The sequence below is a fragment of the Flavobacterium sp. HJJ genome (assembly GCF_015351475.1).
GTDB lineage: Bacteria > Bacteroidota > Bacteroidia > Flavobacteriales > Flavobacteriaceae > Flavobacterium > Flavobacterium marginilacus.
Map to the genome: position 1 here is coordinate 115,343 of NZ_JADKPR010000001.1, position 57,671 is coordinate 173,013.

Annotated in this window: 42 protein-coding genes (2 of these 42 running past the window's edge); 24 read left to right on the forward strand and 18 right to left on the reverse strand. The window is 32.3% G+C overall.

Annotated features, from left to right (window positions below; all coding sequences use genetic code 11):
* A protein-coding gene (locus tag IRZ80_RS00535) for an LETM1-related biofilm-associated protein (protein ID WP_194639167.1) crosses the window boundary here: on the forward strand, positions 1–841 show its 3' portion. 362 nt of this gene lie to the left of the window's left edge; the window shows 841 of its 1,203 coding nt (coding positions 363–1,203); the start codon falls outside the window, past its left edge; it ends in the stop codon at positions 839–841.
* 62 nt (positions 842–903) lie between these two features.
* Here IRZ80_RS00535 and can read toward each other — a convergent pair whose 3' ends face one another.
* From can to IRZ80_RS00555, 4 genes are all read right to left on the reverse strand, one after another.
* Positions 904–1,545, reverse strand: a complete 642-nt coding sequence (can, locus tag IRZ80_RS00540) for a carbonate dehydratase (RefSeq protein WP_194639168.1) — start codon at positions 1,543–1,545, stop codon at positions 904–906.
* Between the two features lie 79 nt (positions 1,546–1,624).
* Positions 1,625–3,280, reverse strand: coding sequence for a SulP family inorganic anion transporter (locus IRZ80_RS00545; protein ID WP_194639169.1), 1,656 nt, complete (start codon positions 3,278–3,280; stop codon positions 1,625–1,627).
* A 317-nt stretch (positions 3,281–3,597) separates the two neighbouring features.
* Complete coding sequence (locus tag IRZ80_RS00550) at positions 3,598–3,888, reverse strand: hypothetical protein (RefSeq protein WP_194639170.1); 291 nt, start codon at positions 3,886–3,888, stop codon at positions 3,598–3,600.
* A 128-nt stretch (positions 3,889–4,016) separates the two neighbouring features.
* Entirely contained in the window at positions 4,017–4,496 is a 480-nt protein-coding gene (locus IRZ80_RS00555; protein ID WP_194639171.1) for a Dps family protein, read from the reverse strand.
* Positions 4,497–4,636: 140 nt separating this feature from the next.
* On the opposite strand from IRZ80_RS00555, the gene IRZ80_RS00560 reads away from it, so the two are divergent.
* The gene (locus tag IRZ80_RS00560) at positions 4,637–5,578 is read left to right on the forward strand and encodes a LysR substrate-binding domain-containing protein (RefSeq protein WP_194639172.1); all 942 of its coding nucleotides are present in this window, start codon (positions 4,637–4,639) and stop codon (positions 5,576–5,578) included.
* Between the two features lie 391 nt (positions 5,579–5,969).
* Here the strand turns inward: IRZ80_RS00560 and IRZ80_RS00565 are convergent, their stop codons facing one another.
* Together IRZ80_RS00565 and mnmD are read right to left on the reverse strand one after the other, a co-directional pair.
* Entirely contained in the window at positions 5,970–6,167 is a 198-nt protein-coding gene (locus IRZ80_RS00565) for a hypothetical protein (protein ID WP_194639173.1), read from the reverse strand.
* Positions 6,168–6,318: 151 nt separating this feature from the next.
* Complete coding sequence (gene mnmD / locus IRZ80_RS00570) at positions 6,319–6,978, reverse strand: tRNA (5-methylaminomethyl-2-thiouridine)(34)-methyltransferase MnmD (RefSeq protein ID WP_194639175.1); 660 nt, start codon at positions 6,976–6,978, stop codon at positions 6,319–6,321.
* Between the two features lie 309 nt (positions 6,979–7,287).
* On the opposite strand from mnmD, the gene IRZ80_RS00575 reads away from it, so the two are divergent.
* Complete coding sequence (locus IRZ80_RS00575; RefSeq protein ID WP_194639176.1) at positions 7,288–8,355, forward strand: branched-chain amino acid aminotransferase; 1,068 nt, start codon at positions 7,288–7,290, stop codon at positions 8,353–8,355.
* A gap of 142 nt (positions 8,356–8,497) precedes the next feature.
* Here IRZ80_RS00575 and IRZ80_RS00580 read toward each other — a convergent pair whose 3' ends face one another.
* Both IRZ80_RS00580 and IRZ80_RS00585 read right to left on the reverse strand, forming a co-directional pair.
* Positions 8,498–8,881, reverse strand: coding sequence for a nucleoside triphosphate pyrophosphohydrolase family protein (locus tag IRZ80_RS00580; RefSeq protein ID WP_115809471.1), 384 nt, complete (start codon positions 8,879–8,881; stop codon positions 8,498–8,500).
* A gap of 370 nt (positions 8,882–9,251) precedes the next feature.
* A complete protein-coding gene (locus IRZ80_RS00585; RefSeq protein ID WP_194639178.1) occupies positions 9,252–11,288 on the reverse strand; it encodes a dipeptidyl-peptidase 3 family protein in 2,037 nt (678 codons plus the stop codon).
* Positions 11,289–11,588: 300 nt separating this feature from the next.
* On the opposite strand from IRZ80_RS00585, the gene IRZ80_RS00590 reads away from it, so the two are divergent.
* The 4 genes from IRZ80_RS00590 to IRZ80_RS00605 all read left to right on the forward strand — a co-directional run bounded on the left by IRZ80_RS00590 (position 11,589) and on the right by IRZ80_RS00605 (position 14,357).
* On the forward strand, positions 11,589–12,701 hold the full coding sequence (locus IRZ80_RS00590) for an SRPBCC family protein (RefSeq protein WP_194639180.1): 1,113 nt from the start codon (positions 11,589–11,591) through the stop codon (positions 12,699–12,701).
* 65 nt (positions 12,702–12,766) lie between these two features.
* Complete coding sequence (locus IRZ80_RS00595; protein ID WP_194639182.1) at positions 12,767–13,309, forward strand: RNA polymerase sigma factor; 543 nt, start codon at positions 12,767–12,769, stop codon at positions 13,307–13,309.
* 120 nt (positions 13,310–13,429) lie between these two features.
* The gene (locus tag IRZ80_RS00600; RefSeq protein ID WP_194639184.1) at positions 13,430–13,855 is read left to right on the forward strand and encodes a hypothetical protein; all 426 of its coding nucleotides are present in this window, start codon (positions 13,430–13,432) and stop codon (positions 13,853–13,855) included.
* Positions 13,856–13,898: 43 nt separating this feature from the next.
* Positions 13,899–14,357, forward strand: coding sequence for a sensor of ECF-type sigma factor (locus IRZ80_RS00605; RefSeq protein WP_194639186.1), 459 nt, complete (start codon positions 13,899–13,901; stop codon positions 14,355–14,357).
* 51 nt (positions 14,358–14,408) lie between these two features.
* Here the strand turns inward: IRZ80_RS00605 and IRZ80_RS00610 are convergent, their stop codons facing one another.
* On the reverse strand, positions 14,409–15,473 hold the full coding sequence (locus IRZ80_RS00610) for an oxidoreductase (protein ID WP_317174698.1): 1,065 nt from the start codon (positions 15,471–15,473) through the stop codon (positions 14,409–14,411).
* Between the two features lie 116 nt (positions 15,474–15,589).
* On the opposite strand from IRZ80_RS00610, the gene IRZ80_RS00615 reads away from it, so the two are divergent.
* The 3 genes from IRZ80_RS00615 to IRZ80_RS00625 all read left to right on the forward strand — a co-directional run bounded on the left by IRZ80_RS00615 (position 15,590) and on the right by IRZ80_RS00625 (position 20,277).
* Entirely contained in the window at positions 15,590–16,864 is a 1,275-nt protein-coding gene (locus IRZ80_RS00615) for a hypothetical protein (RefSeq protein ID WP_194639188.1), read from the forward strand.
* A 127-nt stretch (positions 16,865–16,991) separates the two neighbouring features.
* Positions 16,992–18,962, forward strand: coding sequence for a KUP/HAK/KT family potassium transporter (locus IRZ80_RS00620; protein ID WP_194639190.1), 1,971 nt, complete (start codon positions 16,992–16,994; stop codon positions 18,960–18,962).
* Between the two features lie 100 nt (positions 18,963–19,062).
* Entirely contained in the window at positions 19,063–20,277 is a 1,215-nt protein-coding gene (locus tag IRZ80_RS00625; protein ID WP_194639192.1) for an RsmB/NOP family class I SAM-dependent RNA methyltransferase, read from the forward strand.
* Positions 20,278–20,401: 124 nt separating this feature from the next.
* Here the strand turns inward: IRZ80_RS00625 and rho are convergent, their stop codons facing one another.
* Positions 20,402–22,261, reverse strand: a complete 1,860-nt coding sequence (rho, locus tag IRZ80_RS00630; RefSeq protein ID WP_194639194.1) for a transcription termination factor Rho — start codon at positions 22,259–22,261, stop codon at positions 20,402–20,404.
* 182 nt (positions 22,262–22,443) lie between these two features.
* On the opposite strand from rho, the gene IRZ80_RS00635 reads away from it, so the two are divergent.
* The 3 genes from IRZ80_RS00635 to IRZ80_RS00645 all read left to right on the forward strand — a co-directional run bounded on the left by IRZ80_RS00635 (position 22,444) and on the right by IRZ80_RS00645 (position 25,405).
* Positions 22,444–22,857, forward strand: coding sequence for a DUF4293 domain-containing protein (locus IRZ80_RS00635; protein ID WP_194639196.1), 414 nt, complete (start codon positions 22,444–22,446; stop codon positions 22,855–22,857).
* 145 nt (positions 22,858–23,002) lie between these two features.
* Positions 23,003–23,665: a response regulator gene (locus IRZ80_RS00640; RefSeq protein ID WP_194639197.1), complete on the forward strand. Its 663-nt coding sequence runs from the start codon at positions 23,003–23,005 to the stop codon at positions 23,663–23,665.
* 45 nt (positions 23,666–23,710) lie between these two features.
* A complete protein-coding gene (locus tag IRZ80_RS00645; RefSeq protein WP_194639199.1) occupies positions 23,711–25,405 on the forward strand; it encodes a tetratricopeptide repeat-containing sensor histidine kinase in 1,695 nt (564 codons plus the stop codon).
* Between the two features lie 8 nt (positions 25,406–25,413).
* On the opposite strand, the gene IRZ80_RS00650 is transcribed toward IRZ80_RS00645, so the two are convergent.
* Positions 25,414–25,908 carry a metallophosphoesterase family protein gene (locus tag IRZ80_RS00650; protein WP_194639201.1) on the reverse strand — a complete coding sequence of 165 codons (495 nt, stop codon included), beginning with the start codon at positions 25,906–25,908 and terminating at the stop codon, positions 25,414–25,416.
* Between the two features lie 432 nt (positions 25,909–26,340).
* On the opposite strand from IRZ80_RS00650, the gene truA reads away from it, so the two are divergent.
* From truA to IRZ80_RS00670, 4 genes are all read left to right on the forward strand, one after another.
* Positions 26,341–27,096: a tRNA pseudouridine(38-40) synthase TruA gene (gene truA, locus IRZ80_RS00655; RefSeq protein ID WP_194639203.1), complete on the forward strand. Its 756-nt coding sequence runs from the start codon at positions 26,341–26,343 to the stop codon at positions 27,094–27,096.
* A 59-nt stretch (positions 27,097–27,155) separates the two neighbouring features.
* Entirely contained in the window at positions 27,156–28,910 is a 1,755-nt protein-coding gene (locus IRZ80_RS00660; RefSeq protein WP_194639206.1) for an ABC transporter ATP-binding protein, read from the forward strand.
* Between the two features lie 281 nt (positions 28,911–29,191).
* The gene (locus IRZ80_RS00665; protein WP_194639215.1) at positions 29,192–37,432 is read left to right on the forward strand and encodes a T9SS type A sorting domain-containing protein; all 8,241 of its coding nucleotides are present in this window, start codon (positions 29,192–29,194) and stop codon (positions 37,430–37,432) included.
* 555 nt (positions 37,433–37,987) lie between these two features.
* Entirely contained in the window at positions 37,988–40,531 is a 2,544-nt protein-coding gene (locus IRZ80_RS00670; RefSeq protein WP_410504209.1) for a zinc-dependent metalloprotease, read from the forward strand.
* Positions 40,532–41,437: 906 nt separating this feature from the next.
* Here the strand turns inward: IRZ80_RS00670 and IRZ80_RS00675 are convergent.
* The 6 genes from IRZ80_RS00675 to IRZ80_RS00700 all read right to left on the reverse strand — a co-directional run bounded on the left by IRZ80_RS00675 (position 41,438) and on the right by IRZ80_RS00700 (position 50,613).
* Positions 41,438–42,073 carry a hypothetical protein gene (locus IRZ80_RS00675; RefSeq protein ID WP_194639218.1) on the reverse strand — a complete coding sequence of 212 codons (636 nt, stop codon included), beginning with the start codon at positions 42,071–42,073 and terminating at the stop codon, positions 41,438–41,440.
* A 74-nt stretch (positions 42,074–42,147) separates the two neighbouring features.
* Complete coding sequence (locus IRZ80_RS00680) at positions 42,148–43,179, reverse strand: hypothetical protein (RefSeq protein ID WP_194639219.1); 1,032 nt, start codon at positions 43,177–43,179, stop codon at positions 42,148–42,150.
* Positions 43,180–43,268: 89 nt separating this feature from the next.
* Positions 43,269–44,588: a RagB/SusD family nutrient uptake outer membrane protein gene (locus IRZ80_RS00685; RefSeq protein ID WP_194639222.1), complete on the reverse strand. Its 1,320-nt coding sequence runs from the start codon at positions 44,586–44,588 to the stop codon at positions 43,269–43,271.
* A gap of 12 nt (positions 44,589–44,600) precedes the next feature.
* Complete coding sequence (locus IRZ80_RS00690; RefSeq protein ID WP_194639231.1) at positions 44,601–47,900, reverse strand: SusC/RagA family TonB-linked outer membrane protein; 3,300 nt, start codon at positions 47,898–47,900, stop codon at positions 44,601–44,603.
* Positions 47,901–48,195: 295 nt separating this feature from the next.
* Positions 48,196–49,779, reverse strand: coding sequence for a sensor histidine kinase (locus IRZ80_RS00695; protein WP_194639234.1), 1,584 nt, complete (start codon positions 49,777–49,779; stop codon positions 48,196–48,198).
* 63 nt (positions 49,780–49,842) lie between these two features.
* A complete protein-coding gene (locus IRZ80_RS00700; RefSeq protein ID WP_194639236.1) occupies positions 49,843–50,613 on the reverse strand; it encodes a LytR/AlgR family response regulator transcription factor in 771 nt (256 codons plus the stop codon).
* 236 nt (positions 50,614–50,849) lie between these two features.
* Between IRZ80_RS00700 and lpdA the strand changes: the two genes are divergently transcribed.
* Both lpdA and cysK read left to right on the forward strand, forming a co-directional pair.
* A complete protein-coding gene (gene lpdA, locus IRZ80_RS00705; protein ID WP_194639238.1) occupies positions 50,850–52,238 on the forward strand; it encodes a dihydrolipoyl dehydrogenase in 1,389 nt (462 codons plus the stop codon).
* A 198-nt stretch (positions 52,239–52,436) separates the two neighbouring features.
* Positions 52,437–53,351, forward strand: coding sequence for a cysteine synthase A (gene cysK, locus IRZ80_RS00710; protein ID WP_194639240.1), 915 nt, complete (start codon positions 52,437–52,439; stop codon positions 53,349–53,351).
* Positions 53,352–53,402: 51 nt separating this feature from the next.
* Here cysK and IRZ80_RS00715 read toward each other — a convergent pair whose 3' ends face one another.
* Positions 53,403–53,855: an Lrp/AsnC family transcriptional regulator gene (locus IRZ80_RS00715; protein WP_194639242.1), complete on the reverse strand. Its 453-nt coding sequence runs from the start codon at positions 53,853–53,855 to the stop codon at positions 53,403–53,405.
* A gap of 149 nt (positions 53,856–54,004) precedes the next feature.
* Here IRZ80_RS00715 and IRZ80_RS00720 point away from each other — a divergent pair, with 149 nt between their 5' ends.
* From IRZ80_RS00720 to cysM, 5 genes are all read left to right on the forward strand, one after another.
* Entirely contained in the window at positions 54,005–55,165 is a 1,161-nt protein-coding gene (locus IRZ80_RS00720; protein WP_194639245.1) for a histidine decarboxylase, read from the forward strand.
* Between the two features lie 222 nt (positions 55,166–55,387).
* Positions 55,388–55,522 (forward strand): hypothetical protein, encoded by a 135-nt coding sequence (locus IRZ80_RS21110; RefSeq protein ID WP_255549589.1) that lies wholly within the window; start codon positions 55,388–55,390, stop codon positions 55,520–55,522.
* Positions 55,523–55,558: 36 nt separating this feature from the next.
* Entirely contained in the window at positions 55,559–56,017 is a 459-nt protein-coding gene (locus IRZ80_RS00725) for a GDSL-type esterase/lipase family protein (RefSeq protein WP_317174703.1), read from the forward strand.
* Between the two features lie 141 nt (positions 56,018–56,158).
* Entirely contained in the window at positions 56,159–56,950 is a 792-nt protein-coding gene (epsC, locus tag IRZ80_RS00730; RefSeq protein ID WP_194639247.1) for a serine O-acetyltransferase EpsC, read from the forward strand.
* 1 nt (position 56,951) lies between these two features.
* Positions 56,952–57,671: the 5' portion of a cysteine synthase CysM gene (gene cysM / locus IRZ80_RS00735; protein ID WP_194639249.1), read on the forward strand. It continues 168 nt past the right edge of the window; 720 of the gene's 888 nt are visible here — the first part of the coding sequence; its start codon is at positions 56,952–56,954; the stop codon falls past the right edge of the window.

Consider the following 57,671-nt stretch of genomic DNA (forward strand, 5'->3'; position numbering starts at 1 on the left):
AGAAAAAGTAATTGATGAGCGTGTACAGACGAATGACAATATAATTAATAAAAATTTTTCGCATTTAGTAACCAATGCATTATTGTTTATAGATGTTTTGGCTTTTCGCCAATATTTGATAAAAGGCCAAATCCCTGAGAAGTACCTCAAAAAAATTGAAGAAACGATTGTAAACATTGCTATTCTGGCTTTAAAAATAAAGAATAACAAATCGCAATATGATGATTTATTGATCAAATTATTTGAAGCTTCAATACGATACAGCAAATTTTCCAAAAAAGAGCATATCACTTTAGAAACACTGGATTTATCTTATTTTACTGCCGAACTGGAAAAAAAATATTTAATCGACATCGCAGGAATGGCGTTATGGAGCGATGGTGTTATCGAAAATAATGAGTCTTATTTTCTTCATACATTGGCACAATCATTATCTATCGAAGATGATTTTGTAACACTGAGCATTAGCAAAACCAATAGTTTTATAAGCAGACACAAAAAAGAAATTCCTTATTTTAATTATTCAAATCCGGTAAAACATTTTTACGATCAGACTACAAAAAGTGTCATTACACTGATTTCACGCAACAAATCAAGATTGGTTAAGGAAATTGTTCAAAGCAAGGAATTAATGTTGCTTCTGGCTCATTCGACCCACAGAGATTTAGACGAAAAAGAGAAGAAGAAAGTAAAAAAACAACTGTTGGATATATGCAAAACAGTACCTTCTCTAACTATATTTTTACTTCCAGGGGGAAGTTTATTACTGCCTCTCCTGATTAAGTTTATTCCAACACTATTGCCTTCGGCATTTAATGAAAATTTAGAGAATGATGATTAATAATAAAGGCTGCCAAAAATTTTGACAGCCTTTTTGGCATTTATAAAGTTTTTAAACGCAGCCTATTTTGTGATGTTTAGCTGATAAACCTCATCAAGATCTTCATTTGAACTAAAGTTAACTCCTAAATCAGTTACAAATCCTGAATTCAAACCGTAAACCCATCCGTGAAGCGATAAATCCTGCCCGTTTTTCCAAGCAGCCTGCACTATCGATGTTTTAGCTAAATCAAACACTTGTTCTTTAACATTGATTTCTACAAAAGCATTAAAACGCTCCGTCTCATCCGAAATAGAATCCAAATATTTATCATGTAAACGATAAACATCTTTTATATGACGAATCCAGTTATCTATAATTCCTATGGAATCATTACCCATAGCGGCTTTTACACCACCGCATCCGTAATGTCCGCAGACAATAACATGTTTGACTTTTAATACATTTACAGAATAATCCAAAACGCTTAACATATTCATGTCTGTATGAACAACCATATTGGCGATATTTCTATGAACAAAAACTTCACCTGGTTTAGCTCCGATAATTTCATTTGCCGGCACACGGCTGTCTGAACATCCTATCCACAATAATGGCGGCTGCTGTCCCTTGGCTAAATCTTTAAAAAAATCTGGATCTAAATCTAATTGCTCTTCAACCCATTTTTTATTATTGTCTAATATTTTTTTATAAAAATCACTCATTTTGTTTTTCTTTTAAAAGTTTTATTTGGTTTAAAATGTATAAAAATTATGCACTCCCGTTATTTATTAAAGTCAAAAATTATTGCTGAAAACTGTCACTGACAATCTTTTTTTCAACTACTTCCCTTTTTACAAAATCATAATGATGCTCAATGGACACATGATTCTGAGATTCTTTGCTATTCTCCAAGGCATACTCCTTTTTGAATCCAATTAATTTCACATTAATATTTTCATCTATAGCTCTTGTCGTTTTAAATTCATGAATTAAATCCAGAATATCATGCGCAATATAAACTGTATCTGTAGCATCAATAACTACAACACTATTTTCCGGTATTTTGGCCAAAGTCATCTTGATAGCTGCTTTATTCAAAAAAGAAACTTCTTGGGCTAAATCAATATGAATGACATCCCCGTCAACATACTCGTTTTTTCTAAAACTATATGCTCTTTTAAGATTCCCTCTCAATATAAAGACAACACAAATTACGATTCCCAAAACAACACCTTTTAACAAATCCATAAATACAACTCCTAAAAAAGTTGCTATAAAAGGTAAAAACTGATATTTACCATAGCTCCAAAAGTGTTTGAATGTTGCAGGTTTTGCTAATTTATATCCAACCAGAATCAAAACCGCAGCAAGCGTTGCTAAAGGTATTTTATTCAAAATAAAAGGAATTGTCAATGCACAGACTAACAATAGAACACCATGAATTATAGCAGATAATTTTGATTTAGCTCCCGCTGCATTGTTAGCAGAAGTACGAACAACAACTGATGTTAATGGCAATCCACCTATCAGTGAACAAATAATATTCCCAATTCCTTGAGCTCTCAATTCAACATTAGTATTGGTAAATCGTTTATGAACATCCATTCTATCAGCCGCTTCAATACACAAAAGTGTCTCGATTGATGCTACAATAGCTATAGTCAGACCAACAACCCAAACTTTAGGATTTAAAAATCCAGCCAGACTTGGTGTTACAATAATTGCTTTAAACTCATCCAGCGATGTTGGCACAGGCAGTGAAACTAAATGTTCTTTCTCAATAGCCAATGAACTTCCGGATGAAATAAAAAATTCATTCAGCAATATTCCAATAACAACGGCAACTAATGCTCCCGGCACAATTTTCAATTTCTTCAAAGCTGGAACTTTATCCCACACTATCAAAATAACAATTGAAACTGATGCAATCAAAATAGCTCCTAACTGCAAGTGATTTAAAAGATCAAATAGCGCACTAAATGTATTATTATCTGTAGTTTGAACAAAAGACTGGTCTCCTTCAAAGTCTGCATCGTATCCGAAAGCATGAGGTAACTGCTTCATAATAATAATAACCCCAATACCTGCCAGCATTCCTTCAATAACATTGGTTGGAAAATAATTTGAAATACTGCCCGCCTTTAGCAAACCTAAAGCCAATTGAATAATTCCTGCAATAAAAACTGCTGTTAAAAAAATATCAAAACCACCCAAATCGGTAATTGCTGTAAGTATTATAGCGGTTAAACCTGCTGCCGGCCCTGAAACACTTATTTGAGACTGACTCAAATATCCAACAACTATTCCTCCAACTATTCCTGTAATAATTCCTGAAAATAAAGGAGCGCCAGAGGCCATTGCGATTCCCAGACAAAGGGGCAAAGCAACCAAAAAGACTACTAAACCAGAGGCAAAATCTGATTTAAAATGAGTAAAAAGATTTGTATTTTTTGACATAATAAAAATTATAAGATTGATTAATAGATTTCACTACAGACAAATTCTGCAATGGAAGATCCTTATCCTGTAAAAAAATAAGGAATCTAAAAAAAGGGGACATATTCATTTCATTACATCAATAACTCATAATACAAGCCTATTAATCAGATCTGCAGACTAGCATAACCTAAATACTTATCCTATCAGCATACAATCATTAGATCCCAATCAAAAAATTGGAAAATAATATACATGCTAAGATACTACTTATTTACAAATTAAAATCTGCAAATCACAATAGCAACTGAGAAAAGGATGATTGAAATGAGGGGAAACTACACGAAGTTTGGAGGCGGAATAAATATAGAAGCATAGTTCAAATCATGCTTCGATAAATTTTCAAAAATGATAAGAGCAGAACCTTTCTTTAAGGTTAAAAAAGGAACTTCTAAAAAAGTATTGAATGTATAATACTTTATATCATGTTTTAATTCCTCAAAAGAAGAATTACTAGAATTTCCGCAAAGGCTAGTATTCTCCTTGTCATTTTCCAGACAAACCACGATTGTAGGTGCTGCCAGAAAAAAAACAAATAACAATAATACTATGCTTGCGAAAAATTTCATGTGGGCAAAAATAGCTGATCGAACTTGAACAAAAAAATTAGTCCATCAAAATTAATCTAATTTTAACACTAAATAAAAGGTCTATTTGTTATAAAAAAACATTTAGACCTTCTATTTTAACTTTTATACTACAATCCCTCTTCTAACCATGCCTTCATCATCCAGATCGTTTTTTCCTGCTCAACAATAAAGTCACTCATCAACGAATTTGTTCCTTCATCATTAATATCAGAAGCCTTGTTTAAAATCTCTCTTTCTAATTTTAATAACAAAGAAAGCGAATTTACAATCAGCTGTATACTGGATTCGTCATTTGAAATATTCTTCCCAACCGGCAATTGATTGAATTTTATATAATCTTCAAAAGTGTGTAATGGTCTTCCTCCTAAAGTTAAAACTCTTTCGGCTATCAAATCAATTTTTAATTGAGAATCATTGTACAATTCCTCAAATTTCAAATGCAGGTCAAAAAAACGCTTTCCTCTGATATTCCAGTGCAAACCTCTTAAACTTTGATAATAGACTTGATAATTTGCCAAGAGTACATTCAATTCCACAATTATAACTTCTGATTCTTCTACAGGTAATCCTAAAACATTTATTTTCATAATTTATATTTATTACAGTTCACTTAAAATATTTGAAACCATTATTTTAAGTTTATGTATTCAAAATTATGCAATAAATCAAAAAAACAACTATAAATTAAATTGATTGTTTTTATATTTGCATAAAAATATACTATTTCATGACTATCACACAACTTAAATATGTGTTGGCTGTAGCCGAACACAAAAATTTCACTTTAGCTGCCGAAAAATGTTTTGTAACACAGCCGACATTGAGCATGCAGATTCAAAAAATTGAAGATGAATTGAATATTCAGATTTTTGACAGAACAAAAAAACCAATTCAGCTTACAGATATTGGTCAAAAAATTGTATCCCAAGCTAAAAATATTGTTAATGAAGCCGATAGAATACAAGATATTGTAGAGCAGCAAAAAGGATTCATTGGAGGTGAATTCAGGCTAGGAATTATTCCAACAATTATGCCAACTCTATTGCCAATGTTTTTGAATAATTTCATTAAAAAGTATCCAAAGGTAAAATTAATTATTGAGGAGCTGAATACTGAAGAAATTATCACAAAATTAAAAAACGGAAATCTGGATGCAGCGATTGCAGCAACACCGCTGGAGGATGAAAAAATAAAAGAAATTGTTCTTTACTTTGAACCATTTGTCGCTTATATACCTGAAAACAATGCTATATTCCAAAAAGAGGAAATCGAAATAGACGATCTCAATATTAATGAAATTTTACTGCTGCAGGACGGTCACTGTTTTAGAGACGGTATTTTGAACTTATGCAAAAACAGAAATGAAACGGGACTTAAATCTTTCCAAATCGAAAGCGGCAGTTTTGAAACATTAATAAAACTAGCCGATGAAGGATTAGGAACAACATTGCTTCCTTATTTGCATACATTAGATTTGAAAGAATCAGACAAATCAAAACTTAGACAGTTTAAAGAACCGAAACCTGCCCGTGAAGTAAGTTTAATTTATCCCAAAAGTGAATTAAAAATACAAATTATTGACGCTTTAAGAAGTACCATTTCCGGAGTTGTAAAAGGAGCAATCGTTTTTCAAAATGTCCAAATTGTGAGTCCATTACTTAAAAAATAAGATAAAACGAAAAAAAGGAACCGAATTGGTTCCTTTTTTAATGTCCTGCCTTAAATACAGTAAATTATATAAGGCAATAAAGTTTTTATTGCTTTTTTCAACTCTTTTAAAAAGTATTAGGATTAAAGCTCACTCTTTCGAGAACAATTTTGTATAATCTTAATTAATTTGAGATTTAACAAAAAGATTTAAACAATTGAATTAGTAAACAGGTACAAAATTATTGAAAAAAATCTTTCTCTCAAATAAAAACAATCCATAAAAAACAAAATAAATCGACAAATAACATTATTTACAATTTCATTGTAAGTTATTTGTTCTTTTCGTTAGGGATTATACAAAAAAAGAGAAATCCACAAAAAAAGGAACCATTAAATGATTCCTCTTTTTTTTATGAATTTACAATAAGCAAACATTGTTTTAATTCTGGTTTTTCGACAGTGAAGTCAAACAGCCACTCTCTTAATTGATCCAACTCAAAAGGGAGCAGTGTTCGAATCGCTTTTTCTAATTCTTTACAGAAAAGTACTGGGTCAAAACTTACTCTTTCTAACACAGACTTTGTGTATTCAAACATTATTTTAGACATAATAAATTAAGATTTTGGGGTTATATCTTGATTTTAACGTGATGTAAAAATACATTTTTTTTTAAATACAAATACTTATTTTAACACAGAAATAATAAAATTACATCGATTTCGCGACAGAACCCAGCAATCATAAGACCTGCAGAAAAAATCATTTTCTAGCTCTGAACATTTCTCTTTTCCCTGGAGGGCCGGCAAGCTTTTCGACAGTAAACCCAGCTTCAATCATATTTCTTTTAATAACGCCTCTTGCGGCGTAAGTTACTAGTACAGAATCTTTTTTTAATGCCTTAAACATTCTATTAAATACATCAGCACTCCACAATTCGGGCTGCACACGATAACCGAAAGCATCAAAATAAATCAAATCAAATTTTTCAATATCATTAATGTCTTCAAAAAACTGCTTTCTTTTGGTTAAAGAAAATTTTTCAGACAAATCATTTTTTTCTTCCCAGTTTACTGCATGCATTTTATCAAAAATCTCTTTATCATCCAAAGCATTCAATTCCTTTGGATAATTCATAGATTTTAACTCATCCTCAGAAATAGGATATGCCTCTGCTCCTGTATAATCAATTGTCTGCCCTAATTTTTGAGCTTCCAAAAAAGTAATGAAGGCATTCAGTCCGGTTCCAAAACCAATTTCCAAAATGGTGACTTTCTGATCTGGAAACAAAGCCAGTCCATTTTTGATAAATACATGTTTAGCTTCCTGTATTGCTCCATGCTTAGAATGATAACATTCATCCCAATCTTTTATATGAATTGTTGTAGAACCATCGGAGGTACGGATAATTTCTCTTTCCAAAGTATTGTTTTTTGAGTTAGCATAGCATTTCACACCGCTATATTGCTTTCAAAATTAAATAAAAGAATTTCTTATCGTTATCTAAAAACGGTATTTTTTATATATTCAGCAGAATTTAACACTTTTTTTTAAATAAAATTATACAATAAATAAATCACAGTTAAAGACCATAATTAATGCTTTTTTGACAACTATTTATCTGATTTTTATTTAATTTTGCAATCACCAATAAAAGGATGCAGAAAACTTTCTCTACTGCAGACCATTTATTAGCTAAACAATCCTTTTTTTAATATATAAGCAATAATTATGAGTACCACTCAAACTAACAAAATTGAAACAATAAAAGCTGCTACTACAAAAATAAATGATGTTGATTTTGATCATTTAAGCTTTGGAGCTGTATTTACAGATCATTTATTAGAATGCGATTACATTAATGGAGAATGGCAGCAGCCTGTCATTAAGCCTTATGCACCGCTTTTACTTGATCCGTCTGCAAAAGTGTTTCATTATGGCCAAGCCATTTTTGAAGGTATGAAAGCTTACAAAGATGACAACAATGATATCTGGCTTTTTAGACCAGATGAAAATTACAAACGTTTTAATTCTTCTGCAGTACGTATGGCTATGCCGGAAGTACCTGAATTTGTCTTCATTGAAGGTTTAAAACAATTATTAAAATTAGATGAAGCTTGGGTAAAAAACGGAAACGGAAGCACTATGTACATCAGACCATTTATGATTGCTACTGGAGCCGGAGTTGTCGCTAACCCGTCTGAAGATTATAAATTCATGATATTATTATCTCCTGCAAAAGCATATTATTCCGGAGAAGTAAAAGTATTAATCGCTGAGCATTTCAGCAGGGCTGCAAACGGAGGTATTGGTGCTGCAAAAGCTGCCGGTAATTATGCCGGTCAATTCTACCCAACTAGTTTAGCAAACAAAGAAGGATTCCAGCAAGTAATCTGGACTGACGACGCTACGCATACAAAACTAGAAGAGGCAGGTACAATGAATGTGTTCTTTAGAATAAATGACACTTTACTGACTGCTCCTGTAAGTGAAAGAATCTTGGATGGTATCACTAGAAAAAGTCTTATTGATATGGCCAAAAAAGAAGGAATTAATGTAGAGGTTCGTCCTGTATTAGTTTCTGAACTGGTTGAAGCTTCTCAAAAAGGAACTTTAAAAGAAATTTTTGGAGCTGGTACTGCTGCAGTAGTAAACCCAATTGCAGGCTATTCATATAAAGAAGTTTATTATGAACTGCCTAAAATCGAAAACTCTTTTGCTGGTTTATTAAAAGAAAAATTAACAAGCCTTCAAAACAAATTAACTGAAGACACTTTTGGCTGGACTGTTAAAGTATAGAAAAGCTACTGAGTAACTAGTTGCTAAGTTTAAAGTTTTTTTTAGTTTAAGGTTTAAAGTTGCACTAAACAGCAACTTTAAACCTTATTTTTTTTTAAAATTTTAAAACTTAGATCCTAAGAAACTTAGAAGCTCAGAAACTTTATAAAAGTAATTTAGAAAAATCCGGTTTAAAATAATTAGGGCCTTTCATTACTTTTCCGTCTTCACGGTAAATAGGATTTCCATCTTCACCTAATTTACTCATATTAGAACGCTGAATTTCATCAAATACTTCTTCAATTTTATGTTGCAGCCCGTGTTCGATAATAGTTCCGCAAAGGATATACATCATGTCCCCGAGAGCATCGGCAATTTCTACCAAGTCATTATTTTGAACTGCCTCCAGATATTCTTCGTTTTCCTCTTTCATTAAATTATAGCGGAGTATATTTTTAACCTCGCCCAGACTGGCAATCGGCGTTTCGCTATGTCCAATTCTAAATGCTGTGTGAAATTCCTTTACAGCGTTGATTTGTTTTTGCATCCTTTGACTTGTTATTGATTTGAAATGGAAAATTAACAACTATTTCTAAACTATTGACTAAATTTGCAGAAAATTTTCAAACATGTTCAGTAAAGGTCAATTACTATTTGCACTCTGTTTTTTTATCGCATTTGTTATAACAATGGTATTTGCTTATCGAAAAGATGCCAGCTTACATAAAGTTTTTTACAAAGGAAATTATAAAATCCTAATTGGTTTCCTCGCATTTATCGGACTCCTATTTGTTATCAAAATTTACTTTAAGCATTAAAAAAAGATTCTAAGTTTGCTAAGACACTAAGCTTCTAAGTTTTTTCAAACATTGAAGACTTAAAGCAACAGCAAACTCAGAATCTTAGAAACTTAAATACTAGTTTTCTAACGGCAGAAAACCATATTTTTTAGAATACTGCAGCATTTGTTCTGCAAATGTTTTTGGCTGTTCTATTCCTATCGAGATGATTTGTCCTTTAGCATTTAATTTTGGAACCAAAACAGGATTCACAAAACCGCTGTAAGGAGCATCCGGGAACTGTTTATTGCGTTCTAAAATTTCGGCATGCAGTTTTTGATCCACTTTTACTCCGTATGTTTCTACCAATGCTTTTCCAGCTTCAAAATCACCTTCAGATTTAATTCGCTGTACTTCTTTCAACAACTGCCCAAATAAATCGTGTAATTTTTCGTAATCGGTAATATTGAAATAGGTTTTACCATCTCGGGTAATTTTTTCGATAACATTATCATTTTTGCCTTTTTCAAAAACCCAGGCACTTACCCACTGACGGTTCCTCATGTGAGCTTCCTCAATATTAGCACCTAATTCCAAACGAACTAACTGTGTCATTAATCCATTACGGATATAGCTGTCATAACACTGCATACCTAATTCTTTCCAATTATCTGTCAATCCAATTTCCTGAATTTTTGGACTGTATAAATAATATAATCCCACTAAATCAGCCCTTCCTTCTTCTAGTGTCGAAGAATAATTTTTTAAGGTTTCTTTTGGAGTTCCAACACCCGGATTGATTTGTCCTGATGCATGACCTACTACTTCATGCAGAGAAGTATGCAGTTTACTTCCCAATTCACCATATTTTTCAGCCAGTCTAATTTCCTCAGCATCATTAGCAAACTCTTGCAATCTTCCCTTTCCTCCTGCTTTAGAATAAGCGTCAATAATATTTCCAAGTGAAACCGATTTAGAACCATGTTCTGCACGAATCCAATCTGCATTTGGTAAATTCACCCCAATTGGAGTGCTTGGTGATGAATCTCCTGATTCTCCAGCAACAATAACCGTTTTATACGAAACACCTACTACCTTTTTCTTTTTATGTTCTGGTGCCAATGGAGAATTATCCTCAAACCACTGGGCATTGCTTGACACTACTTCCATTTTTTTGGACATGTCAAAATCCTTAATCTGAACTATACCCTCATAAGAACCTCTGTACCCTAAAGGATCATTATACACTTCTATAAAACTGTTGATGTAATCAATATTACCTTCTGTAGCACTTAACCAAGCAATATTGTAATCGTCCCAAGTTTTGAGATCTCCGGTTTTATAATATTTAATCAAAAGACCAATTGCATCGCCCTGTTTTTTATTCTCGGCTGCTTTTTGTGCTTTTTCAAGCCAATAAATAATTTTATCAATCGCTGCTCCATACATACCGCCGCTTTTCCAGACTTTTTCTTCCAATTGACCATTATAATTGCGGACTAATTTAGAATTCAAACCAAAAGAATACGGCTTTTTAGGATCTGGACTCTTTTTATTAGCATAAAATGCTTCAACTTCTTTCTGAGTGATTCCTTTATCATAGAAATTAATTGCAGAACCTTCAAGCAATCCTTTTGAAGCATCAAGATTTACTTTTTTTGAATCAGCATCATTGAATAAAATGGCAGTGATTTCAGGAGATAATTCCGTTTTTGTAGCTGCTAACAAAGTATTAAAATAATTTATAGAAAAATCCGGTTTAATTTTATCATTGGAATAATGATGATGAATCCCGTTAGAGAACCAGACTCTTTTCAGATAAATTTCAAAATTCTTCCAATCAGCAGTACTCTTGTCTCCTTTGTAATTTTGGTAAATATTTTCTAATGCTTTTCGTATTTTCAAATTGTATTTATAATGCTGATCCCACATTATATCCCGTCCTGAATTTCCTGCCTGCGTTAGATAATAAACTAACTCCTGTTCTTTCAAGCTAAGGTTTTCCCAACCAGGAATTTGATATCTCAAAACTTTTATATCAGAGAACTGTTCTACGAAAAAGTCGAAAGGCACATTTTCATCTGATTTTGCTGGTGCTTTTTTATCATTTTGCGCAGTGCCGATAACTGAAACCGTAAAAGCCATGAAAAGACCTATAGTTTTAACTAATTTCATTTTTATTTTTTTTAGATGTTAAACAAATAAATACATAACAAATATACATATTCTTTAAACAAACAATAAAAACAAAGCACATGATAATTATTAATTTACACATTTCTCAACTTCTAACGATCCGAATATTTCTCCACGCATACTATTACAAAACTATTTGACGTTTTAAATAATTATAATGGTATTTTCTACACAATAAACGATAATGACCTCTTAATCACGTTAACATTTTATGAATTGATGTTGTAGTATAATTAATTTAATTTCTAACTTTACAGCAGCAAAAACACTAAACCTATCATGAGAATTATCAAATATCTTTTTCTTTTATTTCTATTAAGCCTTGTTGCGCTTACAATATATATTGCAACGCAAAAAGGAAATTTTACAGTAGAAAGCAGTAAAGTAATCAATTCTCCAAAGGCCAGCGTTTTTAACTATGTTAATGATTATAAAAACTGGCCGAAATTTAGTTCTTGGATTTCCGAAGATCCATCAATCAAACCGTCTTTTTCTCCAACCACAATTGGCAGAGGAAGCACATTTACTTGGGAAGGATCTAATAATACAGGTAACATCGAAACTTTATACACCAAAGGCAATGACAGCATTGTTCAGAAAATGGAGTTTGACGAAACTTCTTCAGATGTATATTGGAGTTTCAAAGACACTGTAGGCGGCACAAAAGTAACTTGGAAATCAGTAGGAAAAATGGATTTTATGCTGAAAGTGAGTTCCTTTTTTAACCTTGGCACAAAAAACACTTTATCCAAAGTCTATAATAAAAGTTTAGCAAATCTTGACAAAACCCTTGATTTTGAAAATTCTGCATTTAGCATAAAAATAAACGGGATTGTAAAAAAACTAGAAACATACTACTTAAGACAGTCATTCACCAGTAAAATTTCTGATATCACTAAAAACGCCAATGCTGTTTTTCCAAAAATCATTGCTTTCTGCAGACAAAATAACATTGACCAAAACGGAAAACCTTTTATCATTTACAAAACTTACGATACTATCAAAGATTTGGCTAAAGTTTCATTTTGTATTCCGATTAAAGAACAAATTTTCACTAGTGACGGAAGTGATATACTTTCTGGGAAATTAGTTGCTTTTGAAGCATTAAAAACTAGTCTAACGGGAAATTACACTTATAAAAACAAAGCATTAGCCGAGACGGCAACATATACTACGGCAAAACAAATCCAAATTGGCAGTACTTTTTCACATTTAGAAATTTTCACTAAAGGCAAAAATGAAAACTTAAGCCCATCAAAATGGCTGACAGAAATTTATTTTCCAATAACGCCAAAAAATACAGCACCGCCTGTAGTATATAAAAAAGCAGTGAACGACAGTCTGGCTCCTCAGCATAAAACAAAAAAACAGGACAGCGAATTTGATTTTTAAAAATAAATTTAAATTCAGATTAAACCTTTTCTGTTTATTCGCATCAAAGTTTAAAACAAAACAAATTGCAGGACGAAAAGGAATTTATTTTTAGTCTATTGAATCCGCAGACGCAGAATCAAGCGTTTCAAAAACTCATGCAGGATTATCAAAAACCATTGTATAATCATGTCCGAAACATTGTTTTAAATCATGATGATGCTGATGATGTTCTGCAGAACACTTTTGTAAAAGTATTTCAGAATTTAAAAAACTTTAAAGGCGAAAGCAAGCTTTTTACCTGGATGTACCGCATTGCTACCAATGAAGCTTTGACTTTTTTGAGTCAAAAAGCAAAAAAAAGCGGGATATCATCTGCTGAATTACAAAATAAAGCAATTGACAATTTGAAAGCTGATATTTATTTTGACGGAAATGAAATCCAGATCAAATTGCAGAAAGCAATTGCCGAATTACCGGAAAAACAGCAGTTAGTTTTTAAAATGAAATATTTTGAAGATTTAAAATATGAAGAAATATCAGAAATATTAGGAACATCGGTAGGCGCATTAAAAGCATCCTATCATCATGCCGTAAAAAAAATAGAAACTTTTGTAACAACCAATTAAACCTTTGTTAAAAAAACAAGTCCAATACCCATTATGAAATGACAAAAATAAATATTTGATAGCCCCAAAATACAAAAAATGTTATCACTTATCCTTAAATTTCATTAAAAATATTACAACATGACACCATTTAAATTAGATAACTCAGCAAAAATAGAATCAGGTTTTAAAACCCCTGATAACTACTTTGAAAATTTCCAAGCAGCGTTAATTGAGAAATTAGCTAACGAACCAATTGCTCAGGAAACAAAAGTTATATCTATTTTTAGGAGAAGAAAAAAAGTACTTTTTGCGGTTGCAGCAGTTTTTGCAATTGCCTTAATGATTCCAATAGCATACCAATCGTACTCAAAAAGCAAAGATCTTGACGCTGCAACTATTGAAAACTATTTAACTGAAGAAGGACATATAAATCAGGACGAAATAATAAGCGAAATTGAACCTGAAAGCAATATTATCCTTGATACAAAAGAAATCGAAACTCAAACATTAGAAGATATGCTGGCATCAAACCCTAACATTGAAAATCTTGTAATTGAAAATTAAACTTAATACTCTTCAAAATAAATACACTCAAAACACAGAAACCATGGACTTAAAAAAAATACTCCCTATACTTTTTCTGTTTTTATCTTTTAATTTTTATGCTCAAAATGAAAATTTTAAAGATAAAAAAGAGCAGATCAGAGCAATGAAAGTAGCATTTTTCACCACTGAACTTGATCTCACTTCAAGCGAAGCTGAAAAATTCTGGCCAATTTACAACACTTTTGATGACAGACAATTTGAATTAAGACATCAAAAAATGAAAGGTTATTTTAAAAGAATGCAGGGCGACAATCTTGATAAATTATCAGAGAAAGAAGCCAGTGCCATTTTAGATCAGATTCAGGACAATGAAGAAGATTTATACAACTTACGAAAAAAATTCATGACAAATTTAAAAGACGTACTGCCTTCTATTAAAATATTAAAATTGAAAAAAGCAGAAGAAGATTTCAACAGAAAACTGCTGCAGCAATATAAAGACAAAGGTTCCAATAAATAAATTAGTTGTTAAAAATTCCCGTTTTATAATAGATTTATAAAAAGGGAATTTTTATTTAAAACGAATACGGATCATTTTATTCCGGCCGGCAGCGATTGCCGTACTTTCATTAATAAACCTGATTGTATACAAACTTGGATCTTTACTAAATTGAATCCAGCTGGCTCCGCCGTCTGATGAATAATAAAGTCCGGATGCTCCAACAGTTACTATTCCCTTTCCGCTGCTTCTAGGTACGTACTGTACGCAGGAAGCATATCCAAAACCCTCATTATCAGCGATGAGCTTCCAGGTTTTTCCGCCGTCATCTGTTATCGCTTTATTATTAAAATTCTGATTCAGGATTTCATAGTTACCACCTGAAACAAAACCATTTTTCTCATCATAAAAATCTGCCGTAAAAATTCCGGTCATTTGTTTACCTTCAGCAATAGGAGTCTGATAACTGCTCCAAGAATCTCCTTTATCAGAGGAATAAAAAACTCTGGATTTCTTTCCTCCCGAGACAACCCAGGTATTTTTTCCTTTAATAATAACATTTGTATTGCTGGCTGCAAAATGTGCCTCTCCGTCAAAAACTTCAGGAAGTTTACTTTCTGGTATTTTATTCCAAGTAAAACCACCGTCAATTGTTTTCAATAAGCAAAGATGATTAGTCAAAGGATCTCCTATTGCAATTCCTTCTTTATTATTCCAAAACTGCATACTGTCGTAAAAAACTTTTTCATTTCTTTCTTGGTAAACTAATTTGATACTTTTTGCATCTTTCTTAATTTGGTACAATAAAGCAGGGTTTGCCACACTAAGTATGTATATAAAATTGTCAGTTTTAGCAATACTCCGAAACTCCATTTTTAGAGTATCCTCGACAATCTTATTTTCAATTTTTTTATTCAATTTTAAATCATAATATCCATAGCGGTTTTTATCAGCTGCATACCAAACTTTACCGCCATCCATCACAATTGCCCTTATACTTATTTTATCCTGGAAAAGAGTATCAATTTTGACTGTACTAAAACCTTTTTGATTGATTTTATTTTTATTTAAATCTTGAGTCTGAGCAAAATGCAATCCGCTAAAAAACAATAAACTAAAAAATACTTTATTCATCATAACTCAATATTTTTAATCATACTTATAATTTTATTTTAAGATCCGCCACTAGTAATCACTATTTCTGGCACAGTTGTTGTTAAGATAATAATACGAACAATTTAAATTAAAAAGCCATGAAAACCAAAATACAATTAGCCACAATTATCGCTGCTTTTTTTGCCTTTCAAATGAGCGCACAAAATAGAACTACAATAAATGCGATGAATTCAGATATTAGTGATAATCTTGATTTAACAGCTGTATCTTCTATTTTTGGTGAATCTCAAAACTTAAGTGATTTTGAAAGACGCTTAAATGATCCTAAACTTCAAATTTCAAATTTAGACTTAAATAATGACAATCAGGTAGACTATTTAAGAGTAATCGAATCTGTAGAAAACAATACTCACATAATTATCATCCAATCAATACTTGGCCGTGATTTATACCAAGATATAGCAACAATAGAAGTTGAAAAAGACAGAAGCAATAAAATTTCTATTCAAATTGTTGGAAACGCATACATTTATGGTCAAAACTATATTTACGAGCCTCAATATTGCTTAACTCCGCAGATTTATGCATCATTTTGGGCTAGTTATTACCGTCCTTACTATTCAGCTTGGACATGGAATTTTTATCCAAGTTTCTATATTGCATGGAATCCATATTCAGTTTACAGATACAGACAAAATGTTTATGGATGTGTAAATTATCATAACACTTATAATTATGTAAATTACAGAAGATGCTATCGTGCACCAGCAATTTACACTTCATACAGCTGTAACAGTTACGAAAGAAGATATCCTAACTATGCCTTTTCAAGAAGAAACAGCAGTTATTCCAATCATTATGATTTAAATCAAAGAAGATACAGCAATAGTACCAGAAATGAAGCTGCTTATTCAAGAAACAGTACTAATTACAATAATTATCAAAGAGAATATTCTCAAAACAGAACAAGTTATTCGAGAGCAGTAAATAGACCAATTATTGAATATCAAAGAGATTATTCTCAAAACAGAACAGACTCTCCAAGAACAGTAACAACTCAAAGACCTGAACCTCAAAGAGATTACAGTCAAAACAGAGGAAACACTTCTAGAGAAAATTATTCTCAAAGAGATTATAATCAAAATATGGCTGGTACATCAAGAGAAAACAATGTTCAAAGTGACTATTCTCAAAACAATAACAATATTCAAAGAGAAAATAGAATTCAAAACATGAATAACTCGTCAAGAGAGAACAATTCTCAGAGAGCAGAGCCGCAAAGAGACTATTCTCAAAACAGAAACAGTGCTCCTAGAGAAAATAATATGCAGAGAGAAAACAACAGCTCTCAAAGATCTGAATCACAAAGAAATAACGATTACACCTCAAGAGGCAGCAATAGAAGAATTTAAAAACAAATATAGAAACAGCAAAGAGGCTTAATATTAACATATTAGGCCTCTTTTATTATTTTAACACATAAGTCCTTTTTTTTTATTGAAAAGTAGTAAATTTGAGCCGTTTTTATAAAATCATTAGATGAGCGCAACGCACAAAGACCTCCATAGCAAATTGACTTTGGGAGGTTTATTAATTTCTTTGGGAATTATTTATGGAGACATTGGTACTTCTCCATTATACGTAATGAAAGCCATACTTGGCGAATATGTCATTAATGCTGATATTGTTTTAGGAGGTGTATCCTGTGTGTTTTGGACACTAACACTGCAGACAACAATTAAATACGTACTCATAACATTAAGTGCTGATAACCATGGAGAAGGCGGAATTTTTGCTTTATATGCCTTGGTTAAAAAAACAAAAATTAAATGGCTGATAGTCCCCGCAATTATTGGAGGAAGCGCCTTACTTGCAGACGGAATCATTACTCCTCCCATCTCCGTATCTTCGGCTGTTGAAGGAATAAGAAGTTATTATCCAGAAATCAATACCGTACCAATAGTTATAGGTATTCTAGTTGTCTTGTTTACAATCCAACAATTTGGAACCAAATTAGTTGGAAAATTCTTTGCTCCCACGATGTTGATATGGTTTTTAATGCTTGCCCTTTTAGGAATTAACAAAATTTCTGAACATCTGGAGGTTATTAAAGCAGTTAATCCTTTTTATGCTTACCATTTATTAAGCATACATCCCGAAGGTTTTTTCGTTTTGGGATTTGTATTCCTTTGTACTACTGGAGCTGAGGCTTTATACTCAGATATGGGGCATTGCGGAAGAAAAAACATCAGAATAAGCTGGATTTTTGTAAAATTAGCTTTAGTCCTAAATTATTTTGGACAAGCCGCTTATTTAATACACCACGAAGGAACAACATTACAAGCTCTTGGTGGTGATTTTGCCAATCCATTCTATTTGATAATGCCCGAATGGTTCAAAGGAATTGGAATTGTTATTGCAACAATGGCTGCCGTAATTGCGTCCCAAGCCCTTATCTCAGGCTCTTTTACATTGATTAATGAGGCAATGCGATTAAGTTTTTGGCCTAAAGTGAGAATCAAATATCCTACAGAACTTAAAGGACAGCTATACATACCTTCGATAAACTGGTTATTGCTTATTGGCTGTATCGGCATTGTACTGCATTTTGAAGAATCAAGCAATATGGAGCATGCCTATGGTCTGGCTATCATTTTATGCATGATAATGACTACCATATTATTGAATTTTTATTTAATAATGAAACGGGTTAAATGGTACTTTTTTGTTCCTTTAATTACCATTTATCTTAGTATTGAATTAAGTTTTCTTGCTGCTAATGTCACAAAATTTGCCGAAGGCGGTTACGTAACTCTTTTGATTGCCATGATTCTTATTGGTGTAATGACAATTTGGTACAGAGCTAAACAAATTAATAAAAGCTATACCAAATTTGTAAAAATTGATGATTACAAAAAAGTTTTGAGTGAATTGAGTTCTGATTTATCAATTCCAAAATATGCTACACATTTGGTTTACATGACTAATGCTAACCGCAGTGATGAAATAGAGGAAAAAGTAATGTTTTCTATCCTGCAGAAAAGACCCAAAAGAGCCGATATATATTGGTTTGTTCACGTAAATATCGTATCAGAACCTTATAAAACCGAATACAAAGTAAGAGAAATTCTTAAAGACGATTTATACAGAGTTGATTTCAATCTAGGATTTAGAGAACCTACCAAAATTAACCTGATGTTCAGAGAAGTAATCAAAGACATGGTGAAAAATGGTGAAGTAGACATTACCAGCAGATATGAATCTCTAAACAAAAACAACATTATTGGCGATTTTAAATTTGTACTATCCGAGAAATTTTTATCACCAGACAGTGATTTATTATGGCATGAAAAATTAATCATGAACTCTTATTTCTTAATTAAAAAACTAAGCTTGTCAGAAGAAAGCGCTTTTGGTTTAGACAGCAGTTCTGTAAAAATAGAAAAATTCCCAATGGTCCTTCATCCGCCGGAAAATATTGGACTAACGAGAATCTTCGTTAAAAACTAAAAACTTCAAAACACTGTTCTCGAAACAGTGTTTTTTTTGTTTAAAATTTAAAATTTGGTTTTGACCAATAAATAGTACCTTTGCATTTCAATTATTCAAAATGAGATTACACAGAAATTTAGTTTATACCACTATCGATGCACTCAACGCTATTTTCAACGAAGGAGAATATGCAGATAAAGTAGTAGCAAGATCCCTTAAAAAAGACAAACGCTGGGGAAGTTCCGATAGAAAATTTGTTGCAGAAACTATCTACGAAATCGTACGCTGGAAAAGATTATATGCTGAAATTGCCGAAGTAAAAGAGCCTTACGACAGAGACAATCTATGGAGAATGTTCTCTGTCTGGGCAGTTTTAAGAGGTTATCCAATTCCAGACTGGAGACAATTAGAAGGAACCCCTGAAAGAAAAATAAAAGGCCGCTTTGATGAACTTTCAAAAACAAGAGCTCTAAAAGAATCTATTCCGGACTGGATGGATGAATTAGGCGTAAAAGAATTAGGAGAAAAAGTTTGGACTACCGAAATTGCTGCCCAAAACCAGCCTGCCAAAGTAATTTTGAGAGTAAATACACTTAAAACTACTAAAGAGAACTTAAGAGCGATTTTGATGGATTTAAACATCGAAACGGAATTCTTAAAAGATCAGCCAGACGCTTTAGTCCTAAAAGAGAGAGCTAACGTTTTCCTAACTGATGCTTTCAAACAAGGTTTTTTTGAAGTTCAGGATGCCAATTCACAATTAGTTGCGCATTTTCTGGATGTAAAGCCAGGCATGCGTGTAGTTGATACCTGTGCGGGTGCTGGAGGAAAAACACTTCACATTGCTTCTTTGATGGAAAACAAAGGACAATTGATTGCAATGGATTTATACGAAAGTAAATTAAAACAGCTGAAACTTAGAGCCAAAAGAGACGGCGCTTTTAATATTGAATACCGTATTATTGATTCTACAAAAGTGATTAAAAAACTTCACGAGAGAGCAGACAGAGTATTAATTGACGCCCCATGCAGCGGATTAGGAGTTCTTAAAAGAAATCCGGATTCTAAATGGAAATTACAGCCGGAATTCATCGATAACATCCGAAAAGTTCAATCTGAAGTATTAGAAAGTTATTCTAAAATTGTAAAACCGGGAGGAAAATTAGTATACGCAACCTGTTCTATTTTACCATCAGAAAATCAGGAACAGGTCCAAAAATTTCTAACAACCGAAATTGGAAAACAATTCAATTTCATAGAAGACAAAAAAATACTAGCCTCAGAATCAGGTTTTGACGGCTTTTATATGGCTTTATTAGAACGCAAAGAGTAATTTTCAATAACAATTACAAAAATCAATAGCAATTACAAAGCATAAAAAAAACTCCAATTTCAAATTTGAAATTGGAGTTTTTTATTTTTAATTTTCAAAATTAAACTTTGAAATTGATTTTCTCTTAATCATTCATCGAGATTAAAAACTCATCATTATTTTTAGTTTCTTTGAAACGATCATTTATAAGAGTCATCGCTTCAACAGGATTCATATCTGAAAGCATTTTTCGCATAATCCACATTCTCTGTAATGTTTTCTGATCCAATAATAAATCATCACGTCTTGTACTAGACGATGTTAAATCAATGGCAGGGAATATACGTTTGTTAGCAATCTTACGGTCTAACTGCAATTCCATATTTCCAGTTCCTTTAAATTCTTCAAAGATCACCTCATCCATTTTAGAACCTGTTTCAGTCAGAGCTGTAGCAATAATACTTAAAGATCCGCCATTTTCTACATTACGGGCGGCTCCAAAGAAACGTTTTGGCTTTTGCAGCGCATTAGCATCAACACCACCGCTTAAAACCTTTCCAGAAGCAGGCTGTACTGTATTGTAAGCTCTAGCCAATCTCGTTATTGAGTCTAACAAAATAACAACATCATGACCGCATTCTACCAAACGTTTTGCTTTTTCAAGGACGATATTGGCAATTTTTACGTGTTCTTGCGGCTCTCTGTCAAATGTAGAAGCAATTACTTCACCACGAACACTACGCTGCATATCAGTAACTTCTTCTGGACGCTCATCTATTAGTAAAACGATCAAATAAATTTCTGGATGGTTTGCTGCAATTGCATTAGCAATTTCTTTCAGCAGCATTGTTTTACCTGTTTTAGGCTGTGCTACAATCATCCCGCGCTGTCCCTTTCCTATTGGAGAAAACAAATCTATAATTCTGGTTGAAATAGTACTTTGTTTTTCGGCTAATTTAAATTTTTCAGAAGGAAAAACCGGAGTTAGATGCTCAAAAGAAACTCTGTCGCGAACGACTTGCGGATCATGTCCGTTAATTTTTAAAACACGAACAAGAGGAAAAAATTTCTCACCTTCTTTCGGCGGACGCACTACTCCTTTTACCGTATCTCCAGTTTTCAAACCAAATAAACGAACCTGAGATGTAGATAAATAGATATCATCAGGAGAAGCTAAATAATTATAATCTGAAGAACGTAGAAAGCCGTAACCATCAGGCATCATTTCAAGAACACCTTCACTTTCTATAATTCCGTCAAATTCAAAATCGGCATCTTTAAAATTGCTTTTTTTGTTTTTAAAATTTGGATTTTGGCTGGGATTTTGGTTTTGGTTCCCGTTTTGATTCTGATTTGGATTGGAATTTCCGTTTGGATTTGGACCTATTTTATTTGGATTCTGCCCTTTTTTATTTAACTGATTTGCTTCTTCAGTCCGCTTGCGCTCGTGTGGATTTATTTTTTTTTCAGGAACAGTATTCTCTGTTTTTTCAGCCACTGCTTCCGAATTAGAATCTGATACAGCTTCTTCTACATTCGCAGCTTCTTTTAAAGCTTCTTTTTCTTTCTGCAAAGCGATCTTCTTCTCGTATGCTGACTTACTGAATTTTACAGCTTTTACTTCTTTTACATCATTATCAGAGACAACTGCTTCTTTACCCGCATCTGCATTTGTTTGATCTGCATTTTTTGCTACAGCTTTAACTTTTTTCTCTGGAGTAATCTGTATTTCAGTACTTTCCTTTTCCTCTTCATTTTCAAACAAAACCGGAACATCATTTTTTGGATTTGCTGCTTTTTTTTCAGCAGCAATACGGGTTCTTTTTGGCTTCTGCTCATCAGCAGTATTCTCTTGAACAGATTCAACAGCAGAAGCTTGATGTTCTAAAATAAGACTAATTAAAGTATCTTTTTTTACACCAGTAAATTTAATAGTTTTAGCCTTTTTAGCTATTTCTTGAAGCTCAGTAAGCTTCAAATCTTTTAATACAGAAATATCAAACATGAAAGTTCTATGTGTTTAATTAATTTGGAAAATAATACAAAAGATTTTTAGGTAGTATCTTATTTTTAATGACCCGCAGTATGAAGTGCTTACGGTAATGTTATGCAATAATACAAATAAAATTTATCATACAATAGTATTTATTAAAAAGAAAATATATTTTTGTAGAACAATAATAAGACATGATACAACGAATTCAGACCATTTATTTACTAATCGCTTTTTTAGCAGTAGGTATTCTGCCGTTTATTTTTCCGCTTTGGGAATGGAGCGATGGTAAAGATTATTTTGTCATGCAGAATCAGATTTACTCAATATTACTTGGACTAAGTACTGCAATAACAGTTTACAGCATAATTTCATTTAAAAAAAGACAAACTCAATTTGTTGCCAACAGATTGAATATCGTATTAAATTTGATTTTATTAGGATTGTTTGTATATCATTCACTAAATTTATCTGGAGAAGCAGTTACTGTTTCTGAGAAAGGTATTGGGATGTTTGTTCCTATCTTAGCTGTCGTTTTTTTAGTTTTAGCTAATAAAGCGATTAAGAAGGATGAAGATCTTGTAAAATCTGTGGATAGATTGAGATAAACCTATAAAATTTAATTTATTAATGTGCGAAGAAATCCCGAATGTAACAGTTCGGGTTTTTTTATCAAGCTCCGTTAAATTTGTACTTACAAATAGCACTATTAATAATCTTTTTTTATAAATTTGGATACAGTTATTAGTACCTATGACAAAGAATATCAGAATCCATCTTGCAGATGATCATCAAATAATTATCCACGGAATTCAAACCCTACTCAATACTGTCCCAAATTTTCAAGTTGTTGGCTTTTCTCTCAATGGAACAACAGTTTTTGAGGATGTCACTAAAAATCAGGCTGATGTACTTGTTCTTGATATTAGCATGCCGGAAAAAGACGGAATTGAAGTTGTTAAAGAATTCAGACAGAAAGGATTTCCGTGCAGAGTTATAATACTTTCCAGCTATGACGACTTAAAATTAATTAAAGAAATCATGGACATGGGTGTCACAGGCTATTTAACTAAACAATGTGCAGGAGACAGCATCATCGAAGCAGTACAGGCAGTAGCTAACGGTGAAGAATATTTTTGTGAAACAATCCGTGAAAAAATATTCAGTCATGCTACTAAAAACAATCCGAAACTCAAAACTTACAAGCCAAATATAAATCCATTATTAACAGAGCGTGAAATTGAAATTGTTATTTTAATTGCTCTTGAATATAGCGGCAAGGAAATAAGCGAACAGCTTTTCATCAGTACAAATACTGTAGAAACTCATCGCAAAAATATAATGAAAAAACTAAAAGCCAAAAACACTATCGGTATAGTAAAATATGCTATGAACAATCATTTGGTTATATCTTAATTTAACTATTTAAGCATTGCAGGCTTTCTATTGATACAATAAAATATGTTTAAAATTAGATTTCGAATCTTAATTCCATTTTTATTTCTAATCAATTTTAGTCTAACCTTACCTGCTCAAAACAAGGCACTTTCCAAAACAGAAATAACTTCTTTATTAAAAGATGCAAAACAGGATCGAATAAATGGTAATTACGAAGAATCATTATTGAAATCAAGAGTAGCACTAGAACAATCAATCAAAATAAAGAACAATGTTTTAACTGCTAACTCTTACCTGATAATAGCTTCCAATTTTGATGAACTTACAGAACCCTTAAAAGCACTGCATTATTACAATCTAGGGCTTTTTTATGTTAACAAAACTAATAATCCCACCCTAAAAAATCAATTCTACAATAATCTGGGCAACATCTATTGCTTCGATAAAAAGCAATATGACAAAGGAATTTATTACTATCAAAAATCACTGCAGCAAAGCCAGAAAGTTTTAGACAAAAAACAAATATTCTTCACAAAACTCAATATTACCTGGGCCTATTTTGATATCGGAAAGTATCACGAAGGGCTTCCTTATTTAAAATACATCAATAAATACCAGTCAATTTTTGGCAGCGAATCTACCGTAGTTATTTTAAACATGCTTAATGGCATGTACTATAATTTTACAAACGAAAATGAAAAAGCCGATTTATATTTTCAAAAAGCAATAGAATTTGGCAATAAAGGAAATGAAAAATCAGATCTGTCTTACTCGCATTTAGAGTATTCAAAATTTTTAAACAAAATTCACGAACCTCAAAAAGCCTATGAAAACCTTTGCTTATTCAATAAAATCACAGAAGAACTCCATATTGAAGAAAAACTAAACAAAGCAAATATTGTTGGCCTGAATCTCGAAATTGACCATTACAAAAGAGAAATCGACAAAATTGAAACCACTTACAAAAACAAGCAGAATTTATTAATTGAAGAACAGTCCAAAAATAAAAAAATCGTAATTATTGTTTTCTTTATTTTAATCTGCACTATAATATCTTTCTATTTTTTCTTCCAGAACATTCATTTGAAACACAAAAACAAACTAATCGATGTTCAAAGTAAAATTCAAGAGAGAATTATCAATGCCTCTATTGATGGCCAGGAATTGGAACGCAAAAAGATTTCAACCTTTTTGCATGACAATATCAGTGCTTTACTTTCCTCAGCCGGTTTACATCTGAATGTTTTTACCTCACTCCAAAAAACACATCCAGAGGAAATTAACAAAACAAAAGGGATTCTTGAAGAAGCACACAAACAGATCCGAAACTTATCTCATGAATTAATGCCGGCTTTATTAGTTCGATTTGGACTTTTATATGCATTGGAAGATTTATGTGAAAAAACATCCAATTCCAGAATTACAATTGCTTTTAATTCGCTTATCAAAATTAAAAAAAGATACAATGAAGATTTTGAAATGAAACTGTACTTTATAATTGCCGAATTAATCAATAATATTATAAAACACAGTAATGCAAGCCATTCCTCAATTAATATTGAAGAAACTGACTCTTCCTTAATCATTCATGTGACAGATGACGGAACAGGTTTTAAAAACTACCAGTTTGAGACTTACGAAGGATTTGGAATTAATCAAATCCGTGCCCGAATAAACAATATGAAAGGAGAATTTATTGTCAATTCAGCCCCCAATAAAGGCACCGCAATTTACCTGAAAGTCCCTGTTATCAAATAAGAAAACTATCATTTTTTACCTAGTTCAACAATTTCCAAGTCCTTAATTTTTTCACCGTCAATCACGAAACGAAGCATCGTTCTCACCTGATGAAAACCGCTTTTACCTGCAGCACCAGGATTCATATGTAGCAGGTTATTTTTTTTATCAAACATTACTTTTAAAATATGCGAATGCCCGCAGATGAATAATTTCGGAGGATTTGACGCCATCTCTTCTTTCAAAGCAGGATTATATTTCCCCGGATAACCTCCAATATGCGTGATCCAAACATCAACACCTTCACAAAAAAAACGGTTGTGCAAAGGAAATTCCAAACGTGCCTCTGCATCGTCAATATTACCGTAAACACAGCGCAGCGGTTTTAACTTTTTTATAGTATCTGTAACAGCCAAATCGCCAATATCACCAGCATGCCAAACCTCATCAGCCTGATTTACATATTTCAAAATCGTATCATCAATATGACTGTGTGTATCAGAAAGGAGAAGAATTTTTTTCATTTTTTTTTGGAGCTGATCCCGCTATCCGTTTCAATCTTTTGTGCCGAACACCGGTACAAAAGAATTTTCACTATTCGGGGCTAGGAGATGCCAGCAAAAATAGACATTCTGCTTTTAAATAAAAAACTACCAATGAAGATACACGGCATTCGCATTTAAAAAAAGATAAATACGAATTTCACCAATTAACACTAATTCTTATCAAAATTGAAATCAAATTTTACAACTTTTTACAGTTTCGAATATTTTGTGTAATTAAACAGCAATCTTAATTCGTGCAGATTAGTGTAATTCGTGTCAGAAACTTTTATAAGCGAATGCCGTGATGAAGATACATTCTTTGTAAATTTGCATTAAAAAAACAGCGGTTTTCAATTGCAGATTATTATCAAAAATCTGTAATTATAAAATCCGCAATCTAAAATCAGCGCCTTGAGGTATTTTATAAAACTAGCTTACAATGGAACAAATTATCACGGCTGGCAAATTCAGCCAAATGCTCCCTCAGTTCAGGAAACAATGAACAAGGCTTTTTCAGTGATTCTTAACTCTGAAATTAGTCTTATGGGGGCAGGAAGAACAGACACTGGAGTTCATGCTCGAGAGATGTACGCCCATTTCGATTTGGGAAAACCATTTGATATTCCAAACACCATGCACAAGCTGAATTCTTTTTTACCAAAAGACATTGTGATATATGATATTTTCCCCGTTGCTGATGAAGCACATACCCGTTTTGATGCCGCCAAAAGAACGTATGAATACCACATCAACACTTTTAAAGATGTATTCCTTCAGGAGCAAAGCTGGTATTTTCATCAAAAATTAGATTTAGATTTAATGAACGAAGCTGCGAAAACATTACTAAATCACACCGATTTCCAATGTTTTTCTAAAGTGAATACCGATGTCAATACTTTTGACTGCGAAATATTTGAAGCTCATTGGATGCAGGAAAGTGAGAAAATAATTTTTACTATATCGGCCAATCGTTTTTTAAGAAATATGGTCCGCTCTATAGTAGGCACACTAATTAATATTGGGTTACATAAAATTACTTTAGATGATTTTGAACTGATCATAAAAAGTAAAAGCAGAGAAAAAGCAGGCTTTTCGGTTCCTGCACATGGTTTATATTTAACTAAAATTGAATACGATTTTGAAAAAATTAGACAATTGAACAATTAGATATTTTTTGAATAAACCATTAATAATAAAAAACAAACAATTAACTTATAAAGTCAATTTTGAAAGCAAAAGCATTTGATACCCGATTATTCAAGAGAATTTTAACTTACACAAAACCCTACCAATGGCGTTTTAACGGCGTGATTGCATTTGCTGTTTCACTATCTGTTTTTGCGGCCCTTCGCCCCTATTTACTGAAACAGACGGTCGACAGCTATATTCAGCCAAAAGATCAGACCGGTTTATTGATTTACATAAGCCTGATGGGAATTGTACTGATGCTTGAAGTTTTAGCACAATTTTTCTTTGTGTATTGGGCCAACTGGCTGGGACAGGATATTGTAAAAGACATCCGTTTAAAACTTTTTAAACATATTCTGAGTTTCAGAATGAAATATTTCGATCTGGTTCCAGTGGGACAGCTCGTAACGCGATCAGTTTCGGATATTGAAGCGATTGCCCGTATTTTCAGCCAAGGATTATTTATGATTATAAGTGATTTGATGAAAATGCTAGTAGTTCTTATTTTTATGTTTTATATGAACTGGAAACTGACGTGGATTGTTATTGTTGCGATGCCTATCTTAGTTTATATCACCCGTATTTTTCAAAAAAAGATGCAGGTTGCCTTCGAAGAAGTGCGAACCCAGATTGCCAACATGAATTCTTTTGTACAGGAAAGAGTAACAGGAATGAAAATTGTCCAGCTCTTTCATCGCGAAGATATCGAAGCTGAAAAATTCAGGGCAATTAATGACAAACATAATAAAGCCTGGATAAAGACTATTTTATACAACTCCATTTTTTTCCCTATAGCTGATATTATTTCGTCATTGACTTTAGGCTGCATTGTTTTATACGGAGGTTTCCATATTCTGCAGGGCGATACTTCAACAACCTTTGGGGACTTATTTTCATACACGATGTTCATCAGTATGCTGTTTAATCCACTGCGTCAAATTGCTGATAAATTCAACGAAATGCAGCTGGGAATGATTGCCGCCAATCGTGTTTTTGATATTTTGGACACACAGGACCAAATTCAAGATACTGGAACAATTGAAGCACCTTTGTTTAACGGAGATATCCGTTTTGAAGATGTTCGTTTTGGCTATATTCCAAACGAAGAGGTGATAAAAGGAATCAATCTTGAAGTAAAAGCGAGTCAGACCATTGCCATTGTAGGTTCTACCGGAGCAGGAAAATCAACGATTATTAATTTACTGAACCGTTTTTATGAAATTAACAGCGGTTCCATCTTTATAGACAATCATAATATTGAAAATTATACTTTGAGTTCGCTGCGTAAACAGATTGCTGTGGTTCTGCAGGATGTTTTCCTTTTTGCCGATACCATTTACAACAATATTACCCTTAACAATCCTGAAATCACAAGAGATCAGGTATTGGATGCTGCCAAAAAAATCGGGGTTCATGATTTTATAATGAGCCTGCCGGATAATTATGACTTTGATGTAAAAGAACGAGGCGTAATGCTTTCTTCAGGACAAAGACAGCTTATTGCTTTTTTAAGAGCCTATGTAAGTAATCCGAGTATTCTTATTCTGGACGAAGCAACATCTTCGATTGACACTTATTCCGAGGAATTAATTCAGCGTGCTACTGAAACCATTACCAAAGGCAGAACATCAATTGTTATTGCGCATCGATTGGCAACTATTGTCAATGCTGATAAAATTGTTGTCATGGATAAAGGTCTTATTGTAGAACAGGGAACACATCAGGAATTGATAAGCCAAGAGAAAGGTTATTATAAAAATCTGTATGATTCGCAGTTTTCAGTAACCAATTAACCCAAAAACACACAGAAATTACATTTTCGTATTACTGCACTATCACTAAAATTAGTTTAGGATAGTGTTTTTAAATATAGCTAAACTATCCTTTTAAAAAAAGAAACTTCACTTTGTTTAGATAAGTAATATCAATCGTTAATTATCAATAGTTATTGGTTTTGATCTCCAAACATCTATTCAGTAATTTTATCATTAAGAAATAATTTAAAAAAGAAGAATTATATGATTAATAAAAATATTAATTGTAAACTTGCCTTGCCTTAAATTTAAATATTCTTATGAAGAAAAAATTACTCCTTTTACTGTTTTTAGCAAGCTTATCCACTTATGCACAATACACTTCAATTCCTGATTTAAATTTCGAAAAAAAACTAATTCAACTTGGAATAGACTCTGGAATTGCTGATGGAAAAGTTTTTACCACAAATATCAAAACGGTTCAAGCATTAGACATCTCAATGAGTAATATTTCAGACTTATCTGGAATTGAAAATTTTTCTGAATTATCTACTTTACGTTGTTCCTCCAACAATCTATCCTCGTTAGATATTTCAAAAAATAATAAATTAGCTGTTCTTGATTGTAGTTTTAATAAGCTAATTTCTTTAAACGTATCAAATCTTGTTTTACTAAATGGTCTGATTTGTTCTGATAATGAACTGACAAATTTAGACATTTCATCAAATCCAATCTTAAATGGAATTGATTGCAGGAACAATAATTTAATAAGTCTTAATTTAAAAAACGGATATAATTCTAAATTTAACGGCTATTTTATAAATTTTAAAAACAATCCTCATTTAAGTTGCATTCAGGTAGATAATGTTTCTTACTCAAATAGTGCATGGAGTACCTACAAAGATACTGCAACTGTATTTTCAAATTCTTGTGGACCAAAATATACAGCTATCCCAAATGCAGCTTTTGAAAATAAATTAATAAGTTTAGGAATTGACACGGACGGAAATAATGGTAAAGTTTTAACCTCAAATATTATTTCTTTGACAACACTTGATTTATCTAATAGTGCAATAGCAGATCTAACAGGAATTGAAGATTTCTTAAGTTTAAATAATTTAAATGTTTCTAATAATACACTTAAAACGATTAACTTAATTTGGCAAAAAAAAATAAAAACATTTGATTGCAGTACCAATCAATTAACGGCATTAGATCTTTCTAAAAACAGTAATCTGGAAACATTAAATTTCTCCAATAATCAAATTTCATCAATTAATTTATGGGGAAATACTGGATTACTTTCGGTTAAAGCAAATTCAAATTCTTTGACTTCATTGGATATAGACGGTTTAAAAACACTGAAAACAATCGAAATAAATAATAATCAATTGAGTTCTTTAAAACTTGATAAAAACACAGAACTTACTCAATTAAAGTGCAATAATAACAAGATTACAACTCTGGATGTTTCTAAAAATACGAACTTAATTTCTTTGTCTTTTGGTTCTAATAAAGTTTCGAGTTTAGACATTAGTTCTAATAAACTTTTAACAGAACTATTGTGCGAAAATAATCTGCTCACGAGTTTAAATCTTAAAAACAATAATAATACACAGTTTACAAATTACGATTTTAGAAATAATCCAAATTTACTTTGTATTGAAGTAGATAACGCCACTTATTCTACAACAAATTGGTCAGCCAAAAAAGATTCAAGTGCAAGCTTCAATGTATTTTGTGGGCCTTTTACAGCTATACCAGATGTGAATTTTGAAAATAAATTAATCGCATTAGGAATTGATAGCGATGGGCAAAATGGAAAAATAGTGACAGCTTCTATTTCAAATCTAATAACCATTGACCTTTCGAACAGTTCAATCATTGATTTAAGTGGAATTGAAGGTTTTATGAGCTTAAAAAACTTAAATATTTCTGGTAATCAAATAACGACTATTGACCTATCAAAAAATATACTATTGCAAACTCTAAATTGTTCAAACAATCAGCTTGTAGCTTTGGATATTTCAAAAAACATTCAGCTTACAAGTTTTTATTGCAATAATAACTTTTTGAAAACCTTAAACCTTAAAAATGGCAAAAACACAAAACTTGTAAATGTAGATTTTAGAAACAATCCAAATTTACCATGTATGGAAGTTGATGCCGTTGCCTATGCAGTTACAAATTGGACTAGCAAAAAAGATGTTTCAACAAGCTTTGAATTCATTTGCGGTGACTATACATTAATTCCAAATTATAATTTTGAAACTTATCTTATAAATAAAGGAATTGACATTGATGGTAGAAACGGAAAGGTATTAACGTCAAGCATTTCTGGAATAACTACTATCGATGTAAGTGGGATGGCAATTTCAAATTTGACTGGAATAAAGGATTTCAAAAACTTAACGAGTTTAAATTGTTCTAACAATCAAATTACAACATTAGATATTTCACAAAATGCTGCTTTAGAATCCTTAAATTGTTCTACTAATAAATTATCAAGTTTAAACGTGACTGCAAACACGAAATTGATAAATTTAAACTTTAATACGAACAGTTTAACGGATGTAGATATTTCTAAAAATACTTTATTACAAACATTAGATTGTTCTTCAAATCTATTTACAACAGTGAATATTTTGCAAAATAGTGCATTGATTTCTTTAAAATGTAACAACAATAAATTAACTGATTTAGATATTTCTAAAAATACTTTACTACAGGTTTTAAATTGTTCTGAGAATAAAATCACTAGTTTAAATACTACACTAAATAATTCATTAACAAATTTAAATTGTTACAACAATCAAATCACAACCTTAGACATTACAAAAAACGTATTACTGACCGATATTAATTGTAGCATAAATAAAATAACTGATTTAGATTTCTCGAAAAATACCAGCCTAAAAAACATAAATTGTGGAAGTAACTTGCTGAAAAGTTTAAATATGAAGAATGGAAATAATACCAATTTCATTAGCATATCTGCAGGTAACAATCCAAATTTATTATGTATTCAAGTTGATAATGAAGAGTATTTCAATACAAAATTTCTTTACTATAAAGATTATTCGGCCAGCTATTCTGAGAATTGTGACCAATTTACATTGATTCCAGATTCAAACTTTGAAGATTATTTGATTGCAAATTATATTGACATAGACGGTAAAAATGGAAAAGTACAAACCTTTAGAATCAAACAAAGGGAATATTTGTATTTAGGAGATAATAAAATCAATGACTTGACTGGAATTCAAGATTTTAAAGGCTTAAAAAAATTAGAATGTTACTCAAACAACCTAACTACTTTAGATCTTACAAAAAACATTTTATTAACAACGCTGACTTGTTACTCCAACGCTCTAACGGCTTTAGATTTGTCAAAAAATATTCTTTTAACAGAATTGTATTGTCAAAAAAACAAGATAACCGATTTAGATCTTTCAAACAATAAAGTTTTACAACGAATAAACTGTACTGAAAATCAATTAACAGGTTTAAATTTAGCAAATGGTAACAATAAAATTATAACCAGCTTATATAACAAAAGTGATTTCAGTAAAAACCCGAATTTAACCTGCATTTTTGTAGATAATGTAGATTATTCCAATCAGAACTGGTTTGATATTAAAGACCCACAATCAATATATAGTAGATCTTGTGGTGACTTTGCTGATATTCCAGACAGCAATCTTGAAGCAAAATTAATTGTGTTAGGAATAGATAAAGATGGATTAAATGGTAAAATACTAAAATCGGATGCGCAATTGATTACTGATTTAGATCTCTCAAATAGTACAATTACAAATTTAAGTGCATTACAATATTTCACGTCATTAAAAACATTAAACTGCAGCGGAAACAATATTACAGTATTGAATCTGAATAAAAACACTTTATTGACATCTTTAGATTGTTCCAATACAAAAATAACAACGCTTGATCTTTCTGCCAATCCTGCAATTACTTCATTAAATACAAGCAATAGTAAATTGACTTATGTAACATTCAAAAATGGAAATAACACTAAAATTCAATCTCTTAACTTTAAAAATAATACTGGTTTAACTTGTATTGAAGTAGATGATTTGAATTACTCCAATACTAATTGGTCAACTTACAAAGATGCGACAGCTAGTTTTTCTAATTCATGCGGAATTTATACAGCGATACCGGATGACAACTTCGAATATAAGCTTATTGCACTAGGAATTGATAAAGATGGCAAAAATAATAAGGTCTTAACCGCTACTGTTTCTAAAATTGTAACGTTAGATCTTGCTAACTCTAAAATCACTAATCTAACAGGCATACAATCTTTTACAGCTTTAGAAAATTTATATATCGGTCAAAACCTTATAGCGAATATGGATCTTTCAAAAAACAGCGAGCTAAAGACCCTGCAATGTTACCAAAATGCCTTAACCACTCTTGACTTAAGTCTAAATAAAAAACTAACTAGTCTAGATTGCAATAATAATAAATTGACAAATATAGATACTCCAAATTATTTGAGTCTAGAATCGCTGAGTTGTGAAGGAAATCAGTTAACAAATTTAGATCTGACTAAAAATATAGCACTGGCTGGTTTAGCATGCGACAACAATCAGTTAACTGCTCTTGATGTTTCACAAAATCCATTATTAAGAATAATAACAGCTAATGACAATAAACTAACAACGTTAGATTTAACCGTGTGTACTAAACTAGAACAAATTAGAATCATAAATAACAAACTAATAAAATTGACAATCCCAAAAACAGCGCCGCTTACTTGGTTGGAATGCAGTAATAATCAATTAACCAATCTTGATGTTTCGAATTACAGTAAACTAAAAAGATTAGAATGTGGTCAGAATAAATTAATAACCTTAAAAGCATCGAATAACCCATTATTAAATTATTTAAGTTGCACTTTTAATCAACTTACAACTCTTGACATAACAAAAGATCCAATATTAAACGAACTAAATTGCGCTGACAATAATTTGGTTAGTATTGATCTTTCGTCAAGCAATGGATTAGCAATAATGTACTGTCAGAATAATAACCTTACAAATTTAGATTTCACCAATGTTACAGCATTAAGGGAATTATATGCCTTTAATAATAAGTTTGAAAGTCTTAATTTAAACTATATATTTTATGATGGCCAACTGCATGGTGATATTACAAACAATCCAAAATTAACTTGTATTAACGTTAAAGACGTAAAAAAAGCCAATCAATGGTACTTACAAAAAGACCCAGCAACCCAATATTCTGTTGCTTGTATTCCTTATACCACGTTAACTGACAATTATTTTGAAGACAAACTTATATCCTTAGGAATAGATAAAGATGGTAAAAATGGTAAAGTACTAACGGCAAGTATTAACAATTTAAAATCGTTAGATATTTCAAATAGCAGCATTGCAGATATTAATGGAATTCAAGATTTTAAAATGCTTGAAATTTTGAATTGCAGTAACAATGTTTTGAAAATTATAGATTTATCGGAAAATTTAAAGTTAGCAGAATTAGACTGTTCTGTTAATCAATTGGTCAATTATAATTTTTCGCTTAATCCTGAATTAAAAAAACTAAACTGTTCCAATAATAATTTCATTACCATAAATTTAGCTAATAGTCCAAAATTAACACAGCTAGATTGTTCCAACAATCAATTAAAAAGGTTGAATATAAAAAATGGAAACAATAGCACAATGGTAGTTAATAGCGCTATTAATAACTTTTCTAATAATGCATTACTAAGTTGTATTATTGTTGACAATGCAACTTACTCCAATACAAACTGGACGATAATGAAAGATGCTACTACAAGTTATTCAGAAGAATGTATCGCATATACATTGATACCAGATCAAAAATTTGAAAATGAATTAATTCGCATTGGGATTGACAAAGACGGTCAAAATGGAAAAGTTGAAACAGCCAGTATTGAAGCTTTAACTAACTTAAACATCTCAAACAGCGGTACTAAAGACTTAACAGGAATCGAAGATTTTATTGCATTAAAACAATTGTTTTTAGATTATAATTCATTAACAAGTCTTGATTTATCAAACAATATATTTTTAACCCTTTTATATTGTAACAATAATGAACTAACAAATTTAAATATTACAAAAAATACAGCATTAGAAAATCTGGACTGTAGCTCTAATGAATTGACCACTATAGATTTATCTAAAAATAAAGCTTTATGGAACTTAAATACAAGTTATAATCAATTAACAAGTCTTGATATATCCAATAATCCAAAAATGTTTATTTTTGAATGTTCTTATAACAAACTAACAAGCTTAAACTTAAAAAATGGATATAGCAACAATTTATACTTAGACCAATGGGGCTTAAAGTATAATAATTTAACTTGCATATCTGTTGATGATGTTGATTTTGCTAATGCCAATTGGGAATTTGGAAAAGACAAAACAGCAAAATTCTCATTAGACTGTAATCCTCAAAGTACTTATACACTAATTCCAGATGTAAATTTTGAAAAAAAACTTATTGCTTTAGGAATTGATTCAGGGGTTGCTGACGGAAAGGTTGCAACTTCTAATATAAACAAACTAACTTCTTTAGATGTTTCTAATAGTTCTATTACAGATTTAACAGGAATACAAGATTTCACAGCTTTGACTTCATTTAAATGTAATGGTAATTATACTTTAAAAAATTTAGATGTTACAAAAAACACTGCTCTGACTTTATTAGATTGTAATAACAATTATCTAATAACAAGCTTAGATGTTTCTAAAAACACTGCTTTAAATACATTAATTTGTCATTCCAATAAATTAACAAGTTTAGATGTATCGAAAAATACAAAATTATCTGAATTACAATGTTCTTCAAATCAATTAACCCTTTTAGATATTTCTCTTAACACTGCTTTGACCAGTTTGAATTGTGGTTACAATTACGAATTAAAAAACTTGAGTGTATCTAAAAATACTGCCTTACTAAAATTGGATTGTACATCAACTAATTTAATAACTTTGGATGTTTCTAAAAACAACAAATTATCCGAATTATGGTGTGGAAATAATCAAATAACAAGTTTAAATGTTTCAAACAACGCCAATTTAACGTCATTAATCTGCAACACAAATCTACTAACAAAGCTAGATATTTCAAAAAATACTGCTTTAACAAGATTGTTATTTTACAAAAACAATTTAACAAATATTGACATTACCACAAATACAGCTTTAGAAACAATGGATTGTAGTTCAAACCAGTTAGTGAGTTTGGATGTTTCTAAAAATATCAAAATGAATTACTTGTATTGTGATATCAATCAATTGAATACTTTAGATGTTTCCAAGAATACTACGTTGGGTTTACTCGATTGCAGTAATAATCGATTAACAAGTTTGGATGTTTCGTTAAACACGGAATTAAGACAGTTAGAATGTACATCAAACCTACTTTATAGCTTGAATCTAAAAAACGGAAACAACACATTGTTTGATAAATATGGGAATCTAGACCCTAACTTTATAATTTATAATGTTGATTTTAGAAACAATCCAAACCTTACCTGCATACAGGTCGATAATGCAAACTATTCGAACACAAAATGGGCAACTCGAAAGGATGCGACTGCATTCTTTAATACAGTATGCAATCCTTATACTCTGATATCTGATTCTAATTTTGAGGATATTCTTATCGCTCTAGGTATTGATACAGATGGGAAAAACGGAAAAACTGCAACTTCAAACCTCGTCAATATTACTAGTTTGGACTTATCTAATTCTGGTATTACAAATTTAAACGGAATTGAAGCTTTTTCAGGTCTGCAAAAACTAATTTGCAGTGGAAATTCAATTTCCACATTAAATCTGTCTTCAAATTTGATGTTAAATTATTTAGATTGTTCTAATAATCCACTTACAAACCTGAATGTCTCAAACAATAAATTACTCACTGAATTATACTGTGACGGTAAAGTAACCATTACTAAGAAATCAATTGCAGGTAATAGTCAATTAACAACTTTAGATGTTTCTAATAACACACTGCTTACTAAGTTAAGTTGTTCTAATAATCAATTAATTGAACTTGACCTTTCTAAAAACACTAATTTAACTGACATCAATTGTTCTAATAATAGTTTGACTGATTTAAATTTACAAAACAACAATAATGTTAAATTAATTAATCTTAATTTCAAAATTAATTCTTCCTTAAACTGCATTAGAGTTGACAATCCGACTTATTCGGATGCAAATTGGTCCACAGCAAAAGATACCGCAACAAAATATTCAGATACTTGCAGCAAGTTATCAATAGCAGAATTAACTTTTAATAAAATGATTATTTACCCAAACCCTTCTAAAGGTGAGGTAAATATTACCAATATTGTTTTAGAAAAAATAACAGTTTATGACACAACTGGCAAATTAGTAAAAAGAATAGTGCTTCCTTCTGAAACTACAGAAAATATAGTTAATCTAAAAGGATTACCAAATGGTATTTATTATCTGTATTTAGAGAGTAATGGTGTTAATACCGTTAATAAAATTATTATTAACTAAACCACTATGGACTTTAAAGTCCATAGATTTGTTTGTCAGACTGAAAGTCTACAAAATTAGATTATTAATTTTTACCGCAAATTCGCAAATTTATTTCAATAATAAGTATTTTAAAATTTGTGAATTTGCGGTGTGAAATTTTTAAAAGCTAAAACGAAATTCACTAAAATATATAGTTTTAAACTCCATTTGTGGTCAATTATATTTACAAAAAAATTCTACACATAAACAGTATTTCCTAACAAATAAAAATGAATTTTTTTATATATTAGATTTTTAATCTGAATAATAATTAGGGTCGCTACAAAACAATAAACTGCATATAATGTAGATCCCTAAAGTTGGCTAGAAAATCAATAAGCACCCACCCTTTTAACTTTAATGAACAAAAATAAGTATTCACTCCCAGAATAATACTACTCACTCCTTTTTGTTTTTTTAAGATTAATGAATCAGATATTTTTAGGAAAAATTTTAACCTAAACTTATTTCACGATGAAGGGAAAGGCATATCAAACAGCTCTAAAAAACAGTTTGCTAATATTTATATTAGTTATGAGCTGTAATGCTATAATTGCTCAAAAGAAGAATAAAAAAGACAAAACAGACAAAACAGAAATTATCCAAGATAGTACTGCTAACAAAAAAGGAAAAAAATATGATACCCTTATAAAACAAGGGACTGTCAAAAAAGGATTATTCAATATTATTCAAGTTAAAAGTGATCTTTACTTTGAGATTAACGACTCGCTTTTTCAAAGAGAGTTTTTAGTGGTAAACAAAATTTCTAATGTTCCAATGCCGGTAAATGATGCTGGATTAAATAAGGGAATGAATTATGAAAACAAAATCATTACTTTCCATAAAGATCTTATTGCAAAAAAAGTCTGGGTAAAATCATCCGTTCCAAAAATTTCTTCTCCAATAGGTGATGCAATAACAGCTTCAGTAAATAATAATTTTTCGGAATCTATCATTGAAGTTTTTGATATTGAAACTAAAAATAACGACTCTACATCAGTAGTCATTAAAGTGAATAAAGTATTTGACGGAAAACAAAAAAGTTTTAATGATGTATTGAGCAATATCGGTTTTGGAGGTTCGGTAAAATCTGACTTATCTTATATAGAAACAGTAAAAAGCTTTCCCAAAAATATTATTATAAAATCACAGCTCACCACTTCGGTTGCCGAAGGAGGCCCCGCTTTATCAGTAACTATTGGTGTGACCAGCAACATTATATTACTGGACAAAACACCTATGAAAGCACGATTTTCTGACAACAGAATTGGTTACTTTACCGAAAAGCATTGGTATTTCAATGATGCACAGCATGCTATGACTGAAAAAGAATTGATTACACGCTGGCGTTTAGAACCTAAACCAGAAGATATTGAAAAATACCAGAAAGGAGAATTAGTAGAGCCTAAGAAACCAATTGTTTACTATATTGACCCGGCAACCCCAAAACAATGGCGTTCCTATATCATAGCGGGAGTTCTTGATTGGCAGACTGCATTTGAAAAAGCAGGATTTAAAAATGCTGTTATCGCTAAAGAACCTGCTGCAGATGATATTGATTTTGACATTGACGATGTACGCTACTCGGTAATAACCTATGTAGCTTCACAAAAAGCAAATGCGATGGGACCAGCAGTTGTGGATCCTAGAAGCGGAGAAATAATTGAATCCGATATTATTTGGTGGCACAATGTAATGACTTCCCTGCAAAGCTGGATGCGCATTCAAACAGGTGCTATTGACCCAAAGGCTAGAAATAATCATTTTAGTGATGAACACATGGGCGAAGCTATTCGTTTTGTTTCTTCTCATGAAGTGGGACATACTTTTGGTTTAAAACACAATATGGGCGCTTCTTTTGCTTATGATGTTGAATCGCTTCGTTCTAAAGATTTTACAGCAAAAATGGGAGGAACAGCTCCATCGATTATGGATTATGCGCGTTACAATTATATCGCCCAGCCCGAAGATCATGTAGAAGCAATCACTCCAAAAATTGGCGAATATGACAAATATGCTATCGAATGGGGTTACCGCTGGTATGCCAACGAAAAAGAAGAACATACGGCTTTAAACGGACTGATTACCAAACATCAAAATGACCCTCTCTATTTCTATGGGGAACAACAAGATGGAGACAGTACTATAGATCCCCGTTCGCAATCAGAAGATTTAGGAAATGATGCTATGAAAGCAGGCGAATATGGCCTGAAAAACCTAAAAGTTGTTGTGAATAACATCCTGGCCTGGACATATGATAAGGATGAATCATACTATGAAACTGGAAAATTGTACATTGGCGCCATAGGACAATGGCAGTTGTATAACCGACATGTATTGAATAACCTTGGTGGTATTTATCTTAACACAACTGTACATGGAGATAACAAAGCTAGTTATACAGCTGTTCCAGCTGGTATTCAAAAAAGAGCGACAGCATACCTATTGAAAAATAGTATCACTTTGCCAGAATGGCTGTTTTTTAATCCTATTTTGGACAAGACAAATCCACTCAAAGATTCTCCCGTTGGGCCTTATGAATACACACCTTATACCTTGGCAAGAGATCTTCAGTATAACACTTTGTACAACATGTTTAATGACGAACGCTTGTTACGAATGATTGAAAACGAATTGTATCAGCGTAACAAAAGCAAAGAGAAATTATTTACAGTAACCGAGTTATTTCAAACCGTTAATAATCATATTTTTGCTCCTACAATACAAAATAAATCCTTGAGCATCTTAGAGCGTATGACTCAAAAAAATTATGTAGATGTACTAATTGTTTCAATCAATAAACTATTCGAAAAAACAGAGTCTAAAAAGCTGATTCAAATTGAAAACAACTTGAATATACCCGAAATATGCACCTACATTGACGATTCTAAAATGGTGCGCAACATCAATCAATCGGCTATGAAAAGAGTTTCTGAAGTTACCTCAGAGAAAAGAGGAGAGTTAAACAAGATCTTGAAATTAGTAAAAATCAAACAAAACACAGGCAATCAAGAAACTAAAAATCATTATTTTGATTTGATTCAACGAATCGAAAGAGCATTGAACTCATCATTATAAAAAGCATTTAGATTTAGAATAAAAAAATAGGCGGCCTAATTGGGCTGCCTATTTTTTTAAATATGTAAAACACAAAAGATCTTAAAACAATATAGCCTGTTTTTTTAAAAACCATTTAGAAATTAAGTTTCATGAAGGCTAAATTTTTAAATGGTTTAATTTTTTATGATTATCCATAACTCATACCAAGAGTCTAATATATTTGATTTCCTTTGCGTCTTTGCGCCCTTGCGTGGAATTTGGCTGGCAAAGACGCAAAGAACATAAAAAAACATTCAAACCTAATTTATGCTATGAAATGGTACTAGAAATGGATAGCCATATAAATTTATATAAAATCTGCGAATCTGTTGTAAAAAGAACTCGGTCGTTTGCCTTGCCCTGCAAATAGTACAAGCGAACCTATCAAAACCATAGACGTGCCATACTAAAACTATGGCGCGCCTAAACAATCCATAAGCGTGCCTATAAAAAACAAAGTCCACACCTATAAAATAGATAGTTGCGCCTATAAAAAACGTAGGCACCGCCTACAAAAACCATAGGCGAGCCTACAAAAGTTAAAGGCTCGCCTATAAAAAAGGCAGGCAGTACCTATCAAAACTATAGGCGTGCCTATAAAAAACAAAGGCCACACCTATAAAATAGATAGGTGCGCCTATAAAAAACGCAGGCACCGCCTACAAAAACCATAGGCGAGCCTACAAAAGTTAAAGGCTCGCCTATAAAAAACAAAGGTAACGCCTATACAATCGAGAGGCGCGCCATAATAATAGCATGGCGTAGGTATTAATAAAAAAGCGGAACCTAAAAATACACACATAGCCTGAGTTCAGGTAGATTATGCTTAATTGATTTTTAAACTATATTTTCGATTCTCTAGAACTTTGAAACTTGCGATACTTGTTAATCCCTATTCCAAATGCTAAGAAACTGTTTTTTGAAAGCTGTTGCTTCGTTTTCTTCTTTACTATTATTGAGATATTCTTTTAGAGAATTAACCCTATCCAAACCCGAAGGATGTGTAAAAGTTGCTGGCCCAAGCAATTTCTGTAAATAATCAAAATCTGCATACAAAGATTCAAACTCTTTAGGCAATTTGGTCTGCATTAAATGTACCGCAATTAAATCGGCCAAGTATTCAGCTTTTTTATAGTCGTTGATTACAGCTCCTCTTGGAATCTCTCCTTTTAAACCAAATAATTTTGCCTGCGAAATAGTAACAATATGGGATACCTCATGTGATAAAACAAAAATTTGCAGTGATAGTTTTTTAACCTCAATCAATCCTTGACTTACCTCTACATAGCCAAAAGAAGCTCCAGCATTGATCGTTTTGTCTTTGGCATCAACATGAAACTCACTAGGAATTTCAATACCATTATAGCTTTTAAACATTGGAACAACTAATTCATTGTACCGCTTTATGAGCAAATCCTCATTGCTTAAAACTATTTCTGCATTTTTATCCTCACTATCCGAAGAGCACCCATTGCAACTGCATAAACATGCAAAGAGCAATATAAATAAGTATTTATTCATTTTTCATAACTATTTATAAAAAACAAACACCCTTAAAAAAGAGTGTTTGTTTCAATTCTTTAAAAAAAAATTACTTAATTAGCGTAGTAAGTAAATGTTTTTGATACCGTAGCCAAACCATCAAAATAAGTATATTCAGCACTTACAGGATAGTTATCTGTATTGTATATGTATTTCACTCCTGCAGGATCAGCAAAAGTACCTTTAATAGGATTGTTAACATTTACGGATTGAATTCCTGCATTAATTGCAGCATAAGCAGATGGATAAATCCCTTTGAAAGGATTGTTTTTTGAATCGTAAGCAGCAGTATAATCCTCTCCAAATCGGTTCTCTTTGGTAACGTTTCCATTAACAATCGTATATTTCACTTCAGAAACTGCATCTTTTTCAGCATGAGCTGTTCTTTTTTCAGAAGCTAAATTTCCAGCTGTGTCATACGTATATGCGTAGGTATAAGTCAAGACTGAATTCTTTTTATAAACGGCAGTCGTAATTTGACCTGCACTATTGTATGTGTAAACAGTGCTTTCTTTAGCTGTTTCAGACTTTTTCTCTATCACTTCATTTTTATCATTGTACACTAATGTATAAGTAGTAGAAGTAATATCCCCAAAATCATCCACATCCTTGGTAAACTCAGTTACAAAATTGGCTGTATTGTATTTTGTAAAAGTTGTAGTAGAGTTTTCACCAAATAAATCATTCAATTTATATGTTTTTAATTTAGAACCACTGCCCACTTCTGGACGAACTTTAATAGTAACCGTATATACTTTTGTTGTTCCATCCTCGGCAGTAACAGTAAATGGTTTAGATTCTCCATTAACAAAGCTAACTTTTGTGCCAGATGCCGGCGAAATTGTAGCTTTATCAGAAACTGTGATAGTTGGTATAACAGCCTCTAAACTTGCTCCATAAGGCACACTCACTGTAATAGCAGTACCTAAATTATAAGTAATTGATGCAACATCAACATTAGCAATTGCAATTTTAAAATCATTAATACTGGCTAAGCTTGAAGCTGATTCGCTATCGCTTGAACAAGAAACCGTTGATATAGCTACTGCTATAAACAAACACAGAGTCGAAAAAATTCTTTTCATAATTAAAAATAGGTTAAAATGGGTTTTATTTATCTTCTTTATTCAACATCTTAAACCACAAGATAACAACAGTTTAAAATGGCTTTATTCTATAAATTGGGATTATTTATAGTTGCCTCTTTTGGAAATGGAATTACGTATCGGCTATCATTTTTAGCCAGTGTGTAATTTTTTCCATTAAAGTTTTTGGTCAAAGCTTGCTGCGTTGTTCTTCTCAAATCATTCCATCTGTAGCCCTCAATTGCAAACTCTCTTCGGCGTTCTTCAAGTATTTCGGTCAATAAATCAGTTGCATTTAAAGCATTTACTTTAGTTTTATAAGCTGTCCAGCCAGCAGGAGTGTATCTGTTTTTAGTAAAATCGATTAATTTTTGCTTAGCCGCTGCAATGTCATTCAACTGAACCAAACATTCTGCAGTCGTCAAAAACAATTCAGCAGTTCTGTATGATGCCTTGAATTTGGTGTCTTTACTTTTCTTAGAGCGATAAGATCCATCTGTATTTTTACCAAAATATAAATCAAAACGCAAATCATTGGTTTTATCATAAGCCGAAATCAAATCATCCGAAATGGAGGCATTATTTACTATGTCAAAAGTTGCAACAGTTTCTAATGCTAAAATTGACTCTGCCGAGTTATATTCAGAAGGCATAATAGTTACATTGCTATTCAAGTCCTGAATTGCACTTTTTATAGCTAAAGCTTCTTTAGCTGCATCAATCGCTTTCTGCCATTCCTTTTGATACAAATACACTCTTGTTTTCAAAGCTTTCACAGCAATCGTAGAAAATCTATAATTGTAGCCTAATGTCTGCTGTTTAACATTTTCCAGAGTTTCCGCTTGGCTAATATCGCTCAATATTAAGTTATAAACTTCTTGAACTGTTTTTACTGGGTATGCTTTATCCGAATCATATTCGGTAGTAATTGGCACTCCAGAATCAGTACTGGCGGTAGTTTTATTATATGGTTTTGCGTAAAGATTGACTAACTCAAAATAAGTCATTGCGCGCAACGCATAAGCCTCGCTCACTAACTGATTTTTAGCAGCCATCTCCCCTTCCATAGTTGCCGCATTGTTAATGACGTGGTTGGCATAAAATATAGTGTTATACAAACCTGCATAAGGAAAAGCACTTGTTGAAGGACTAGGATTCAAATCATTCCAAATAAAAATATCTTGATAGTACTCTATACCAACAGCATTTGTTTTCAATGACAATTCGTCAGCACGATAAGCTGTAAATACTTTATATTCTTTTGAAACAGCATAAGCAGCAGTTAGGAAACTTCTATATTCCTCTACTGATTTTGGTATTACCTGCCCTACAGGCTCTATGTCTAAATAATCGTTACAAGAGACTAAATTTAGAGCAAGAAATAAAAATATATAATTAATTTTTTTCATGTTTTCCTGTTTTTAAAAAGAAAGATTAAATCCTAAAGAAACTATTTTAGGAATAGGTTGTGCATAGATACTTCCGTAAGTTTCTGGATCGAAATACCCATTATAACTGGTTCCAAAAACGAATAAATTACGTCCTTCGATGTTGAAATTAAAGCTGGACAAATTTAGCTCGTCCAAATATTTTTTTGGTAAATCATATCCAAGTCTAATACTGCTGATACGTATATATGAAATATCTTTAACCCAAATATCCAAATCGTTGTATGTTTTTCCTTCATCGGAGGAGGTGTACCAAGTGTAAACCAAATCAGTATCAAAACCTGGTGAGTTTAACCCGATTAAAGCAGGATATTTTCCTGTTCCAGCTTTTAAGATATCGGTACTATAATTTTTGCTAGGGTCAGCCATTGTTGGATAATATGTTGGCGCAGTTTTAACGGTTTGTTTGATATTGAAATTAGATAAAATTCTTAGTTCATATTGTTTGTATCGGAAACTATTTCTAAAACCACCACTAATTTTTGGCATTGCGTCTCCTACATAAGAATACAATTTTCTATGTTCTTCTCTAGTCAATTGGCTTCCATTAGTACCATTTTCTAATTTATAAAAATCTACTGCCGTTACTTTCTTTCCGTCTTTCCAGAACAAAGGCAAGCCATTACTGTCTATTCCAGCTGTTTTTATTGCAAAAATAGCACTAGAGCTATAGCCTTTTAGCGAAGGTTTAAAATCTTCATCTCTTATCTGAATTTCGTTAACTACATCCTTATTATGGGAAATATTAAGTCCCGTAGACCATCCAAAATTTGGAGTCGAAATATTTTTGGAAGTAACAGACAGCTCATAACCACTGTTGGTTACCGATCCCCAGTTTGTATTGATAAAATTATAACCGCTTTCCAGTGGTACAGCTCTCAATCCAATCAAGTCTGTACTCTTTCTATTATAATAATCTGCCGTTAGGTTAACTCTATTATTTAAAATACCTAAATCAAAACCAAAGTTTGAGGATACGGTTTTTTCCCATCTTAATTTTCCGTTAGGAGCACTCAAAGCACGAATAACATCTTCTGTCATTCCTGGCAGAATAGTTTCGCTGCCATATACCCCAACTACGTAAGGAGAGGTAGTTTTATCAATGTTTCCTTGTATTCCATAAGAAGCTCTCAATTTCAAATCGCTTATTAGATCGATTCCATCCATAAAGTTTTCTCTAAAAACATTCCATGAACCAGCTACAGACCACAATGGCAGATATCTGTATTTAACATCAACACCAAACAAGTTAGAACCATCATAGCGCAAACTGCCAAAAACGGTATATTTTTTATCAAAAGTATAAGAAGCTGTACCAAAGAATGATGCAAAAGCATTTTCATTAAACGTTTTTCTATAAGGTTTAAAAAGTGAATTCGTTAAGGATAATTCGTTTGTGATAGCAGTAGTGGTTAATGTATTAGGATTAAAACCAAATCCTTTAGTATGCACTTCGGTTCTTTTATTTCTTCTAAACTCAGTTCCTGCCATAACATCTACTTCATGCAGTGAATTGAAGGTTTTATTAAAATTGGCTGTTGTTTTCCAATTGTATTGAAAAGAATCAGCATTCCAATTCTGAATAATTCCTCCTTTTGGCATATAATAAGCAGCATCACCAGTTGCTGTAAGATACTGTGATTGTTGATTGTATTTTCGTGTATAATAACTATTCTCTGCCGAATATTTCTCTGTTTTATCAAAATCCAATTGCAAACCTAGCTGCGAAGCAAGACTAAAATTCTTGTTCCATTTATAATTTGCGTCAAAGATTGATTTAAGAGAATTGGCTGTTAAATCATATTGTGTATTTTTTCTTTCTTCTACAGGATTATAATTTAAATTCAAATCAGATCTTTCTACCAAATCAGGGTCATAAGCATAATTGCCATTGGCATCATATACTTTCAAATAAGGATTAGCTGTTCTGGAATAATAAGACGGACTGGTATAACCATCTGCATCTGTAATATAAGAACCCGTTTTATTCTGGCTTCCAAATAAAGACACACCAAATTTTAATTTATCATTTACTGAAAAATTATCTTTCAGCGTAATAGTGTACCGTCTTAAACCTGTCCCTTTCGTAGTTCCTTTTTCATCATAAATTCCTGTAGAAAAATAGTAATCATTTGTGTCATTTCCGCCCGAAAGACTCAAACTATACTGTTGGTTTACCGCCATTTGATAAATCTCATTACCCCAGTCGGTATTTGTCTTTTTTAAATCATTTATGGAATTTTGAGTGGCTTTAGAAAGACTTGCAAATCCATTGTCTCTAAAAGCAGCATACTCGTTGTTCGCATTTAAAATTCGAGCTACCGCACCTCTATCTTCATGGTAATTCAAATCGGAACGGCTTGCTAAAAACAACTCAAAATCTACTTTTTGAGCAGAATTCATCAAATTTAATTTACCAAAGTCAGGTTTTTGAGTCACAAAACTGTTCGCATTAAAATTGATACGCATCGCGCCTTTTTTACCTTTCTTAGTTGTAATAACAATAACCCCATTGGCAGCTCTTGCACCATAAATAGAAGTAGCCGAAGCATCTTTTAAAATGGTTATATTTTCAATATCATCAGGGTTTAATCCCCCAATAGCATAGGATTTTAAATTATCAATATTGTCTTTGTCTTTAAAATCTGAAGGTACATTATTGCCTTCCAAAGGAATTCCATCCAAAACCCATAAAGGATCGGATGTACCATTTAAAGTAGATGTCCCACGAATCGAAATCTTTGAAGGAGCTCCTGGCGCTCCGTTAGTAGGCTGAATAACAACTCCAGCAACTTGCCCCATTAACATTTGGTCGACATTTGCTACTGCAGACTGCTTAATTTCAGATGCATTAATTACTGCATAAGAAGAAGTAAGTTTTCGTTTCTCAATACTCTGATACCCCATTAAAACGACTTCTTTCAAAACTTCCGAACTCTCTTTCAGTTGAATTTTCAAGTTAGAACCCGATTTTGATACACTTACTACTTCGGTTTCAAAACCCATATAGGAAACCAAAAGATTTTTTATGTCTTCAGAAACTGACAATGTAAACTTCCCATCAGTATTAGTAGTAGTTCCAATCATTGCTCCTTGAAGCACCCCGGCAATCTTGGTTTGGTTCCCAATAATTGCAGAAGAAACATAGACTGATGCTCCGACAATAGGCATTTGAGTTTTTGCTTCGATTACCCTTCCGCTAATAATTTTCTTATTTTGAGCCAATAGAGCTGCGGGTATAAGGATTAAGAAATAAAGTATTTTTTTAATCATCTTTTATTCAAATATTTAAATTATATAATTAATTATGTTAGGCTCTAACCTAAAATTCTAAATTCTTTCTCTAATCTACTTTACAAAGCCGCCTGCTTTTTTATTTGATAAAACCATCTATCAATACAAATAATGCGATGAATTAACTTGTTTTAACAGAAAAAAAACTATTTAAACCAGAAAGCATTCATAAAATCTAATAATTCAAGAATTTATGGGTAAAGATGCAAAAGACATCCTATTTGAAAAAACAGAACAGAGTGAACTCTTTAAAAAAGGGAGTGAAATTATATTTTCAAGACAACAAAGGCAAGTAACATTTGAATGCCCCGTCCTCAATTACAGTACGAAAAGTATCTACCTGATAATACTCATAATTGTTTCTCAGATAATCCAAACCAATATGATGACTGCTTTGATCTTTATTTTTTCTTGGGGCATAATTATTACTCACAATAATTTCGGTCTCGTGAATAACTATGCTTATATACAAAGGTTTCTGCTTGGTAATTTCATTATGTTTTATTGCATTCTCTACCAATGTTTCCAGAGATAAAAAAGGGATTTTTTTTAGCAGAAATTTAGCTTCACATTCGCAGGATATAGAAACATTCAAACTGCTGCTAAACCTAATTTCCTGCAAGAAAATATATTGCTTTAAAAATTCTAACTCCTTTTTAACTGTAACCAAATGCTGCTCTCTCTCTTCTAAAAGATAGCGATATACATCGGCTAATTTTAAAACAAACTGCTGGGATACTTCTGGTTTCGATCCAATTAAAACATGTAAAGAGTTTAAACTATTGAATAAAAAATGAGGATTCATCTTTTTCTTCAATTGACTCAGCTGTAAAACGGCATTTTCATGTTGAAATTTTTCATTAACCCGTATTAAATCTTCCTTTTCATTTACTATTATCAGATTCTCGGCAAATTCTTTTTTTAATTGAGTTCTAGAAACAGCTAACAAAAGCATAAATGCACAAAAAGCAAAAACGGTCATCCATGAAAAATACTTTTTAATGGAAACAATTGATTCTTTAAGATAAATATCTACAGGAAAACTTACAATAACAACCAAAGAGTTTCTTCCTATTTTTACAGCATCATAATACCGTAATACTTCTATACCTAAAAAAGTCGAAATCGCTTTTTCTTTGAGTATATTTTTATCATCAGGTTGATAATAACTATTTATATTTTCCGAATTTTTAAGCACTTTTGTTATAGAAAAAGTTTTAAAAAAATTAGGCAGCGGATTACCAATATATCTAGTATCGGGATGCAGAATACATATCCCCTTTGCATTTGTAACCACTGTATAACCACCCTCGCCTTTATACACTTCAGAGTAATATTTCCAAAAATGCAATAAATCGACATCATAACCAATAATTACTATAGTACCATTGGCTAATTTTTCAGCAACTATCTTTCTATTAAAAACGCCTCCTTGGCTTTTAACAACACTGTCTAAAAAAACTTCCTTAGTGTTTTTTTTTAAAGTATTTATCCAACTGATAATTTCATGTCTATAGACAGTATTGTTTTTTTTAGAAAAACAAATATCCTTGTTCAATTTTTTATCTAAAAAACAAACAAAACTATTGGACACATTGGGATTACTTACTGACAAATCACTATTAAACAGTAATTTAGACTTCAAATTTGGTATCGAAACAGCTGATGAACTGTTAATCATTTTTTCAGAATCTTCTAAAAATTGATTCAGTTGATTAAATTCAAAAGCAATAATATTCTCTTTGGATTTTAAATTGTCTTGTACTATATGTTCAATTAAATTCTCAGTAACTGTGGTGATTTTAGGAGTTATTAGTGAACTCCCTGCAAAGAATAAGACAATAATAAAGATACTCAAATATAAGTATCTCTGATGTTTTTTTGCTCGAATTAGAAATTTCATTTGCAATAACAGCTGCTATTAATTATTAAGCCAATTTTTAAAATCCTTGGTGCTTTTTGAACTAACCAAAATCAACTCCGAAAAATTAGGCACTGGCTGTAATTCTAGCTTCAATCTATTTTGACTGTACTTAAATATCTGTTTTATAGCATGATGACTTACAATAAACTTTCTATTAATTTTAAAAAAATCTTTACTGGACAATTTAAACTCTATGTTAGAAATAGTGTCTTCGTACAAAAAACTATCACCAGTATTCGTAAATAAAAAAAGATACTTATCCTGAGCCATAAAATAAGCAATCTCATTGCTATTTATTGAAATCAATTGCTCGCCTCTGGAAACCAAAAAACGTTCTTGAATATTTGTGTTTTTTTCATTAGACTTTAATTGCTGCAAAAAACGCTCAATCTTATTAAATTCAACAGGAGCAGAAACATTAATGCTAAAATATTTTTCTATGGCGCTATTAAGTTTATCCTCATCATAAGGTTTTAACAAATAGTCGATTGCAAAAAACTGAAAAGATTGTATGGCATACTTATCAAAAGCAGTAGTAAAAACGATAGGAATCTTTACATCTAAAGTTTCGAAAATCTCAAAACTTTCTCCATCCCCAAGATGTATATCACTAAAAATCAAATCACAGCTATTGTCCTTAAACCATTCTAAAGCTTCAGATACACTTTCCAAACGTTTTATAACTACAACATTCCGACTGCTTTTCAATAATAATTTCTCTAAAGACTCAGCCGCCAAATCCTCATCCTCAATAATAACAATGTTCATCCTAAAAAAATTAAATCAACCAAAGATTAATATCCTCTGACTCTCTAATGGAAGAGAAAAAAATCACATTGCAAAGGTACATCCTTAATTTCGGTTTTACAAGGATGCCCGTATATGACTGTCAAGTAGAGCAATTGATAACCGTTCATAATAGAAAAATTTGATGGAAACTTTCTCAAGACAGAATAAATCCTTAATTTTGGAAACTTAAATTAATTTAGAAAATACGAAAAGAAATGAAATACGATATTATAGTTTTAGGAAGTGGCCCTGGAGGATATGTTACAGCAATTAGAGCCTCTCAATTAGGATTTAAAGTAGCTGTAGTTGAAAAAGAAAACCTTGGCGGTATCTGTTTAAATTGGGGTTGTATTCCAACTAAAGCGTTACTAAAATCGGCTCAGGTTTTTGATTATTTGAAACATGCTTCAGATTACGGACTAACTGTAAATGAATTTGATAAAGATTTTTCGGCTGTTGTACAACGTAGCCGTAGTGTTGCAGAAGGAATGAGCAAAGGAGTTCAATTCTTGATGAAAAAAAATAAAATTGACGTTATTGATGGTTTTGGAAAATTGAAACCAGGTAAAAAACTTGACGTTACTGATAAAGACGGAAAAGTTACTGAATACAGTGCTGACCACATTATCATTGCTACTGGAGCTCGTTCTCGTGAGTTACCAAACTTGCCACAAGATGGTGTAAAAGTAATTGGATACCGTCAGGCAATGACATTACCAACACAGCCAAAATCTATGATTGTAGTAGGTTCTGGAGCAATTGGAGTTGAATTTGCACATTTCTACAACTCCATGGGAACTGATGTGACTATAGTAGAATTTATGCCAAACGTAGTTCCGGTTGAAGACGAAGATATCTCAAAACAATTTGAGCGTTCTTTGAAAAAAGCGGGTATCAAAATTATGACAAATTCATCAGTAGAGCGTATTGACACTTCTGGAGCTGGAGTTAAAGCTTATGTTAAAACTGCAAAAGGCGAAGAAGTTCTTGAAGCTGATATCTTATTGTCTGCTGTTGGAATCAAAACTAATATCGAAAACATCGGATTGGAAGAAGTAGGTATTGCTGTTGACAGAGACAAAATCTTGGTAAACGCTTACAACGCAACTAACATTCCTGGTTACTATGCAATTGGTGACGTAACTCCTGGTCAGGCATTGGCTCACGTAGCTTCTGCTGAAGGTATTAACTGCGTGGAGAAAATTGCTGGATTACACGTTGAACCAATTGATTACGGAAACGTTCCTGGATGTACTTATGCAACACCAGAAATCGCTTCTGTTGGTTTGACTGAAAAACAAGCAAAAGAAAAAGGATACGAATTGAAAATTGGTAAATTCCCATTCTCTGCTTCAGGAAAAGCAAAAGCTGCCGGAACTCCAGACGGTTTTGTAAAAGTAATTTTTGATGCCAAATACGGAGAATGGTTAGGATGCCACATGATTGGTGCCGGTGTTACTGATATGATTGCTGAAGCAGTCGTAGCCCGTAAATTGGAAACTACCGGACATGAAATCCTTAAAGCGATCCACCCTCACCCAACAATGAGTGAGGCTGTTATGGAAGCTGTTGCTGATGCTTACGGCGAAGTAATTCACTTGTAATAAATCACAATTATTGTAGACGCGTAACAGTACGTCTCAACGATAATCATAATAATTATAAACCTCGATTTGGAAATATTTCATATCGGGGTTTTTATTTAAACAAAATCTCTACAAAACTTATAGAATTAATAAATATATAATTTTGAAAATAGCATTTTATGCTTTATATTTACTAGCATCTAAAAAACAGAAAAAATGACACACAATAACATATTAGAAACCATTGGCAATACGCCGCACGTAAAAATCAATAAATTATACGGACCAGATGCCAATGTTTGGGTAAAACTTGAAAAAACAAACCCAGGAGCCAGCATCAAGGACAGAATTGCTCTTTCTATGGTGGAAGACGCTGAGCAAAAAGGATTACTGCAAAAAGGAAGTACTATCATAGAGGCAACTTCAGGAAATACTGGTATTGGACTTGCAATGGTCGCTGCCGTAAAAGGATATAAACTAATTTTGGTAATGCCTGACTCGATGTCTGTAGAAAGACGCCGTTTGATGAGTATCTATGGAGCTGAATTTGTGCTTACTCCGCGTGAAAAAGGAATGAAAGGCTCGCTTGAAAAAGCTGAAGAAATAGCAAGCGGCATTCCAAATTCATGGATCCCTTATCAGTTTGATAACCCCGCAAATATTGAAATCCACAAAAACACCACAGCACAGGAAATAATAAAAGCTTTTCCTAATGGATTGGATTATCTGATTACTGGTGTTGGAACCGGCGGTCACATTACAGGCTGTGCCGAAGCACTGAAACAGCATTTTCCAAACCTAAAAGTCTTTGCCGTAGAGCCAGAATTATCTCCGGTTATAAGCGGAGGAACACATTCACCCCACCCTATTCAAGGGATTGGAGCAGGTTTTATTCCAACTAACCTGCATACTGAAGCTCTCGACGGAACTATACAAGTAAGTAAAGATGAAGCTTTTGAATATGCCCAAAGAGCTGCCAAAGAAGAAGGCATCTTATTAGGAATTTCTTCAGGAGCGTCATTAGCAGCTGTTGCTAAAAAAGTAAAAGAAATCCCGGCAGGATCCAAAGTACTGACTTTTTGCTACGATACTGGAGAACGTTATTTAAGTATCGAAGGATTATTTGAATAAAAAATTAATACTCAATACACAACCGATTTGTGAAAACAAGTCGGTTTTTTTTTAAAGATTATAAGCAAAGTCATTTTTAATTTCCTCCATGACAAAAGAACTCTGCACATTCGAAATTCCTTTGATTACCGATAGTTTATCAATCACAAACTTTTGGTATTCATTCATGTCATTAACAGCGACTTTCAGCAAAAAGTCATAATTTCCCGACACATGAAAGCATCCCGAAACTTCAGGAAGGACAAGTACATGCTGTTTAAAATCATCTATCAATTCCCTCGAATGCACCGCCAGAGTCACCTGACAATATACACTGATTGATTTCCCAATTTTATCAGCATCAAGCAAAGCCACATAATTCTTGATATACTGTTTCTGTTCCAGTTTTTTGATTCTTTCAAAAGTTGGAGAAACAGATAATCCAACTTTCTCAGCTATTTCTTTGGTATTTTGCTTGGCATCTTTTTGCAAAAGCATCAATATTTTTTTGTCTATCGCATCCATTACAGAATAATTATATGGTTTTAGAAAAAAGGAAGATTAAATTCAATATTAAAAAACTGAATTAACATTCAAAATTAGAATTATATTTTGAATTACATAACAAATACAGAATATTAATTCTTTAAAACTATATTTACAGAAAAAATATCATGGCAGCCATTTCAGAATCACTTTCCGAGCAGGACAATCAGCGTTTGTTCGAACTAACACAATATATCGAAAATGCCAGAGATAATTTCTTGGGCTATCCGGTATCGAAAGATTTTGATTATTCAGAAATCAGTCATTTTTTAAAATACCCTATCAATAATCTTGGCGATCCCTTTGAAGACTGCACCTACAAAGTCCAGACCCACGAGCTCGAAAGAGAAGTCGTTGGATTTTTTGCCAAATTATTCCGCGCCAACCCAAAAGATTATTGGGGCTATGTGACCAACGGCGGTTCCGAAAGCAACTTGTACGGATTGTATCTGGCTCGTGAATTGTATCCAAAAGCGATGGTTTACTACTCCGAATCGACGCATTACAGTGTCCGCAAAAACATTCATCTGCTCAACATTCCGAGTATCGTTATCCGTTCGCAGGAAAACGGTGAAATTGATTATATCGATTTTGAAAATACAGTAAAAATGAACCGGCACAAACCAGCGATCGTACTTACCACTTTTGGAACAACGATGAAAGAAGCCAAAGATGATGTCTCAAAAATCAGGAATATATTAAAAGGACTGGCCATACAGGACAGCTATATTCACTGTGATGCCGCTTTATCGGGCAGCTACGGCGCTTTTATGGAGCCTCGATTACCATTTGATTTTACCGATGGAGCCGACAGCATTTCCATCAGCGGACACAAATTCATTGGCTCTCCTATTCCAACTGGTGTAATTATTACAAAGCGTTCCAACAGGGACCGAATCTCAAAAGGAATTTCATACATCGGATCTCTAGATACAACCATTACAGGCTCAAGAAACGGCCATTGTCCTTTGTTTTTATGGTACACTTTAAAAAAACTGGGAGTTGAAGGTCTAAAAAAACGCTATCTGCACAGCCTCGAAACAGCCGAATATTGTGAGCAAAGATTAAAAAGCATTGGAATCGAAGCCTGGAGGAATCCAAATTCAATAACCGTTGTTTTTCCAAAAATAGCAGAAGAAGTTAAATCCAAATGGCAATTGGCTACAGAAGGCGATATCTCGCATGTCATCTGCATGCCTAATGTAACCAAAAAACAAATTGATTTATTCATCAATGACATAGAAAACTGCATTGAAAATCCTGAGGAATTAGTAGAATTTGGTTTCTAAGCAGTAATTACGAATTAAAAATTACGAATTAGGATGATAGTAAGTATTTTGCAAGAGTAATAACACAATTCTTATTAATTAAATTTTTTAAAGTTGCCACAGATTAAATGATTTCCACAGACTAAGTCCTTGAAATCATTTTAATCTGGGGCATTTATTTTTAAAGATTAGTTTTAACTTTGAAAAAAAACAAAACAAATGCTTTCTGCTTTCAAGATTATAATGGAGAAAAAAATCAAAAATCCAGATTGGGGATATTTAAACAGATTCAAAGATGAAAATGCTCAAATTATAGCTTTACCTGTCGAAGAAAAAAGAATAGTGTTTTTTGGTGATTCTATTACAGCAGGCTGGTAAATCCATGATCCAGAATTCTTTATCAACAAAAATTATATTAATAGAGGCATAAATGGCCAGACAACGCCACAAATGTTATTGCGTTTTAGACCCGATGTAATCGAACTGAAACCTGAAAAAGTCATTATTTTGGCTGGTACCAATGATATTGCAGGAAATACTGGCCCGACAACTCTCGAAATTATTTTAGGAAATCTTATATCGATGTGTGAGTTAGCCAAAGCAAATAAGATTGAACCTGTTTTATGCTCCCTCCTGCCCGCTTTGGATTATCCTTGGCGAAAAGGAATACAGTCCGCTGAAAAAATCGAAACTCTTAATACAATGATATTTCAATATGCGAAAGCTAATACTATTGAATATATTGATTATTATTCGGTTATGGCAGATGAACAAAAAGGGTTACAATCCATTTATTCTAATGATGGAGTTCATCCAAACAAAAAAGGATATTTTATTATGAAATCTATATTGGAATCTAAAATTTTAATGTGATATAATTTCCAAAAAGAAACGATTCTGTTATATCTCGTAAAACGGTGATGCTTCAACCAATTCTTTGAGTAATCGTTGTTATTTTCTCTAAAAAACACCTTACTTTTATGCCTTCATAAATAACAATACAATTTCATAATCATGACCAAAGATCTGATTGTTCAAAATATTAGTGCTTTAAAAAGTAATTTTACTATAAATTACAGCATAAAGACGAAGACTGAAGCCTTTACCGAAAAATTATTTTACACCTTATTTGATTCGAATGCGCCATTAAATGAAAGCATTGATGAATTAGAAAAACAATTCAAAGAAATTGCTTCTTTGGCCTGCAAAAAGCCCCAAGACTGCTGCGACAATGCATGGATCAGTTTTTTAGATAAACTTCCAGTTGTATTAGAAAACCTGAATAAAGACGCCTCTTACATCTTAGAGAATGACCCAGCTTCCAATGGAATTGAAGAAATTTATCTTGCCTATCCAGGATTTTATGCCATTGCTATTTATAGATTGAGCCATGAGCTGTACTTGCTTGACTTGATGCTTTTTTCAAGATTGATGAGCGAATATGCCCATCGAATTACTGGAACTGATATTCATGCAGGTGCCGACATTGCTTCGCCTTTCTTCATCGATCATGCCACCGGAATTGTAATTGGTGAAACTGCAGTTATCGAGAAAAATGTAAAAATATATCAGGGAGTTACTTTGGGAGCATTAAGCGTGAGCAAGGAAATGAAAAATTCCAAAAGACATCCTACTGTAGAAAAAAATGTATGCATTTATGCCAATGCAACTATTTTGGGAGGCAATACCGTTATAGGCAAAAATAGTATCGTTGGTGGAAATTCATGGGTAACCAAATCAATTCCTCATGATTCAATCGTATTGAACACCACCACAACTGAAGTCAAAATAAAAGAAAAAAAGTAAAATGAATACTTATAAATTAACAGAATTAATCGGTAATACTCCATTAGTTGAAACCGTCAATCTGGTAGCAAATAAAAACGTAAAACTGTTATTAAAATTGGAAGGGAACAATCCTGGAGGGAGCGTAAAAGACCGCGCTGCCTACAACATGATTGCTTCTGCCATCGAAAGAGGCGAGATCAAAAAAGGCGACAAATTAATTGAAGCAACCAGCGGAAATACTGGAATTGCTTTAGCTATGATAGCCCAATTATTTAATATCGAAATCGAGTTGGTATTGCCCGAAGATTCTACTATCGAACGCACACAAACCATGCAGGCCTATGGCGCAACAGTTATTCAGACTCCGGCTAGCGAAGGAATCATTGGTTCAAGAGATTATGCCGACAAAAAAGTTGCCGAAGGAGGCTATGTCATGCTGAATCAGTTTGCCAATGACGACAACTGGAAAGCACACTACAAAACTACCGGACCCGAAATATGGAATGATACAGATGGAACTGTAACACATTTTGTATCTGCAATGGGAACTACCGGAACAATTATAGGGACCTCAACTTATCTGAAAGAGAAAAACCCAAATATCCAGATTATTGGAGCACAGCCCAGCGATGGATCACAAATTCCAGGTATTAGAAAGTGGCCACAGGAATATCTGCCAAAAATTTATGATGGGTCAAAAGTGGATATAACTATTGATATCAGCGAAGAAGAAGCCCGA

Coding starts and splice junctions, on each gene's coding strand:
- can (WP_194639168.1), bottom strand. CDS start 1,545: ATGAGTGATTTTTATAAAAAAATATTAGACAATAATAAAAAATGGGTT.
- IRZ80_RS00545 (WP_194639169.1), bottom strand. CDS start 3,280: ATGTCAAAAAATACAAATCTTTTTACTCATTTTAAATCAGATTTTGCC.
- IRZ80_RS00550 (WP_194639170.1), bottom strand. CDS start 3,888: ATGAAATTTTTCGCAAGCATAGTATTATTGTTATTTGTTTTTTTTCTG.
- IRZ80_RS00555 (WP_194639171.1), bottom strand. CDS start 4,496: ATGAAAATAAATGTTTTAGGATTACCTGTAGAAGAATCAGAAGTTATA.
- IRZ80_RS00560 (WP_194639172.1), top strand. CDS start 4,637: ATGACTATCACACAACTTAAATATGTGTTGGCTGTAGCCGAACACAAA.
- IRZ80_RS00565 (WP_194639173.1), bottom strand. CDS start 6,167: ATGTCTAAAATAATGTTTGAATACACAAAGTCTGTGTTAGAAAGAGTA.
- IRZ80_RS00575 (WP_194639176.1), top strand. CDS start 7,288: ATGAGTACCACTCAAACTAACAAAATTGAAACAATAAAAGCTGCTACT.
- IRZ80_RS00580 (WP_115809471.1), bottom strand. CDS start 8,881: ATGCAAAAACAAATCAACGCTGTAAAGGAATTTCACACAGCATTTAGA.
- IRZ80_RS00585 (WP_194639178.1), bottom strand. CDS start 11,288: ATGAAATTAGTTAAAACTATAGGTCTTTTCATGGCTTTTACGGTTTCA.
- IRZ80_RS00590 (WP_194639180.1), top strand. CDS start 11,589: ATGAGAATTATCAAATATCTTTTTCTTTTATTTCTATTAAGCCTTGTT.
- IRZ80_RS00600 (WP_194639184.1), top strand. CDS start 13,430: ATGACACCATTTAAATTAGATAACTCAGCAAAAATAGAATCAGGTTTT.
- IRZ80_RS00605 (WP_194639186.1), top strand. CDS start 13,899: ATGGACTTAAAAAAAATACTCCCTATACTTTTTCTGTTTTTATCTTTT.
- IRZ80_RS00610 (WP_317174698.1), bottom strand. CDS start 15,473: ATGATGAATAAAGTATTTTTTAGTTTATTGTTTTTTAGCGGATTGCAT.
- IRZ80_RS00615 (WP_194639188.1), top strand. CDS start 15,590: ATGAAAACCAAAATACAATTAGCCACAATTATCGCTGCTTTTTTTGCC.
- IRZ80_RS00620 (WP_194639190.1), top strand. CDS start 16,992: ATGAGCGCAACGCACAAAGACCTCCATAGCAAATTGACTTTGGGAGGT.
- IRZ80_RS00625 (WP_194639192.1), top strand. CDS start 19,063: ATGAGATTACACAGAAATTTAGTTTATACCACTATCGATGCACTCAAC.
- rho (WP_194639194.1), bottom strand. CDS start 22,261: ATGTTTGATATTTCTGTATTAAAAGATTTGAAGCTTACTGAGCTTCAA.
- IRZ80_RS00635 (WP_194639196.1), top strand. CDS start 22,444: ATGATACAACGAATTCAGACCATTTATTTACTAATCGCTTTTTTAGCA.
- IRZ80_RS00640 (WP_194639197.1), top strand. CDS start 23,003: ATGACAAAGAATATCAGAATCCATCTTGCAGATGATCATCAAATAATT.
- IRZ80_RS00645 (WP_194639199.1), top strand. CDS start 23,711: ATGTTTAAAATTAGATTTCGAATCTTAATTCCATTTTTATTTCTAATC.
- IRZ80_RS00650 (WP_194639201.1), bottom strand. CDS start 25,908: ATGAAAAAAATTCTTCTCCTTTCTGATACACACAGTCATATTGATGAT.
- IRZ80_RS00665 (WP_194639215.1), top strand. CDS start 29,192: ATGAAGAAAAAATTACTCCTTTTACTGTTTTTAGCAAGCTTATCCACT.
- IRZ80_RS00670 (WP_410504209.1), top strand. CDS start 37,988: ATGAGCTGTAATGCTATAATTGCTCAAAAGAAGAATAAAAAAGACAAA.
- IRZ80_RS00675 (WP_194639218.1), bottom strand. CDS start 42,073: ATGAATAAATACTTATTTATATTGCTCTTTGCATGTTTATGCAGTTGC.
- IRZ80_RS00680 (WP_194639219.1), bottom strand. CDS start 43,179: ATGAAAAGAATTTTTTCGACTCTGTGTTTGTTTATAGCAGTAGCTATA.
- IRZ80_RS00685 (WP_194639222.1), bottom strand. CDS start 44,588: ATGAAAAAAATTAATTATATATTTTTATTTCTTGCTCTAAATTTAGTC.
- IRZ80_RS00690 (WP_194639231.1), bottom strand. CDS start 47,900: ATGATTAAAAAAATACTTTATTTCTTAATCCTTATACCCGCAGCTCTA.
- IRZ80_RS00700 (WP_194639236.1), bottom strand. CDS start 50,613: ATGAACATTGTTATTATTGAGGATGAGGATTTGGCGGCTGAGTCTTTA.
- lpdA (WP_194639238.1), top strand. CDS start 50,850: ATGAAATACGATATTATAGTTTTAGGAAGTGGCCCTGGAGGATATGTT.
- cysK (WP_194639240.1), top strand. CDS start 52,437: ATGACACACAATAACATATTAGAAACCATTGGCAATACGCCGCACGTA.
- IRZ80_RS00715 (WP_194639242.1), bottom strand. CDS start 53,855: ATGGATGCGATAGACAAAAAAATATTGATGCTTTTGCAAAAAGATGCC.
- IRZ80_RS00720 (WP_194639245.1), top strand. CDS start 54,005: ATGGCAGCCATTTCAGAATCACTTTCCGAGCAGGACAATCAGCGTTTG.
- IRZ80_RS21110 (WP_255549589.1), top strand. CDS start 55,388: ATGGAGAAAAAAATCAAAAATCCAGATTGGGGATATTTAAACAGATTC.
- epsC (WP_194639247.1), top strand. CDS start 56,159: ATGACCAAAGATCTGATTGTTCAAAATATTAGTGCTTTAAAAAGTAAT.